Annotated in this window: 49 protein-coding genes; 45 read left to right on the top strand and 4 right to left on the bottom strand. The window is 47.6% G+C overall.

The genetic code is table 11. From position 1 onward, the window contains the following. The first annotated feature begins 147 nt into the window (after window positions 1-147). The 13 genes from AC0YNZ_RS22410 (at window position 148) to AC0YNZ_RS22350 (ending at window position 21,802) form a co-directional block, all read left to right on the top strand. Window positions 148-2,265 carry a right-handed parallel beta-helix repeat-containing protein gene (locus tag AC0YNZ_RS22410; RefSeq protein WP_475828718.1) on the top strand — a complete coding sequence of 706 codons (2,118 nt, stop codon included), beginning with the start codon at window positions 148-150 and terminating at the stop codon, window positions 2,263-2,265. A gap of 176 nt (window positions 2,266-2,441) precedes the next feature. Beyond that, window positions 2,442-4,223 carry a glycerophosphoryl diester phosphodiesterase membrane domain-containing protein gene (locus AC0YNZ_RS22405; RefSeq protein WP_475828717.1) on the top strand — a complete coding sequence of 594 codons (1,782 nt, stop codon included), beginning with the start codon at window positions 2,442-2,444 and terminating at the stop codon, window positions 4,221-4,223. A 27-nt stretch (window positions 4,224-4,250) separates the two neighbouring features. Continuing rightward, on the top strand, window positions 4,251-5,000 hold the full coding sequence (locus AC0YNZ_RS22400; protein WP_475828716.1) for a uracil-DNA glycosylase family protein: 750 nt from the start codon (window positions 4,251-4,253) through the stop codon (window positions 4,998-5,000). A gap of 6 nt (window positions 5,001-5,006) precedes the next feature. After that, window positions 5,007-5,792, top strand: a complete 786-nt coding sequence (locus tag AC0YNZ_RS22395) for an SGNH/GDSL hydrolase family protein (protein WP_475828715.1) — start codon at window positions 5,007-5,009, stop codon at window positions 5,790-5,792. Continuing rightward, window positions 5,789-6,703, top strand: a complete 915-nt coding sequence (locus AC0YNZ_RS22390; protein WP_475828714.1) for an ABC transporter ATP-binding protein — start codon at window positions 5,789-5,791, stop codon at window positions 6,701-6,703. Before AC0YNZ_RS22395 ends, AC0YNZ_RS22390 begins: the two co-directional genes overlap by 4 nt. Beyond that, window positions 6,696-7,667, top strand: a complete 972-nt coding sequence (locus AC0YNZ_RS22385) for an ABC transporter permease (RefSeq protein WP_475828713.1) — start codon at window positions 6,696-6,698, stop codon at window positions 7,665-7,667. The genes AC0YNZ_RS22390 and AC0YNZ_RS22385 overlap by 8 nt, the downstream gene beginning before the upstream one ends. 79 nt (window positions 7,668-7,746) lie before the next feature. Continuing rightward, window positions 7,747-8,094: a hypothetical protein gene (locus AC0YNZ_RS22380; RefSeq protein WP_475828712.1), complete on the top strand. Its 348-nt coding sequence runs from the start codon at window positions 7,747-7,749 to the stop codon at window positions 8,092-8,094. 197 nt (window positions 8,095-8,291) lie between these two features. Then, window positions 8,292-9,785 carry a GMC oxidoreductase gene (locus AC0YNZ_RS22375; RefSeq protein ID WP_475828711.1) on the top strand — a complete coding sequence of 498 codons (1,494 nt, stop codon included), beginning with the start codon at window positions 8,292-8,294 and terminating at the stop codon, window positions 9,783-9,785. A 210-nt stretch (window positions 9,786-9,995) separates the two neighbouring features. Beyond that, window positions 9,996-18,359 (top strand): glycoside hydrolase family 94 protein, encoded by an 8,364-nt coding sequence (locus AC0YNZ_RS22370; protein ID WP_475828710.1) that lies wholly within the window; start codon window positions 9,996-9,998, stop codon window positions 18,357-18,359. A gap of 66 nt (window positions 18,360-18,425) precedes the next feature. Next, the gene (locus tag AC0YNZ_RS22365; protein ID WP_475828709.1) at window positions 18,426-18,914 is read left to right on the top strand and encodes a cupin domain-containing protein; all 489 of its coding nucleotides are present in this window, start codon (window positions 18,426-18,428) and stop codon (window positions 18,912-18,914) included. Window positions 18,915-19,026: 112 nt separating this feature from the next. After that, window positions 19,027-19,995 (top strand): heme-dependent oxidative N-demethylase family protein, encoded by a 969-nt coding sequence (locus AC0YNZ_RS22360; protein ID WP_475828708.1) that lies wholly within the window; start codon window positions 19,027-19,029, stop codon window positions 19,993-19,995. 32 nt (window positions 19,996-20,027) lie between these two features. After that, the gene (locus AC0YNZ_RS22355; RefSeq protein ID WP_475828707.1) at window positions 20,028-20,831 is read left to right on the top strand and encodes a dimethylamine monooxygenase subunit DmmA family protein; all 804 of its coding nucleotides are present in this window, start codon (window positions 20,028-20,030) and stop codon (window positions 20,829-20,831) included. A gap of 17 nt (window positions 20,832-20,848) precedes the next feature. Further along, window positions 20,849-21,802 carry a PDR/VanB family oxidoreductase gene (locus tag AC0YNZ_RS22350; protein ID WP_475828706.1) on the top strand — a complete coding sequence of 318 codons (954 nt, stop codon included), beginning with the start codon at window positions 20,849-20,851 and terminating at the stop codon, window positions 21,800-21,802. Between the two features lie 90 nt (window positions 21,803-21,892). Here the strand turns inward: AC0YNZ_RS22350 and AC0YNZ_RS22345 are convergent, their stop codons facing one another. After that, window positions 21,893-22,237 carry a P-II family nitrogen regulator gene (locus AC0YNZ_RS22345; RefSeq protein ID WP_475828705.1) on the bottom strand — a complete coding sequence of 115 codons (345 nt, stop codon included), beginning with the start codon at window positions 22,235-22,237 and terminating at the stop codon, window positions 21,893-21,895. Window positions 22,238-23,007: 770 nt separating this feature from the next. Here AC0YNZ_RS22345 and AC0YNZ_RS22340 point away from each other — a divergent pair. The 5 genes from AC0YNZ_RS22340 (at window position 23,008) to AC0YNZ_RS22320 (ending at window position 28,689) form a co-directional block, all read left to right on the top strand. After that, a complete protein-coding gene (locus AC0YNZ_RS22340) occupies window positions 23,008-24,951 on the top strand; it encodes a primary-amine oxidase (protein WP_475828704.1) in 1,944 nt (647 codons plus the stop codon). 21 nt (window positions 24,952-24,972) lie between these two features. Further along, entirely contained in the window at window positions 24,973-25,329 is a 357-nt protein-coding gene (locus AC0YNZ_RS22335; RefSeq protein ID WP_475828703.1) for a hypothetical protein, read from the top strand. 231 nt (window positions 25,330-25,560) lie between these two features. Further along, on the top strand, window positions 25,561-26,328 hold the full coding sequence (locus AC0YNZ_RS22330; protein WP_475828702.1) for an IclR family transcriptional regulator: 768 nt from the start codon (window positions 25,561-25,563) through the stop codon (window positions 26,326-26,328). 22 nt (window positions 26,329-26,350) lie between these two features. Beyond that, the gene (locus AC0YNZ_RS22325) at window positions 26,351-27,133 is read left to right on the top strand and encodes a hypothetical protein (protein ID WP_475828701.1); all 783 of its coding nucleotides are present in this window, start codon (window positions 26,351-26,353) and stop codon (window positions 27,131-27,133) included. Window positions 27,134-27,375: 242 nt separating this feature from the next. Beyond that, window positions 27,376-28,689 carry an ammonium transporter gene (locus AC0YNZ_RS22320; protein WP_475828742.1) on the top strand — a complete coding sequence of 438 codons (1,314 nt, stop codon included), beginning with the start codon at window positions 27,376-27,378 and terminating at the stop codon, window positions 28,687-28,689. A gap of 95 nt (window positions 28,690-28,784) precedes the next feature. On the opposite strand, the gene AC0YNZ_RS22315 is transcribed toward AC0YNZ_RS22320, so the two are convergent. Then, a complete protein-coding gene (locus AC0YNZ_RS22315) occupies window positions 28,785-29,510 on the bottom strand; it encodes a helix-turn-helix transcriptional regulator (protein WP_475828700.1) in 726 nt (241 codons plus the stop codon). A 183-nt stretch (window positions 29,511-29,693) separates the two neighbouring features. On the opposite strand from AC0YNZ_RS22315, the gene AC0YNZ_RS22310 reads away from it, so the two are divergent. The 3 genes from AC0YNZ_RS22310 (at window position 29,694) to sigK (ending at window position 32,680) form a co-directional block, all read left to right on the top strand. Next, window positions 29,694-30,914 carry an acyl-CoA dehydrogenase family protein gene (locus AC0YNZ_RS22310; protein ID WP_475828699.1) on the top strand — a complete coding sequence of 407 codons (1,221 nt, stop codon included), beginning with the start codon at window positions 29,694-29,696 and terminating at the stop codon, window positions 30,912-30,914. Window positions 30,915-30,941: 27 nt separating this feature from the next. After that, window positions 30,942-31,820: a bifunctional riboflavin kinase/FAD synthetase gene (locus AC0YNZ_RS22305; RefSeq protein ID WP_475828698.1), complete on the top strand. Its 879-nt coding sequence runs from the start codon at window positions 30,942-30,944 to the stop codon at window positions 31,818-31,820. 161 nt (window positions 31,821-31,981) lie between these two features. After that, on the top strand, window positions 31,982-32,680 hold the full coding sequence (sigK, locus tag AC0YNZ_RS22300; RefSeq protein WP_475828741.1) for an RNA polymerase sporulation sigma factor SigK: 699 nt from the start codon (window positions 31,982-31,984) through the stop codon (window positions 32,678-32,680). A gap of 426 nt (window positions 32,681-33,106) precedes the next feature. Here the strand turns inward: sigK and AC0YNZ_RS22295 are convergent, their stop codons facing one another. Next, window positions 33,107-34,039, bottom strand: a complete 933-nt coding sequence (locus AC0YNZ_RS22295; RefSeq protein WP_475828697.1) for an AraC family transcriptional regulator — start codon at window positions 34,037-34,039, stop codon at window positions 33,107-33,109. A 294-nt stretch (window positions 34,040-34,333) separates the two neighbouring features. Here AC0YNZ_RS22295 and AC0YNZ_RS22290 point away from each other — a divergent pair, with 294 nt between their 5' ends. From AC0YNZ_RS22290 to AC0YNZ_RS22190, 21 genes are all read left to right on the top strand, one after another. Further along, a complete protein-coding gene (locus AC0YNZ_RS22290) occupies window positions 34,334-35,836 on the top strand; it encodes a HAMP domain-containing sensor histidine kinase (protein ID WP_475828696.1) in 1,503 nt (500 codons plus the stop codon). Continuing rightward, window positions 35,833-36,528 (top strand): response regulator, encoded by a 696-nt coding sequence (locus AC0YNZ_RS22285; RefSeq protein ID WP_475828695.1) that lies wholly within the window; start codon window positions 35,833-35,835, stop codon window positions 36,526-36,528. The genes AC0YNZ_RS22290 and AC0YNZ_RS22285 overlap by 4 nt, the downstream gene beginning before the upstream one ends. A 369-nt stretch (window positions 36,529-36,897) precedes the next feature. Further along, on the top strand, window positions 36,898-38,007 hold the full coding sequence (locus AC0YNZ_RS22280) for an alpha/beta hydrolase (RefSeq protein WP_475828694.1): 1,110 nt from the start codon (window positions 36,898-36,900) through the stop codon (window positions 38,005-38,007). A gap of 68 nt (window positions 38,008-38,075) precedes the next feature. Next, on the top strand, window positions 38,076-38,540 hold the full coding sequence (locus AC0YNZ_RS22275; protein WP_475828693.1) for a cupredoxin domain-containing protein: 465 nt from the start codon (window positions 38,076-38,078) through the stop codon (window positions 38,538-38,540). A 116-nt stretch (window positions 38,541-38,656) separates the two neighbouring features. Beyond that, complete coding sequence (locus AC0YNZ_RS22270; protein ID WP_475828692.1) at window positions 38,657-39,349, top strand: DUF4405 domain-containing protein; 693 nt, start codon at window positions 38,657-38,659, stop codon at window positions 39,347-39,349. A 57-nt stretch (window positions 39,350-39,406) separates the two neighbouring features. Beyond that, window positions 39,407-39,973, top strand: coding sequence for a cytochrome P460 family protein (locus tag AC0YNZ_RS22265; RefSeq protein ID WP_475828691.1), 567 nt, complete (start codon window positions 39,407-39,409; stop codon window positions 39,971-39,973). 25 nt (window positions 39,974-39,998) lie between these two features. Beyond that, the gene (locus AC0YNZ_RS22260; RefSeq protein WP_475828690.1) at window positions 39,999-40,454 is read left to right on the top strand and encodes a cytochrome c maturation protein CcmE; all 456 of its coding nucleotides are present in this window, start codon (window positions 39,999-40,001) and stop codon (window positions 40,452-40,454) included. Window positions 40,455-40,479: 25 nt separating this feature from the next. After that, a complete protein-coding gene (locus AC0YNZ_RS22255) occupies window positions 40,480-42,459 on the top strand; it encodes a heme lyase CcmF/NrfE family subunit (protein ID WP_475828689.1) in 1,980 nt (659 codons plus the stop codon). Between the two features lies 1 nt (window position 42,460). Further along, complete coding sequence (locus AC0YNZ_RS22250) at window positions 42,461-42,994, top strand: cytochrome c-type biogenesis protein CcmH (RefSeq protein WP_475828688.1); 534 nt, start codon at window positions 42,461-42,463, stop codon at window positions 42,992-42,994. A gap of 22 nt (window positions 42,995-43,016) precedes the next feature. Further along, window positions 43,017-43,310: a hypothetical protein gene (locus tag AC0YNZ_RS22245; RefSeq protein WP_475828687.1), complete on the top strand. Its 294-nt coding sequence runs from the start codon at window positions 43,017-43,019 to the stop codon at window positions 43,308-43,310. 5 nt (window positions 43,311-43,315) lie between these two features. Then, window positions 43,316-44,008 (top strand): heme ABC exporter ATP-binding protein CcmA, encoded by a 693-nt coding sequence (ccmA, locus tag AC0YNZ_RS22240; RefSeq protein ID WP_475828686.1) that lies wholly within the window; start codon window positions 43,316-43,318, stop codon window positions 44,006-44,008. Next, window positions 44,005-44,688, top strand: a complete 684-nt coding sequence (locus AC0YNZ_RS22235) for a heme exporter protein CcmB (RefSeq protein ID WP_475828685.1) — start codon at window positions 44,005-44,007, stop codon at window positions 44,686-44,688. Before ccmA ends, AC0YNZ_RS22235 begins: the two co-directional genes overlap by 4 nt. A 2-nt stretch (window positions 44,689-44,690) precedes the next feature. Beyond that, a complete protein-coding gene (locus tag AC0YNZ_RS22230; RefSeq protein WP_475828684.1) occupies window positions 44,691-45,380 on the top strand; it encodes a cytochrome c biogenesis protein in 690 nt (229 codons plus the stop codon). Window positions 45,381-45,391: 11 nt separating this feature from the next. Next, window positions 45,392-45,523: a CcmD family protein gene (locus AC0YNZ_RS22225; RefSeq protein WP_475828683.1), complete on the top strand. Its 132-nt coding sequence runs from the start codon at window positions 45,392-45,394 to the stop codon at window positions 45,521-45,523. Window positions 45,524-45,528: 5 nt separating this feature from the next. Further along, window positions 45,529-46,038: a TlpA family protein disulfide reductase gene (locus AC0YNZ_RS22220; protein ID WP_475828682.1), complete on the top strand. Its 510-nt coding sequence runs from the start codon at window positions 45,529-45,531 to the stop codon at window positions 46,036-46,038. A 52-nt stretch (window positions 46,039-46,090) separates the two neighbouring features. After that, window positions 46,091-46,870 carry a stalk domain-containing protein gene (locus AC0YNZ_RS22215; protein ID WP_475828681.1) on the top strand — a complete coding sequence of 260 codons (780 nt, stop codon included), beginning with the start codon at window positions 46,091-46,093 and terminating at the stop codon, window positions 46,868-46,870. Continuing rightward, on the top strand, window positions 46,867-47,793 hold the full coding sequence (locus AC0YNZ_RS22210; RefSeq protein WP_475828680.1) for an FAD:protein FMN transferase: 927 nt from the start codon (window positions 46,867-46,869) through the stop codon (window positions 47,791-47,793). Before AC0YNZ_RS22215 ends, AC0YNZ_RS22210 begins: the two co-directional genes overlap by 4 nt. 68 nt (window positions 47,794-47,861) lie before the next feature. Continuing rightward, entirely contained in the window at window positions 47,862-49,028 is a 1,167-nt protein-coding gene (locus AC0YNZ_RS22205; protein WP_475828679.1) for an MFS transporter, read from the top strand. A gap of 1,146 nt (window positions 49,029-50,174) precedes the next feature. Next, window positions 50,175-50,345 (top strand): hypothetical protein, encoded by a 171-nt coding sequence (locus AC0YNZ_RS22200; RefSeq protein ID WP_475828678.1) that lies wholly within the window; start codon window positions 50,175-50,177, stop codon window positions 50,343-50,345. A gap of 28 nt (window positions 50,346-50,373) precedes the next feature. Next, entirely contained in the window at window positions 50,374-51,084 is a 711-nt protein-coding gene (locus AC0YNZ_RS22195) for a LytR/AlgR family response regulator transcription factor (RefSeq protein WP_475828677.1), read from the top strand. After that, window positions 51,081-52,388, top strand: coding sequence for an ATP-binding protein (locus AC0YNZ_RS22190; protein ID WP_475828676.1), 1,308 nt, complete (start codon window positions 51,081-51,083; stop codon window positions 52,386-52,388). Before AC0YNZ_RS22195 ends, AC0YNZ_RS22190 begins: the two co-directional genes overlap by 4 nt. 154 nt (window positions 52,389-52,542) lie before the next feature. Here the strand turns inward: AC0YNZ_RS22190 and AC0YNZ_RS22185 are convergent, their stop codons facing one another. Continuing rightward, on the bottom strand, window positions 52,543-52,689 hold the full coding sequence (locus AC0YNZ_RS22185) for a TetR-like C-terminal domain-containing protein (RefSeq protein WP_475828740.1): 147 nt from the start codon (window positions 52,687-52,689) through the stop codon (window positions 52,543-52,545). A gap of 291 nt (window positions 52,690-52,980) precedes the next feature. Between AC0YNZ_RS22185 and AC0YNZ_RS22180 the strand changes: the two genes are divergently transcribed. From AC0YNZ_RS22180 to AC0YNZ_RS22170, 3 genes are all read left to right on the top strand, one after another. Next, complete coding sequence (locus AC0YNZ_RS22180) at window positions 52,981-54,054, top strand: response regulator transcription factor (RefSeq protein WP_475828675.1); 1,074 nt, start codon at window positions 52,981-52,983, stop codon at window positions 54,052-54,054. 116 nt (window positions 54,055-54,170) lie between these two features. Then, complete coding sequence (locus tag AC0YNZ_RS22175; protein WP_475828674.1) at window positions 54,171-57,272, top strand: glycoside hydrolase family 3 C-terminal domain-containing protein; 3,102 nt, start codon at window positions 54,171-54,173, stop codon at window positions 57,270-57,272. 60 nt (window positions 57,273-57,332) lie between these two features. Then, on the top strand, window positions 57,333-57,539 hold the full coding sequence (locus AC0YNZ_RS22170; protein WP_475828673.1) for a GHKL domain-containing protein: 207 nt from the start codon (window positions 57,333-57,335) through the stop codon (window positions 57,537-57,539). Window positions 57,540-57,671: the final 132 nt, after the last annotated feature.

Below are 57,671 nucleotides of genomic sequence, written 5' to 3'. Positions count from 1 at the left end.
GGGAACCATTTTTTAGCAAATCACCATTTTTTCGGATTATCGTTCTTTATAAAGAATTTCAACAATGCTATATTTAAGAGGTTGTTTGGAGGAATGGCCATTTCCTTAAGATCTAATTCATTTCGATACAAAAACAGGAGGTTTAAAGTGAATATTTTAAAGCTAGTGCTTGCGCTGTTGCTGAGTATGCAGCTCTCGTTGTTCCCTAACCATTCTGCTGCTTATGGAGCAGAAAAACATTATTTGATCGAGCTTTCCCGTTTCGGCATTCACAATGACGGTACGCATCCCGTTGAGACGACCAAAGGCATCAATAATGCGCTCCGGTGGGCCTCGCAGAATGGGAAAACGACTACTTCACTGCCATCTGGAAAATATTTAATTGATAAAAATAGCCACATTAATATGGTCAGCAATATGGTATTCGATTTGCCTATGGACGCCGTGCTCCAGAAAGAGACAAACGACAAAGAGAGCTACCAGCTTATGAACTTAGGTTATGGCGTTCGTAACGTAACGCTTAAAGGCGGAACGTATGCCGGCGATAAAGAAACGCATAACTATTCTAAGAAAGACTATAAGCAAAGCCCGGGAACGCATGAAGGCGGATACGGGATTACTACGCAAGGCGCGGTAAATGTCACGATCGATGGCATAAAAGCGATTAATTTCACCGGCGACGGCCTCGCTCTCGGGGCGCACGGAACGCTGGCAAAGGATTTGTACGAAGCACATTTTATATCAGGAGCGATTGATGATAAAGGGAAAAACATCTCTAACGCAAAGAAGATCCGAACGAAGGAGCCTTTGAATTTTTCAAATGCGATTTTCAAAACGGAGCATGAGTTTGAATTATCCAATGCGATAAAGCTGCCGAAAGCATTCGATATCTTTTTCTATAAAGCGAACGGTTCATTTATTAAGAAGCTGACAAAAGTGAAGATACGGGATATTATTCAAATTCCGGAAGGCGCGGCGCAGTTCCATCTTGTGTTCGATCAAGCAACTAAGAAAGGCGCATACGTGGAGTTTTGGAACCGGGCGGTAACTAAAAACGCGGTTATTCAAAATTCCGAGTTCGCCTATAACCGAAGACAGGGCATTACGGTCGGCGGAGCCGATCAAGTGCTGATAACGAACAATTCACTCCATCATATGAAGGGGACGATGCCTCAGTCGGGCATAGATCTGGAGGGCGGCTTTGGCGAAAATGGGAATCGCAACAGCAACATTACGATCAAAAGCAATAAATTTTACAATAACGCCTCATATGATGTCATTCTGTATGACGGCCGTGACGCAATCGTGGAGGACAATCATCTGGCGTCTAAAGGCGCGATAGGCCTGGCCGTTTCCGATCCGTTTAAAGGTGCGCTTATTAAAAACAATCATTTTGACGGATCACGAATTGTAGCTTCTCATGATGTGACGTTTATCGATAATAAGATGAATGATTCTTATACGACACTGGACGGGCCTAATATAAAAATTGACGGCATGACGTTTACGGATTCCATGTTTGCGATAAGCGCGAAGGTTGCATTTGGCGTCAGTGTGTCTAATGTCACGATGTATAACAATAAAAAAAGCGACTCAGGCTTGGCGATTTGGGGTAAGCCGGTCCATTTGAAGGACATTACGATTAATGGTGAACCGAAGCTTAGGGCGGTGTCGGGAGGCGTTGCCGAAGGCTCGATATTCGATAATTTGAAGGTTATCGGCTATAACACCACTTACGGAGTCTCGCTTCCGCCGGGCACGTATAACAATTGCGTGTTCGAGGGGGCGGAGGGGAGCGGGAAATTCGGTTCGATCGCCCTTTCAATGGCAGGCAAGTACGTATTTGACAGCTGTTCCTTTCAATCGCCGTCAACGCTCAGCACCTATATGATCGGAGATCATCCGAAGCTCGATCTTACGGTCAAAAACTCGGCGTTCAAGCTGCTTGGAAATACGCAGGCGATCAGCATACAATCTGCCAAAAGTGTGCTTTTGGAAAATAATACGCTAACGGCAAATAACCTAACCTCGGATAAGACGGAGCTCATTCGAATAAATGACAGCTGGAAGCGCAATGAGCCGTATGATGTCCATAAAGCGGCAATACGAGGCAATACGATTACAACGAATATCGCTGCGATCGGCATTGCTACGTTATATGCAGGCACCGGAGCACCTGCGTATACGATTGAAAATAATACATTATATACCGCTAAGCTGCTGCAAAAGAAAAATGATGCGGTAAAAAATAATATTTTAAAATGATTACGCGCTTAAGGAAGCAAGCCCTGACGGTTTATCGTCGGGGCTTTTTTCTATTCACGCTATTAGCGAGAGCGTCGATTCGACTTGGGGGGAGGGTCATACGTTATAATAACGAAGAGGAGATTCAGGGCACTCCCTGCCTCGCTCCTTTATTATGAAGAATAGGATGAATGGTCATGCTTCGACTATTTGAAAGAAGTATTCTCGACTTTCGCGACACGTATAAGAAACATCTTTTATTTGAATATTTGTTTATGCTGCTGACCAGCTCTGTCATCATGCCGATTATTTCGTTTATCTTTAACCGGATTATTCGCGTGGTAGGCTCCGGCTCCGTTTTGAATGGCGATGTGTATAAGGTTGGACTTAGCTATACGGGAGCGGCCGGCTTTATCGCGATTGGTTTAGTCGCCGTGCTTGCGCTGTTTATCGAGTTTGGCGTCGTCATCACGATTGCCCAGCAGCATTATTTTGGCAAGGATGTGCTGATATCAGAAGCGGTGCTGACGACGCTGCGGCAAACGCCTAAGCTATTCGGCTTCGGTATCATTCATCTGCTGTTCTTCCTGCTGTTTTTCGTCCCTTTTATCGATTCGCCGCTGTCGTCATCCTTATTTGGGCTGTTCAATGTACCGATATTTTTCAACAGCCGTGTATTGAACTCTTCCTTTACGATGCTGGCTTTGTATGGCATCTTGTTTTTGGCGGGCGTCTATATCATATTGCGTTGGATCTTCGTTTTGCATTTCATTATGATTGAAGGCAAAACGATTCGTAAGGCGATCAGAAGCAGCCTAGTGTTAACGAAGGGCAAGCGTCTCGCCATCTTCATTAATTTGTTTATTCTTAACGCGGTTGTGTTTACGCTCGGCTTTGTGGCGATTTCCTCTGTCGCTTATTTGCCATCCTGGCTTGACATCAACGTGCTTAAAGCAATGACGAATCATTATTCCTTAACGTTATCCACCATGCTTACGTATATGTTTACGCTGCTGCTCGTGCCGGTCAACATCATTTTTTTGACGAGACTATTCTATCATTTCGGCCGCAGGCAAGGCGTTATGCCGCGCGATCAGCTGCGGGTTTACGAAAGCCGCTATGCGGGCTCTATAGAGAAGCGTCTTCTCGCATTCATAAAAGGAAGAACCCGAAAGCGCGTGTTGTACGTATCCATACTAGCCGCCTATTTGGCGTTGGCGCTTTTCGTCAGCTATGCGGCTAACGATAATTTGGTATATATCAAATGGAGCGTGATGTTATCCGCTCATCGCGGCGATACGCAGAGCGCGGTGGAAAACTCGCTTCAGGCTGTCCGCAGCTCTGTAGAGCAGGGCGTCGATGCCGTCGAGATCGACGTTCAGCTTACGAAGGACGGCGTTGTCGTGCTGCATCATGATTATAATTTGCGGCGGATGGCGGGGGTAGCGAAACGGGTGGGCGAGCTGACCTATGATGAGGTCGCTAGGCTGAACATCGGCAAACGGAGCGGCAAATTAGAGCAAATAGTGCGTATTCCGATGCTGGCCGAGGTGCTGGCCGAGGTGCAGGGGAAGGCGAAGCTTATTATCGATCTTAAGTCTTATGGTCCCGGGGATGAGCTGGCTAAACAAGTCGTATCGTTGATCAATCAATTCGACATGGCTCAGGACTGCTATATTCAATCATTTGACAGGCAGACACTGCAGCAAATCAGGCAGCTGAACCCCGACATTAAGATCGGTCAAATTATTTATTTCGCCGTAGGCGATCTCTCGCTGCTCGACGTTGATTTCTATACGATCGAGCAGGTGATGCTGACAGAGCAGCTTGTTGAGAGCGCGCATAAAAAAGGCCGTGAGGTATGGGTGTGGACGGTCAATAGCGATCGCAATTTGAAAGAGGTGCTTAAATTCGAAATCGATGGCATCATTACGGATTACCCTGCACGCGCGCACAATATGGTGGAGCTCAATTTATAGCAGGGAGGGGCAGGGAAGCCGAGCAATATGACACAAATAGAGAAATATAGATCTTTTATTATGACGCTCCCTCCGGGCAGTTTGTCTAAAGAGCAGCTGCTCGTAAAGGAGCTGCTGATGCAGGAAGACAAGGATATGGCTATTTATTACGTGCCTTATGATTACGTGAATAAGCGGGCGAAGGTGATGATCATCGGCATTACGCCCGGCTTTACCCAAATGGAGCTGGCGATTCGCTGCGCGCGCGAAGATCTTTTGCAGGGAGTGCCTTCTGATCTAATCGATCAGCGGGCAAAGAAGCTCGCCAGCTTCGCGGGCTCGATGAGAAAAAATTTGATTGAAATGCTAAACCAAATCGGTTTGCCTGGCGCCATCGGGATCGAAAGCAGCGGGCTGTTGTTTGAAGAGCGCAGAGATTTGCTGCATACGACCTCTGTCATTCGCTACCCCGTGTTTCAGCAAGGCAAAAACTATACGGGTCATAGTCCCGCCATTCTGAAATCGGACACTCTTTACCGTTACGCGGAAAGTATTCTCCTGCTGGAATTGCTGGAGGTGAAGGATGCGCTTGTAATTCCGCTCGGCAAGTCGGTTTCGGATGTGGTAAAAGTCTTTGTGGACAAAGGATGGTTGGCCGGTGAGCGCTGCTTGTTCGAAATGCCGCATCCGTCCGGAGCCAACGGCCATCGGAAAAAGCAATTTGAGCAAAGCCGCCCCGGCATGCAGCAGCAGGTTTTGAAATGGTTTAGCGTTAAGCGAAACGAAAGAGAGGTGTGATATTCGATGCATAGCAGAAAGGTCCGCTTCATTACCGCCTTCGCCGTTCTCACCTGTCTCCTATGGCTGTTTGGATTAGGCTGGACGGTAAAGGATTATTTATTCGGAACAAAAAGCGTCTCGGCGCTGCCGGCCGTTGCGGAGCAACCCGCTCAGCGGCCCGATGAGCTGAAAATTATTGCGCTCGGAGATTCGTTAACGAGAGGAACCGGCGACATTGAGGGCAAGGGTTATGCAGGCTATGTCAGCGACCAGCTGAAGCAGGCCGGAACGGAGGTTTCCTTGATTAACTTAAGCATTAAGGGACTAACCTCATCTCAGCTCGCAGAGCAAATGAAGCAGAGGGAGATCGGGCGTCAAATCGGACAAGCAAACGTTATTTTGATGACGATTGGGGGCAATGATTTGTTCCTTGGCGGGCAGACGCTTTCGGATCTGTCCGAGGCCGGCATAAAGGCGCTGGAGGAGTCGTATCTGAATAACCTAAAAACGATTATATCGGACATTCGGGCAGTCAATACGGAGGCGACCGTTTACTTATTAGGTCTATACAATCCGTTCAGCGAGCTTCAGAACGGTGAGCTCATGTCCAGCGTCGTAAGGGACTGGAACTACAAGACGGCGGAGACGCTGGCGCAGGATTTCAAGGCGGTATTCGTGCCGACCTATGATTTGTTTCAGCAGAATACGGCTGAGTATTTGTTTACGGATCATTTCCACCCGAATGAAAAAGGGTATCGGCTGATGGCTGAGCGGGCGGCCGCATTGATCGCCGGAACAGGAGGACAATGATGAGCGAAATCACTTTATCCGTTAAGGGGCTGCGGAAGGTTATCGGCAACCGCATGATCATAAAGAATTTAAGCTTCGAGCTGAAGCGCGGTGAAGTGTTTGGCTTCTTGGGGCCTAATGGCGCAGGGAAAACGACGACGATCAGAATGCTGGTTGGATTGATTAAGCCGACCTCCGGAACGATTCAAATATGCGGATTGGACATTTCGAAGCATTTTACGCGGGCAATGAAGCATCTGGGCTGTATCGTTGAAAATCCGGAGCTGTACCCGTTCTTAACCGGCATGGAAAACCTTCGTCACTTTGCCGTCATGATAAACGGGATATCGCAGGAGCGGATCGGTGAGGTCGTTCGTTTGGTCGGCATGCAGGATCGGGTGAACGATAAAGTGAGCACCTATTCGCTCGGGATGCGGCAGCGGCTCGGAATCGCGCAGGCGCTGCTCGGCAAGCCTGACGTCCTGATCCTGGATGAGCCGACGAATGGACTCGATCCGTCCGGTATTCGGGAAATGCGCGCGTTTATTCGCTTTTTGGCGGAGGAGGAAGGACTAACCGTGCTCGTATCCAGTCATTTGCTCCATGAAATTCAATTGATGTGTGATCGGGTAGCGATTATCTCCAAGGGAGAAATTATTCGAGTCGATTCCGTCAATGGTTTATTGTCCAGTGAAGAACGGCTTATCTGGCGCATGACGCCGCATACGCTGGGCAAATCGATACTTAGCGAGCTTACGGCTGTCATAGACGAGGCGGACGATACGATAACGACAGCTTACTCGGAGCATGTTGTTGGCGAGTGGAACCGCAGGCTGGTGGAAGCGGGAGTGAGCGTGCTGGAGATGAACCGGAAGCTTCCGGCGCTTGAAGATTTATTCCTCGAGCTGACAGGGGGTGAATCGATTGATTAATCTCGTTCAAAATGAAATGACAAAGCTGATAGGCAAACGCCGGTTTATCATTATTTCAGTCATTATTATCGTCCTTCTCTCTATGTTTTCGTATGCGCAGGTCAAGCAGTCAGAGTCGACAAAGGAGCGGTTAGGCACCGTCGATTGGCGTACCGAGCTGCAGCAGGAAATCGTCGATATGCAGAATAGGCTAAGCAGCGCAGGGCAATGGCGCGAGCAAATTCAAATTCAAATCAAGCAGTCGCAATACTATTTGGACAATGACATTAATCCTGCCGAGCCAGGCGCTCCGTCCTTTATAAGGGGCTTCGTTCAAAATTCCGCGGAGCTGTTTCTTCCGCTGCTGATTATGATCATCGCTGTTGATCTCGTGTCATCGGAGCGGAGCATGGGAACGATAAAGCTGCTGCTCACCCGTCCGGTAAGCCGCTTCAACATTTTGCTCAGCAAATATATCGCGCTTGTTTTGTCCGTTTCACTGGTCATATTTCTATTCGGCTTATTCTCTTATTTGATTTCCGCCATGATGTTCGGCAACCAGGGCTGGTCGGCACCGGTATTGACCGGCTTCTCCTCCGAGGGAGGCGAGCTCGACATATCGGGCGTTCGGCTGGTATCGCAGTGGCAGTACATCATTCAGCAATTCGGGCTCGCATGGTTTATTGCTTTGGTCGTCGGGACGTTATCCTTCATGCTGTCCATTCTGATGCGAAGCAGCGCTGCCGGCATGGGCACGATGCTTGCCTGTTTAATCTCGGGAGCGATACTGAGCAATATGGTCTCCTCATGGGATTCGGCCAAATATTTGTTCATGGTCAATCTTGGTCTAATGGACTACGTCAGCGGATCGGCTCCGCCAATCGAGGGCATGACGCTCGGCTTCTCGCTTACGGTGCTTGCAGCATGGATGACCGGCTCGCTGCTCGTTTCGTTTGCGGTGTTTATGAGGAAGGACATTTATTGATTGGCGCACAATAAGTCTGACTTGTCCTAAAATTTTTCTCTTGCGCATAAGCATGTAGGAGAAAAGGAGCGTGATGACGATGGACAAGACCGTGCGGAGATATTATCAGCAAAAACAAAAGCAAAAAGAAATAGAGCAGGAACTGACCGAGCTGCGCAATGAAATTATGGCTTATTTTGCAGAGCAGGACGCGAGCGAGCTGGAGATCGGAAGCCATAAAGTGAAAATTGTCGTGCAGGAGCGGAAAGAATACGATGAAAACAAGCTGTTCGAGGCGCTGCCGGATCCGGAGTTGTGGCGGATGCTTTCGAAACCGGATGCTTCCAAAATCGCGAGCCTGCTTAAGCTGAACGTCATTACGGAGGAAAAGCTGAAGGATACCTTTTCTACGAAGACGGTAAAGCTGCTTCAGGTCGATAAGAAGTAGACCAAACGAGAGCAACTTCCATAAAGCATCTGCTTGTACTTCTTACAGAAGTACGCGGATGCTTTTTTCTATGCGGGGCCATATAAAACTAGCTGTGGAGTTTTCTCTTATAGGAGCCTTTCTGTCATATACGAATACGGCTTCAAAGGACACATAAATATAGGATATGAATGGCTTGTAGAAAGGAGCGAAATCATTTGAACATTACCGGAAGACCGTTTAGCCCTTCTCCGTCATCCGTTCCAGCACATCAGACACTGAATATTCCCGTCTGCCCGACTCCTTCGTCGGACATTATTTATCCTTGGACGCCGCTGGAGGCAATGGAGAAAACCGATTATGACGTGATCATCGTTGGCACCGGGGCAGGAGGAGGATCGGTCCTTTGGCGTTTGGCCGAACAATGGGGAAAAAACGGAAAACGCATCGGTGTTATTGAAGCCGGCGATTATCTTCTGCCGGCCAATAAGTTCGATCTGCCTAATTGGCTGCCTCTTTGGGCCAATGTAGAACCGCCTAATCCGCTGAATTGGGAGTCGATTCCGATTTTTCCGTCTGACCGTCTCGCGCCTCCGTCTCCCCTCCTTACATCCTTTGAACAAATACTCGCTTTAGGCGGACGGTCAATCGAGTGGGGAATGGTAAGTCCCCGCATGAGTCCGGTCGATCTCGCTGGTTGGCCCGTCTCCCAGAAAGAGATGAACATGTATTATAACATTGCTGAGGAGCTAATGAATGTCAACCGGTCTTTTTATAGAACAGCCGAATTTCTGCTGGACCGGCTTCGCCAGAACGGCTTTCCCGAAGCGGCGAATAAGCCGGTTGCGATCAATATCCGGCCAACCGCCAATGGAGAGTACAATTCCACTCCCCGATTTAGTACAATTTCGCTGCTCGCAAACGCCGCGAATCGACGGCCGTTCGATATCGCGATCAAGACCCGCGCCGTTGAAATATACACCGAAAGAGGAAAAGTGGAAGGCCTGAAGGTCATGGACCGGGACAAGAAACCATATTTCCTGAAATCCAAGGCTGTAGTCTTGGCCGCGAGCACATTTGAAACGCCGCGTATTTTGCTTAACTCGTCGATTCGCGGGGAAGCTATTGGTCATTACTTAACGGACCATTCCTTTGCTTATACGACAGCTAAAGTTGATCCCGGCGATTATTCGCAAATTCCGGGACTATATGCTGTTTATGTTCCCCGTACAGACGACCGGCCGTATCAGATGCAAATGCGCGGTTTCCCGCCGCTCGGCCAGGAGTTTGATATTCTTGCTTTGGGTGTGCTGGAATCGCGGTTTGAAAATAGAGTCACCCTGAATCCGCTGAAGGTTGATGAGTACGGTGTACCTGAACCGGTGGCTTTATTCTCGTTCAGCGATACAGATCTTGAAGTCATCAGGCAAATGGAACAGGGCATGAAGCAGGCAGCGGAAGCCATGAAAGTTACGGTGGAACCCATTTGCGCGCTGCCCCTTGGGCTCGTCATGCACGATATGGGCACCTGCCGCATCGGTACGGATCCCTCCACTTCGGCAGCCAATCCGTATGGGCAAATTCATGGAGTATCCGGCCTCTATGTCGCCTGCAGCAGCATGATTCCAAGCAGCGGAGCTGCAAATCCGTTCCTTACTATTGCGGCCCTTTCCATTCGGACGGCGGATTATATCATCGAGCAAATGAAGTAGAAAGAAGAGGTAAGGGTTGATCCCGTTTATACACCTGTTCAAGCATTCGAGGATTAAATAGGCGTTACTCACATAATTTTCCGTTAATTTGGTGATATTACTTAAGTAAGCCTTGAGCACCGTGACTGAATCCGCGGTTAAGCTCAAGGTTAGTCAAGGTTTGTTAGCTGCCTTGGCTATAGTAATGACTCACGGATTAAGGGGGAGCCTATGATTCCAACAACCGAGCAACTTGAGCAGAAAGCGCGTGAACTGGCTCTTATTCATCATCCCGGAAAAGCTGTCTTTCGTTCGTCTGCCCCAATGTGGCATGCCTTTCGCCGAAATTTGGATGTGCTGCGGGATTTCGCGACGGAGCTCAAGCAGGATGGCGCGCCATGCTTTCAGCCCGCTGAGCAATGGCTGATTGATCACGCAGATTTGGTCGAATCCGAAGCGTTTACGGTTCAGTCAGAATTGACGAAACGATTTTCGAGTCAATTGCCGCGGCTGAAGAGTGGAGCGGAGCCGCGCGTATTAGCGATGTGCTCCGAATATGTGAAGCTGGTTGACGGTTTGCTTGAGGCCGATGCGTTTGCGCGTTTTTCGAATGCCTATCAGGAGGTCGCCGTGCTCACGATCGCTGAAGTATGGTCGATGCCTTTGATGCTGCGCATTGCCGTCATCGGAAAGCTGGCCGAGGTGATGGAAGCGGTAAGGGAGCGGCGGCGGGCTTGTCTCGAAGTAGACAAATTGCTGGTGCCGTTCACAGAAGGAAATACAAAGCCGGATGCCGGTAAAATAAAAGATGCTTTGGAAAACGCCGGCCTGCAAATGCCGCTGTCGGCTCCGGTCATCGTTCATTTGGTCAGCCATTTGAATGAATGGGCGGAAGAAGCGGGTGAAGTCCGCAGCTGGCTGCTTTGCAAGCTTGACAACGGCGTCGAAAGCTTGAGCCGCATCATTCTTTACGAGCATCAGCTGCAAGCGTCTTATGAATTAACAGCCGGACATCTCATTCAATCGCTTCGCACATTGTCCCGCACAAGATGGGACTCTCTATTCGAGAGGATGAGTGTGGTGGAGCGAACACTGTCCGAGGAGCATGCCGGAACCTATCCGCTTATGGACGGGAAGAGCCGCGCTACGCTGAGAGGGCAAGTCGAGCGGTTATCCCGCTCATCCGGTTTGCCGGAAAATGTGATTGCGCAGCAGGCAATCGATTTGGCAAGCAAATATTCCAATGAAGATACATACCGCACGGATTTTGCCGGACCCGAAGGGACCGCAGCTCATGCAGATGCTTTGCCGCCCCGTCAAGCTTACGCTGCTTATTATTTGCTTGAGCAGAAAGGGAACAGGGAGCTGCTGGATTCGGCTCGTGAATGTACGGAGCCGAAACGTTATGTGAGGCCGATTCAGCTTCGTCCGAGAATAGGAATGTATTTAGGGGCAATGGCTGTTATTTTTGCAGCTTTTCTTTTTGTTTCTCTTTGGAGCGCAGCGGCTGTAAATGATACGGCTATCAGTATCGGCGCTTGGACGGCTGCCGCTCTTGTACTGGTATTTCCGGTCAGCGAATGGGCAGTTACCGTCGTTCACGGGTTGATCGGCAAGCTATCCGTCACGCAGCCGCTGCTTAGATATGATTATGCGAGCGGCATTGACGATGATGCCGCTACGATCACGGTTATACCTGTTATTTGGTCGAAGCCGGAGGAAGCCGAGGAGATGGCGGACAGGCTGGAGCTTCATTATTTGGCGAGCCTGGACCCTAATATGGGCTTTGCATTGCTTGGCGATTTTGCAGATGCTTCAACCGAGCATGCAGAGGCAGATGAGCTTATTACCGAGGCGGCGCGCCGCCGGATTGAGGCGCTCAACCGATTATACGGTAATCCCGATACCGGTACGGGGCCTTTCTATCTTTTTCAACGCAGCCGCAAATGGAATGAATCGGAACAAGTCTGGATGGGATGGGAACGCAAGCGGGGAAAACTCGTCGAGTTTGTCGATCTGCTAAGCGGCCGCAGCGACACAAGCTGCGCTTGCGTTGTCGGCGACTGCTCGGCGATTACACGCTACAACTATGTCATTACACTTGATGCGGATACGGAGCTGCCGGTCGGGGCGGCCGCCCGGATGATCGGCACTATGCATCTGCCTTATAACCGTGCGCGCTTGAATGCCGGCGGAACACGTGTTTCAGAAGGCTACGGGGTGCTTCAGCCGCGCGTCGGTATCAGCTATGAATCGGTATCGTCATCCCGATTGGCAAAATTGTGGTCGGGTAAGCCGGGAATCGATCCTTACTCGTTCGCCATGTCGGACCCTTACCAGGATGCTTTCGGACAAGGTATTTTTACCGGCAAAGGAATATTCGACATCGCCGCATTCAAGCAGGTGCTTAATGACCGGATTCCGGAAAATTCCGTGCTCAGCCACGATTTGCTGGAAGGAGGCTTCTTAAGGGGCGGGCTGCTGTCGGACATTGAGGTTGTGGACGGTCACCCGGTTACCTTTCAAGCTTACCAGCAGCGTCTGCACCGGTGGGTTCGCGGCGATTGGCAGCTGCTTTGCTGGATTGCTTCCCGTAAGCACGACCGCTGCGGCAATTTGCAGCCGATTGATCTATCATTGCTTACCCGCTGGCAGATCATCGACAATATGCGGCGCAGTCTCGTTCACCCTGCCGTACTCATCCTGCTCGCAGTCAGCATGGTTATTTCCGGTGCTGCGGGAGCCGTGTTGATGACTGCAGCGCTCTTGACGCTCGGACTGCCGCTGATTCGGGGCCTGTTAGCGCTAAGGCGCCTTAATCGTAAACCGGATCTGCTTTTGACGGCGTTCTTGCAATCGCTCGTTCAGCTTGTTGCGCTTCCCTATCAATCCGTTGTGCTGGCTGACGCCATCGTGAGAACGTTATACAGGCTTGCGGTCAGCAAAAAGAATCTGCTTGAATGGACCAGCTCTGCCGAGGTGGAAAGGCGCAGCCGAAGCGCATCGGCATCGGCAATTACAGGCATTTGGTCCGGCCATGCGTTAAGTGTTTTGTTTGGGGCTGCTGCATTGATGTTCGCTGACGGTGCTTTGCGGGCGTACGGATTGACGATCGCGGTGCTCTGGCTGCTCGCTCCCTTTGCGGTGCGCTGGCTTAACGGCTCGCCTTCTAATTCGAATATCGCTCCCTCGGAGACGGAAAGCACAGAACTTCGTCAATTGGCGGAGCAGATGTGGGCTTATTACGAAGATTTTGCGGGGGAGAGCGACAACTGGCTGCCACCGGACAATGTGCAGATGGAACCGCCAAACGGAATTGCGCACCGGACATCGCCGACCAATATCGGGCTGCTGCTCGCCTGCACGCTTGCTGCCCGCGATTTCGGTTTCATTGATACGCGGGGCATGCTTGACCGCGTTGGACGAACGATCGGAACGATTGAGAAGATGGAGAAAAGGTTCGGTCATCTGTACAACTGGTACGATACGCAGACACTGCGGCCATTGCCTCCGCTCTACGTCTCAACCGTCGATTCCGGCAACTTTATCGCCTATTTGATTGCGCTGAAGCAGGGCATTCTTGAATGGGCGAAGAAGGACGAAGCGAATGGTGACGGAAGAGAGCTTATGCACTGGGCCGAAGCGCTCGCCGGACGCATCGAATCGATCGTTGCGGGCACCGACTTTCGTCCCTTGTATGATGATCGCGCCGAGCTGTTTACGCTTGGGTACCATGCTGCGCTTGACCGCAGGGAAGATATTTTGTACGACCTGCTTGCTTCCGAAGCCCGGCAGGCGAGCTTTCTGGCGATTGCGTTCGGGCAAGCGCCGGTATCGCATTGGTTTAGGCTTGGAAGGGCGATGGCAAAGTCGGGTAAGCACCCGACACTGTTATCATGGTCGGGCACCATGTTTGAATATTTAATGCCGTCACTCGTGATGCGCACCTATCGTCACTCGGTTTGGGACGTTACCTATCGCGGCGTCGTCAAGCGTCAGATTGAATATGCGCGGCAGCGGGGAGTGCCATTCGGTATTTCTGAATCAGGTTATTTCGCGTTCGATTATCAAATGAATTACCAGTACCGCGCTTTCGGCGTACCGGGGCTCGGGTTTCAGCGAGGGCTTGAGAACGATCTCGTTCTCGCGCCGTACGCGGCGATTATGGCTCTACCCGTTCAACTGGGGGATTCGCTGGCTTCGCTGAAACGGATGGAAGAGATGGGCGCCAAAGGGAAATATGGCTTCTATGAAGCGATTGATTGCACCGCCCAGCGTATGCCTGAGAATACGGGCTATATCATCGTGCGCAGCTTCATGGCTCACCATATCGGGATGAGCCTTCTTACCTTGGGTAATCTACTGCTGCCGCGCACGATGATCGACCGTTTTCACGCAGATAAGCGCATGCAGGCCGCAGAGCTGCTGCTGCAGGAACGTATTCCTGAACGCCCTGCTATTATAAAAAATGCGGCCAAGCCGCTGCTGGAGCGGACGAAGGAACCTCTTACGGGCACCCGCGTTCCTTTAAGAGAGTTTACCAGGCCGCGCGAAGTTCCCGAAGTATGCGTCTTGTCCAACGGGTCATTTACAAGCGTCATATCCGATACCGGGGGAGGGTTTACCCGGTACGGCGGAATGGCGGTATCCCGCTGGCATGAGGATCCTGTTGCGGAGACACCAGGAAGCTGCATTTATATTCGGGATGTGTCGACAAATGCCGTATGGTCGCCAGCTTTTGAACCTTGCCGCGTGCTTGCGGAGGAGCAGAAAGCCCAGTTTGCGCTCGATAAAGCGTCCTTTACAAGGCGAAACGGATTTATCTCTTCGATGCTGGAAATTTGCGTACCGCCCGATCAAAACGCCGAGCTTCGCCGCTTATCCTTGACCAATACAGGCGGGGATGCCCGGGTCGTTGAGGTAACAACTTATTTGGAAATTGCGCTTGCTCCTCCCGCTGCGGACGAGGCGCATCCCGCGTTCAGCAAGCTGTTTGTCCAGACCGAATATGACGCTGCGGCGGAATGTCTGCTTGCCGTCCGGCGGCCCCGCGATATGAAGGAGAGGCCGAAGTGGGCGGTGCACAATCTGTCAATCGGATGTGATGCGCTTGGATCGCTCGAATATGAAACGGACCGTTCCTGCTTTATCGGAAGAGGTCACACCCTCGCCTACCCGGCGAGCCTGGAATGCCGCCTCTCCGGTACGGTCGGCGCTGTGCTCGATCCCGCTTTTGTTATGCGCCGCCGCATTTCGATCGGACCGGGGGAGACCGTCAAGCTGTTCACGGCTACCGGTGTGGCTGACAGCCGTGAGGAAGCTTTGGACGTGGCAGCAAGCTTGTGCAGCGAGCAGCAGGTGGAGCGTGCATTCCAGCTGGCATGGACGCACAGCCGGATCGATCTGAGACATCAGCGCCTCAGCGCTATGGAAGCTGCTCAGTACCATACGATGGCAGGCCGGCTGCTTTACCAGACGCCACTTCGCGAGGAGCGGGCACTCAGCATTGCCGCCAATCAAACCGGGCAGTCAGGCTTGTGGCCGATGGGCATATCAGGTGATCTGCCGATTGCACTCGTGCGGATACAAGATAAAACGCAAATGCCATTTGCGCTAAAAGCGCTGATTGGCCACTCGTATTTAAGGCAAAAGGGAATAGCTTTCGATCTCGTATTCCTTATTGAAGAGGCCGGAGGTTATTACCAGGAGGTGCAGGATGCGCTGCGCCGTTCCGCAGAGCAAACCGTTAGCGGTTCGTCAACGCCCGGCGGCGTGTATCCGGTTATGGCCGACAGGCTGTCGCAGGAGGAGCTTCATCTTCTGCTCACAGTTGCCCGTATTACGCTTCGGGCTGACGGTCCAAGCTTCAAAGCACAGCTTTCCATTCGCCCTGCAAGCCGTAGGCCAGCCGGATTACCGGGTGAGGCAAATGCGGCACACAGGGCAAGGGAGCTTGAGAAAGCGAATGCGAAAGAGTCAGAGTCGCTCCCAACTATTGAAGGGCTTCCGCCGCAATTTCGGCTTCGTCCAGAGCGGGCGGCTGAAGCTGTCCCGACTCTAAGCGAGCCTGCGGATTACGCTCCTGAATCGCTTGAAGTATTTAACGGGTCAGGCGGGTTTGCAAACGAAGGGCGCGAGTATGTTATAGCGATGAGGAAAGGGAAGTTTTTGCCTGCTCCATGGAGCAATGTGATGGCCAACCCGAATTTCGGCTGTCTCGTTACCGAGCTTGGGACAGGTTATACCTGGTGGCGCAACAGCCGGGAGTTCAAGCTGACGCCTTGGTCGAATGATCCGGTACTCGATCTGCCCGGCGAGGCATGCTATATCCGTGACGAAGCAACCGGAGACCTGTGGTCGGGAGCGCCTTCTCCGGAGCTGGGCAAGGACGCGTTTGACGCAACCCACGGCTTCGGGTACACACGCTTCAAGCGGCAGACGAGAGGGATCAAGCAAAGTATGACGGTCTACGTAAGCAAAGAGGATCCGGTCAAATTTGTTACAGTCGAGCTGGAAAATAGAAGCGATGAGCCGCGCAGCTTGTCTGTCACTTATTATTGCAACTGGGTGCTCGGCGTTCGAAAACAGATGAATGCGCCGTATATTATTTCCGAATGGGATTCGGATACCCATTCCTTGCTTGCCCGCAACGCTTACCAAGAAACGTTCCGTGATGCGGTCGCCTTCCTTCAAATGCACGCAGAGAAGGAAGCGGGTGGGACGGATGACGGCGGTTCGGGCTTCACCTATACGACGAACCGGTCGGAGTTCATCGGCCGCTCCGGCTCGTTAGCTTTCCCTGAAGGAATGCGGCAGGAGAGTCTCTCGAATGCTGACGGTGTTTTCTCCGACAGCTGCGGAGCGATTCAGATGAAGCTGACGATACCTCCCCGTACTGCACGCAAGGTATACATTCTTGTAGGCGCAGATGCGAATAAGGAAGCGGTGCAGAATCTGACTCGCCGCTACGCCACAGCGGAAAGTTGTGAGGCGGCGCTGACGGATGTAACAAATTATTGGAACCGCACGCTTAACCAGATCGAGGTTAAGACGCCGAATCGCGAGCTTGATCTGATGCTGAACGGCTGGCTGCTCTATCAAGCGCTGTCGTGCAGGATGTGGGCACGTACCGCTTTTTATCAAGCAGGCGGTGCATACGGCTTCAGGGATCAGCTGCAGGATTCACTTTCGCTGCTGCATACGCTGCCGGAATTGACGAGGAAGCAAATTTTGCTGCATGCATCGCATCAATTCATTGAAGGCGATGTTCAGCACTGGTGGCATGAGGAGACGGAACGGGGTATTCGCACCCGTTATTCGGACGATTTGCTTTGGCTGCCATATGCCGTATCAAGGTACATCACGCATACCGGCGACATTGACGTGCTTGATGAGACGGCGCCATTTCTGACGAGCGAAATGCTCCTGGACGATGAGCACGAACGTTACGAGGCGACTGTCGTATCGGAAGAAACCGCTTCGGTCTATGAGCATTGCATCAGGTCTATTGAGCGGGCATCGCGCTTCGGAGAGCACGGCATCCCGTTAATGGGGATCGGCGATTGGAATGACGGAATGAACTCGGTCGGTGACGAAGGCAAAGGCGAGAGCGTGTGGCTCGGATGGTTTTTATGCGAGGTATTACGGAAATTCGCCGATGTATGTCAGCAGAAGGGGGATATCGAGCGCGCTGACCTTTACCGTGCCCGGAAGGCTTCCATTGCTGAAGCGTTGAATAAGCATGCATGGGATGGCGAATGGTATCGCCGGGCACGTACGGATGATGGCGTATGGCTTGGTTCGGTGCGCAATGAGGAATGCCGGATCGATGCGATCGCCCAGTCATGGTCGGTCATTTCCGGAGCTGCTCCGCAGGAGCGTGCACGGCAAGCGATGCAATCGTTCGACCGTGAGCTGGTTGACCGCGACATCTCTGTTGCGCGGCTGCTTACGCCGCCATTCGATAATACCGATCCGAGCCCCGGTTATATTCAAGGCTACCCGCCGGGCATACGGGAGAATGGCGCACAGTATACGCACGGGGTAATCTGGAGCATCGTTGCATGGTGCGAGCTCGGCGAGGGTGATAAGGCAGTAGAGCTGTTTCATTTGCTGAATCCGGTCACACATGCTCAAAGTCCGTCGGAAGTGCGTAAATACGCTGGCGAACCCTATGTAATGGCTGCTGATGTGTACACTCGGGACCCGGTGAAAGGCAGAGCCGGATGGACGTGGTACACCGGCGCATCGGGTTGGATGTACCAGGCGGGTATCGAATGGATACTCGGCTTGAGCCGCGAGGGCAGCAAGCTGATTGTGCGTCCGAACATACCGAAGGATTGGCCTTCTTACTCCGTGAAGTACAGATACGGCAGCTCGGTATATCATATAACCGTGCGGGCGAACGGCGCTGCGAAGGATCAGGCCGAAGGCGTTACGGTCGACGGCAAGCCGGTAGATCAAGCGCCAGCCGTGATAAATGAAGCCGGGAAGTCTGCCGGATTCTATATTCAGCTCGTCGATGACGGACAAGAACATCAGGTCGAAGCGGTTTTTCCGCTTAGCGGCTTCAAGACTTCGGTAGGAATGACATAGGTATCAAAGAGGGAGAGCTTAGCGGCTCTCTCTTTTTTATTTTAGAGGTTAGATCACCTGCAGCGCATGCGCATGGCAGAGCATCATAGAAGTATTTTATATATCCCGTTATTCGGGAGGGTGATGTTTCAATATCATGCTGCTTGGGTGATGATGGAATCAGAATCATTCATATCTAATTTCGTAATAAGAGGAGGAAATACTATGGCAATGAAGGTTGTAAACAAAGCGATCAAAATGGATTTAGCTTCGATGGGCGTACCGGATACGAAGGCGTTTCTATCGGATGTGCTCAGTTCGAGCAATCCGGAAAAAACGATTACAAGCGGTTTCTTCCGGTTGGAAAAGTCGAATCCCCTATCGTACACGTACAACTACGATGAGATGAAAATTATTGTTGAGGGAGAAATGTCGATTACGGATGAAACGGGCTATACCGCCAAAGTGGTGCCCGGCGATGTGCTCTACTTTGAAAAAGGCAGTCAAATTACGTTCGACTCCCCGGATTACGGAATCGGATTTTTTTGCGGGCTGCGTAAAGTAGGCGAAGCCTGATTGAGACTTAAGTTAAATCAGGATCGTTGACTGAAATGGCTCCTATTATTCAAGAACGCTCAGGCATTCTTTTATATACGGAGCTTCTTTTCTATTGAAGGGAGAGGTCTGGATGGACAATGCGGCATTACATCGGATGGAAATCAAAGCAGCCCCTTTGCTTGAACGTTTTCCATTTCCTTTTCAAGGTGATTCGTACCGTTATTCAAATAATTCGCGGGCATTGGTTCCTCCGGTTTGCACGGATATAACCCCGGAATATTTCGAAGAAATCAAGGAAAAACGAAAGCTGCTTGAGCGTTATCCTGAACGCACCTTTCAAGCCTTGCCGCATACGATAGAGGCGCAATGGGAAATCATGGCCATGCTGATGAACGAATTGGCGGCCGTGCACAGCGAGTATTTTAAGCTGGACAAACAGGGGGCTCAGTGGACGTTCTACAACCGGCTATTGAATGAAAAATGTACATTTGTTTTCGGCGATCTCTCTACTCTGCCGTATGAACCGCTCGATTTTATCGGACGTCATGTTCAGGAAGATTTGATTTACCTACAGCAAAGAGACGGCGACTTGTATATGGATGCAGGCCAGTTGTGTTTTCCGGCAAATTGGTCGCTTGCATTCGATCTTGGTATGACCTATTTGCAGTTTCATTCCCCGGTCCCCATATACTCGGACGGCGGGCTCGCGGAGAAGGTTCGCGGGTTTCTGCTGCGAATGGAAGCGGGCAAGCCTTGGACACGACTTAACTGGACTCTAAATATCGGGCCGAGGCTGGATACCTCGCCTGAAGCGTTCGGGGAGTGGGGAGCAGGGAGGTTTGGGCTTAACCTGAACAATGTGGGCGAGATCATGCATCTTCGTACTGAAGATCAGCGGCTGTTCCGGATACCAGGGAGCAACGGCGTTTTATTCAGCATTCATACGCATCTGCTGCCGTTTGACCAGTTGATCAACAATAAGGTTTGGGCGGAACGGTTTTGTAAAGTACTCGAGGATCTGCCGGACCCCATCGCTGAATATAAAGGATTTATTTCATTTAAACCATTATTAATTGAATATATGAAACAGCATATTTAATAGAAAAGCCGGCAGAGTCAGGGGGAGTAGGCATGGAGGAAATCAAATGTGGAATCTTGCAGGGCGAACCATTATTTAAATCCTATTATGTATTTAATGTCGAGGTTCTAGAAGGTAGTCTACTATCCCCGGCCGGAGTGATAACGAATGGCATTCGGATAAATGAGAGCTGGCTCTATATGCCGGTTTCCCTTGTCAAGCTTAGTACAGGCTTTAACGAAAAAATAAAGCTGTATATTAACCTGCAATTATGTTCGGATGATGAAAGGCGAATCATCACGAATGCGAAATCCGGCACGATTCGTATGCAGGAGCCTGACCGTGAAGTTTCGCTGGAAGGAAACAAACATCTGCTGTTTATTGATGATTCCGGTATTTTGCATTCGTTTCCGGTGCTGCTGGCGCTGGCAAGATTAGGCGGGCAAGTGGAGGTTTACAGCATGCATCAAACAGGCAAAGCAGCCTTAAGCGCTTTAAGAAGTTACGTCAAAAGAATGGATTTTCCCCTCTATACGATTCGTGCGGGCGGGGAGCGAAGCATCGCCAAAATCTTAGAGTCCCAAACGGTGGGAACCCGGATTATGGCATTTTGCGATTGGTCCGAATACTCGCGTATTAAGCATATTGCAAGGCAAATCGGGTACTCGAATAGGGAGATTCAAGGGTTTGGTTACGGAAAGATGGATGAGCGTGTTTTCTGTGCCCGCTGCTACCGAATGCAGCATAAGCCGCCCCAGAGTGAGCTGATTTGCATGCAATGCGGGATTCCGCTCGTCATCTCCAATCATTATTCACCACGGCTGGAGGCGTACATGGGTTACGTTAAGGTCAATTAGTAAGGAGTGTCGCTTGCATGTATAACTCCAATATCAAGGTAAGGGTTGCGGAAGCGGCGGAGGAGACCCCGCTCGTGAAAAGCTTCAAGCTTGTTCCGGTCGAAGGGGAGCTGCCGCGTTTTTCGGCGGGTGCGCATATTACGACTTATTTGCAAACGAATCATCAATTGTTGGAGCGGCATTATTCCCTCACGGGCAATCCGAAGCATACGGATTCCTATCGGATCGCTGTCAGGCGCAGCGAAACTTCGCGGGGAGGGTCGACATTTTGGCATACTGGGGTGAAGGTCGGAGACGAGATGGAAATCAGTCAGCCAAAAAATCATTTGCCTATAAGTTTTGAAGCTAAGCATCACATCTTCATAGCGGCAGGCATCGGCATAACCCCATTTATGGCCATGATGGCCGATTTGAAAGCGGCAGGTAAATCCTTTGAGCTGCACTATGCGGCTGCTTCAGCCGAATATTGTCCATTTTATTCTTTTATACAGTCCGAGTACGGCAAGCAAGCGCATTTTTACTTCTCAAGTGAGCAGCAGCGGATGTTAACAATTCTTATGTGGAAACAGCCGGTTGGATCGCATGTTTATTTCTGCGGTCCGGAAGGGATGATTACCCAGTTTAAGCATTCAGCGCTAAGCTACGGGTATCCGGATTCAAGCATTCATTACGAGCTGTTTACGCCTCCGGACCTCGGTCCATGTCATCCGTTCGAGGTCGTGTTAACAAAAAGCAAGGTAGCGCTTCAAGTTCCGGAGGATCGAAGCCTGCTTGAAGTGCTTCTGGAAAAAGGGATTGAAGCTCCGTATTCCTGTAAAATCGGCGGATGCGGAAGCTGTGAGGTGGAGGTTGAGGAGGGAGAGGTGGATCATCGGGACTTCTTCCTCTCCGAGCAGGATAAAAAGAAGCGTAATGTCATGATTGCCTGCGTATCAAGAGCAAGATCGGAGCGGGTTTCGATTCATTTGTAAGAAGCAGAAGGAAGAGCCTTGGCGGTTCGGGATAGAAACCACGCCAGGGCTGTTTTTTTGTCTATACCTATAACCGCGTTTTCTATTAGCTTACTGGCCTAGTGCATCCTTGCCATGCTCGCCGGTTCGGATTCTGACGACATCCAATACTTCAGTGACAAAGATTTTACCGTCGCCGACTTGTCCGGTCCGGGCGGCATCCATGACGGCATCCAGCGCAATCCTGCAGAGCTCGTCGCTTACGACCGTCTCGATTTTGTTTTTACTAATAAAATCAGTCTGATACTCTATGCCTCGATAAAGCGTTTTGACCCCTTTCTGAATCCCTTGTCCGCGAACGTCGCTGATTGTCATTCCGTTGATTCCGAGCTCGTGCAGCGCAGCGGTTACGCTGCTTAGTTTTTCCGGACGGATAATGATGGTAAGTAATTTCATAGGCTCAAATTCCTCCTTTTTGAAGATTATCTCTGAACAACGGAATCTGCCAAACCGGGAAATCTCATTATTTGAGAAACCGCTTAAATATTAATGGTGAAGCTTATTACTATCTTCATGAACAGCTCGTTTGAAGCCAGTTTGAGGCGCGGCCGGGCGGGCGCATCATAGATCTAATTTCTAGCTCTATTTATGTCATATTGGTTAGTTTAGATGGAATAGAGCTAATTTCTAGCTCTATGTCTCAATGTGGGCGCGTTTGAAGCCAGTTTGAGGCGGTCGGGCGCTCCATAGATCTAATTTCTAGCTCTATTTATGCCATCTTGGTTAGTTTAAGGGGAATAGAGCTAATTTCTAGCTCTATGTCTCAATGTGGGCATGTTTGAAGCCAGTTTGAGGCGGTCGGGCGCACCATAGATCTAATTTCTAGCTCTATTTATGCCATCTTGGTTAGTTTAAGGGGAATAGAGCTAATTTCTAGCTCTATGTCTCAATGTGGGCGCGTTTGAAGCCAGTTTGAGGCGGTCGGGCGCACCATAGAGCTAGTTTTTAGCTATATTTATGCCATCTTGGTTAGTTTAAGCGGAATAGAGCTAATTTTGGGATGAACAGCATAAGTCATGTGTTGATGGTGCCTCAGCTGACATCGATAGATTAAAAAAAGAAAGGCATTCCCGTTATTCGGGAAATGAGAGTTTGGGGAATGGAATTTCCAAGCTATTATTGTCACATAAGTTAACATCACTTTATAAAAAAGCGAGGGAAATCACATGGCGCAAATATCCATTAAGCTAGGAAACCATCCGCTTGAGCCGCTGAGCAAAGAAGAAATATTGGCAGCTGTACAAATTTTGAAGGAACAAAAACAACTGAGCGATGCTGACCGGTTTGTATCGGTCATGTTGAAAGAGCCGAAGAAAGAAACGGTTTTGAGCTTTGACGGCTCGAAGCCTTTCGATCGCGAAGCGTTTATCGTCATTCTAAATAACAAAGATAATGCCACCTATGAAGCCGTTGTATCTCTGAGCGGACAGAAAGTCGTATCGTGGCAGCACATTCCTGGCGTTCAGCCGACCATCATGCTCGATGAGCAAAGTGAATGCGAAGCCGCTGTGAAGAAGGATCCAGGCTTTCTGGAAGCGCTGGAGCGACTCGGTATCGAGACGCCGGAGCTCGTCATGGTTGACCTGTGGTCAGCAGGCAACTGGGGAACGCAGGAGGATGCGGACTTACGCTTGGCGCGCCCGCTCTGTTTTCTCCGAAGTGACGAGAAGGATAACGGCTACGCACGTCCGCTGCCTATCGTTCCGATCGTCGATCTGAACAAAATGGAAGTTTTGCGCGTGGAAGAATACGAATATACGAAAATCCCGTCGCAAGAATTCAATTACTCACAAGATCGCGTAGGCGCGCTGCGTACCGGCATCAAGCCGGTTGAAATTACACAGCCGGAAGGGCCGAGCTTCTCCGTCAACGGTCATGAGGTGGAATGGCAAAACTGGAAGTTCCGCATCGGCTTCAACACAAGGGAAGGGTTAACGCTTCACACGGTGTCGTATAACGATGAAGGGCATGAGCGTCCGGTCTTGTACCGTGCTGCGCTGTCTGAGATGGTTGTTCCTTATGGCGATCCGGGACCGATACAAAACCGCAAAAACGCGTTTGACAGCGGGGAGTACGGTATCGGCCAGCTTGCCAACAGTCTGGAGCTTGGTTGTGATTGCGTAGGCTACATCAAATATTTCGACGCCGTCATGACAAACAGTAGAGGCGGGTTAATGACCATTAAGAACGCGATCTGTATGCATGAGGAGGATTTCGGTATTCTCTGGAAACATACGGATTGGCGTACCAACGATGTAGAAGTAAGACGTTCGCGGCGATTGGTTGTATCATCCATCTCAACGGTTGCGAATTACGAATATGGCTTCTTCTGGTACCTGTACCAAGACGGTAACATTCAATTTGAAGTTAAGCTGACAGGTATTCTGTCCACAGCCGGCCTGCATCCGGGAGAAACGCCTAAATACGGGAACCTGGTCGGCCCGGATCTGTATGCTCCGAATCACCAGCACTTCTTCAATGTGCGTATGGATATGCAAATCGACGGGAATGAGAACTCCGTCTATGAAATCAACGTGGTGCCGGAGGAGCTTGGAGAAGGTAATCCGCGAGAGAACGCATTTTATGCAAAATCGACTTTGCTTGAGACGGAGGAGCAGGCCAAACGCGACATTAAGCTGGAGACGGCACGTTATTGGAAGATTGTAAATGACAATGTGAAGAACGAATTGGGCCAATCGGTCGGTTATAAAATCGTGACCGGCGAAAATTGCTTTCCGTTCGCCTCGGAAAACTCCAGCCTGCTGAAACGCGCCGGTTTCATTAAGCATCATTTATGGGTTACGCCGTTTAATGAAGATGAGCTGTACGCCTCCGGAAAATATCCGAATCAGCATATCGGCGGAGATGGTTTATCGGCATGGGCGGAGCAGGACCGTCCTGTCAATAATACGGATATTGTCGTCTGGTATACGATGGGTCATACTCATGTTCCGCGTCCTGAAGATTGGCCTGTCATGCCTGCAGCCTACATCGGCTTCATGTTGAAACCGGTAAGCTTCTTCAACCAAAGCCCGGCGATCAACCTTCCGCCGTCACAGAAGAGAAATCATTGCAGCAGTGCGGTCAAAGAGAACGGCTGCAATAGCTAAGTAGAAAGGAGTGTGAGCGTGATGCTGCAAAAATTCCGGTACATGGGACCGCAATCGAAATATTCGGCCTTGTCTTTTCTTTCACTCTTGGCAGTCTTCTTCCTGCATCTTGTTCATTGGTTGTCAGCCCCTTTGGTGATTGGAGCCGCCGCAGAGATGCATTCGCATCATCAGAATACTGCAGGGAACGGTTCGGTTAGTATGGGCCTGCTCATGCTGGCACTCTTTGTCATTAACTTGGTCAGTATGTATTTTGCGATACGGCAGCTTGCGCTGGCATGGGAAAAACGAAAATGCAGCACGCCTCACACGTATTTGTGCAGTGCGGTTTCAATAGGTGTACTAGGAATGGGAATATATACGACGATCTCGCTTTAGTGACCGGAAAAGCTGGCATTTAATAATGCGCCAGCTTTTTGCTTTGTTATGCATATATATTTTAGGTAAAAGATCACCCGTTCGGGTGATTGTCAGTCAAATCTCATTATTCCATAATGAGTTTACGTAGTTGTGTTATTTAATCTAACATTAAATATCTTATTTCTTAAATCCTTATGGTTTTTATTAATTTTACGTAATTAAAACTAACATAATGATGGGGTGGGGCTAATGTCGGTCATTACAAAAGCGATCCATATTTTGGACATGCTTGTGCCGCAGGGAAACGAAAAGGAGGTAAGTGTCACCGAGATCAGCAGAGAGCTCGAAATGCCGGTACAAAGCGTCCACCGGATCTTAAGTTCTTTATCCGAGCACGGTTTTGTGACGCAAAACAACAAGACCCGAAAGTATAAGCTCGGATTGACTGTCATGAAGTACGGTTTCCTAATGTGGGATAGCTCCATGCTGCGGTCAGTCGCTAAGCCTTTCATGGAAGAGTTGTCTCAGAAAACGAAAGAAACCGTTTATCTGGCCACGCGGGAAAATAGGGATGGCGTTTATATTGACAGCATCGACTCTCCCCAAATTCTAAAAATATCCGAACCGATCGGTTTAAGGCTGCCGCTGTTCATCGGCGCTTCAAACCGCGTTATATTGGCTTACCTGCCGCAAAAAACAAGAGAGGGAATTTTGAGGGATGTGGATTGGTCTTCTATCCCATCCTTAAAACCGCTGACTCGCGAGTTCATTGATTGTGAGCTGGAGAACATTCGAGAGCAGGGCTATGCGATGACTTCAGGTGAAGCTACGGAGGGTACGACGGGTATTGGGGCTCCGATTTTCTCTTACGATAATACCGTTATTGGTTCGTTGAACTGTGCAGGACCTTCGATCCGGTTTACGCCCGAAAATATTGAGAAGTATAGCTTTTATGCTAAGAAGTATGCCAATCTCATCTCAAAGGAGCTCGGTTACCGCAATCTTTACCGTTTATAAGAAGCAAAGGAGCTGTCTGGATATGCACACGACCACTATGATCCGCTCAACCGATTTTAATTACACGGTCGACGGCCGACCAGCTTCCTTGGAGAGTATTTTTCCTGGCTTCGACCGGTATGACCGCGTTGGTGTCGTCGTGCGTCAGCCTGGCGGAGGTATTGGCGCAAGCGCGCTGATTATGGCTGCAATGGCAGGGTTTTATGACCTTCATCGTGAGCGGCTCGGCAATAAGCCCGGCCAACTGAGAATTTATCCCGAATTCTATGTGTTTCATGTCGGCAAACGGCAAATGGATCACTATTGGATGGATATCTGGCCGCCCCACAAGGAGGTTGACGTTGTTGACGAACCGGAGCAAATTCTGGAAGCTGTTAACGATCGCGGAATAACCCGTCTTCTAGTTCAAGATATGACGCCTGCAGAAACCGTTTCTCTTTATGCGGGTGTTCCCGAAGAAAAATTGGATCCAAAGGTGGCGACCTTCCTCAGAGAGACGGTCAGCAGCGCGGAAAGCCGTATTATGACCGCTGTGGCTTATTCCCCTACCGGACGTGCCAAACAAGCCGACATCGCCATCAGCAGCTGTCCGGCTGCCGAAAGCTTCGTTCTCGCCGCCATTAACAGTTCGCAAGGTCTAACCAATTCGGTGCGCTCTCAATTGCAGTCCAGTCGTCAGACGCTGCTAACCGAAGGCCGCGTTATTGAAACGTATCGACGAATCTCGCTTTCCAACGCCATCGGTATGCTTACCCCTTCGACCAGGCTCGGCTTGACCACGCGTCAATATATCGCAAACATGTGATTTTAACATCTTCCCGAAATTCGGGAAGTCTCTCTTTTTAGAAGATCAGTCATTATGTCATTATAATGTTAAGTTTTATTACACATTAGTGACGGGAGTGGCTATGGGTGATGAAAAGTTCTAAATTAGGAGGAATCTGCATGAATCGATCGACACTTTCGAGGGGGTTCAAGGTTGGCCTGTTTTTCAGCTTATTGTTCAGTTTTCCCGTTGCGGTATTCGCGGCGGACGAAGCACCGGTCATCGATAGCGGAGATACGGCTTGGCTTCTTGTCTCCACTGCGATCGTAATCTTCATGTTTTTGCCGGGGTTGGCACTGTTCTATGGCGGTATGGTTAGTCAACGAAACGTGTTGTCTGTCATTATGTTAAACGTAAGCAGTATGATCATCATTTCTGTAGTGTGGGTCTTGTGGGGACATTCGCTCACCTTCGGAACTGATCTGGGAGGACTGATTGGCGGGCTTGATTACCTCGGTTTTAAGGGTGTCGATCAATCGCCGTTTGGGACGCTGACGGTTCCTCATATTCTGTTCGCTCTCTTCCAAGCGCTGTTTGCCGCGATTACAGTCGCTCTGATTGCAGGCGCGGTCGCGGAACGCATTCGTTTCTCGGCATGGGTCGTTTTTACGGCGGTTTGGGTTACGGTCGTATATGCCCCGTTTGCCCACTGGGTCTGGGGAGGCGGATGGCTCTCCAAGATCGGAGGCCTTGATTTCGCCGGAGGTACTGTCGTACATATTCTCGCCGGTGTAAGCGCGCTGGTTGCGGCTATAATAATTGGCCCGCGACATCGTTTTCCGAACCGGACGTCTCCTCCTCACAATCTTGTTTTCTTCATGATCGGCGGTATGTGTCTGTGGTTTGGTTGGATGGCCTTCAACGGGGGCAGCGCGCTTGCTGCAGGCGGCTTAGCTTCACATGTACTGGCTACGACGCAATTGGCCGCTTGTGCAGGGGGCATTGTATGGGGGGCTATGGAGTGGGTAATCCATAAGAAACCGACCCTATTCGGGACAGTAACCGGAATCATTGCGGGACTGGTCGCCATTACCCCGGCTGCCGGATACGTATCCGTATTCTCTGCTTTGATTATCGGAGGAAGCGCCAGCATCGTATGCTACTGGGCGGTGAATACGTTAAAAGCCAAATTCAAATATGACGATGTGCTTGATGTATTCGGTATACATGGAATTGGCGGTATATGGGGTGCTCTCGCTACAGGCATCTTCGCAAGCAAAGATGTTAATGCCGCCGGAAATAACGGGCTCCTTCACGGCAATCCGATGCAGCTTATACACCAGATCATCGATATCGGAGCAGCTGTTCTGATCGCTTCCATCGGTACATTAGTAATCTTAAAGCTCATTTCGTTGGTTATACCGTTACGCGCAACGGCATTAGAAGAGAGTGTCGGGCTTGACATCAGTCACCACGGGGAATCCGCTTATAATACGTTTGAAGCAGGCCGAAGCGAAATGATGAATCCGATTCTCTCCCATTTCGAGTTGGAGCAGCCTGTCCTGTCCAAAAAGCCCGCAAGCGAGTTAACCTAATAAAGCAGAAAAGAAACCTGAAAACCGCTGCTAGGTTTTCAGGTTTCTTTTTTTTGAATCGTTATCATCATGCATGCTGGACACCGTGTAAGGACTTAAGAATTGATCTTATAAGATAATTCCGTTCGGTTCGATACGCCAGTCTTGCGGTACAAGTTTAGCAGATGGGTTTTGACCGTGTTGATGCTAATATGCAGATGCGTAGAAATTTCATCGTTGGAATAACCCTTGCGGACATAGTCCAGCACTTCTTTTTCCTTCGGAGTCAGCGGAACTTGAGTAAGCTCTCCGGTCAGAGGAACGGCATGCTTGTAAGATTCCAGCCGCTGCGACAGAAACCGGGCGAGAATCTCTAAATTCATGACTTCTTGATCGCTGAACGGCGGTTCTTTCTTAGGTCTTATAAAGTCTATCAAACCGAGTACCTGTTGACCGCTTACCAGATACACCGTCATTAAATGATGGTGCATGTATTTTGCCATATATTCATGATAGTACGGATTTTTTTCATAAGCATCGGCAGGTACGAGATCAAGCAATCTCAGGACATGCCGTTCTCTGAGCAGCGGATAAGCGACTTTAGGCGCCAACACGTCAAATCTGTGATAATAACGGTCATATTCATCAATGGCACGTTTGTCGATATTATTTGATCCGATACAGGTGATGCTGAGGTTTTTGTCGCATGACCAGAATACGGATTGAGAGTAACCGAATGTGCTTTCAAAAGAAGACAACCACTTCATTACATCAGGTTCACCGTACGAAATTTCATCCATTAAGGATAAGACCTTTCGCAGACTGATAGGAGACAAATCCACTTACAGTCACTCCTCTCGCAGCCTTGTGTTATGCAATCTCACATAATAATAGCACAAATCCCTCGGAATGAGCGAAATTATTTGATTATTCCGATAAATGGTAGATAGATGTTACTCGAAACAAAGAGCTGTGAAAAAATAGAAGTAAGAAACCTAACAAGAAGAGTGAAGGAGAGATTAGTTATGGCCGTAGACAAAGTTATCGATGACAGCTTATTGATGAGAGTACCGGCATGGTGGAACTGTATACCCGGGTTTGAAGAGATGCGCGAGAAAGCGAAGCTTGTCGGAGAGCAGGTTCTAAGGCCGAATGCGGACATTTCCGATAGGGAAGGCATCTATCCGCGAGTAAGCTTGCAGGCGATTGCCGATGCCGGATTTGGCGCTGTTACTGTCCCGAAGGAATATGGGGGGCTTGGTGCGGGTTGTTCCGGATTTGCGGTGCTGGCCGAAACGTTCGCGCAGTATTGTTCATCCACTTCAATGGTATGGGTCATGCATACGGCAGCCGTTCAGACGCTCTTTACTGCAGGGACGGAGGAACAGCGTCAGCGTTTTATTCCGAAGGTTGTGCGCGGTGAAATCGGCGGACTTGCTTTTAGTGAACCGGCGACAGGCAGTCATTTCTGGAATGTCATTAGCAAAGCGCCACGGGTTGGCGAAGGATACATGCTTAATGCGGATAAATCCTTCGTTACCAGCGCCGGCGAGGCGGATTGGTATATTGTCGAAACTAACTCCCCTGACAGTAAGAAAGCCGATCCGTTAATGTTCTTGATTGTGGAAAATGATCAGGACGGCGTTGAAGCGTTCCCGTTCGATGCGTTAGGACTTCGGGGAAACAATAGCGGCCCTATGAAATACAAGAACGTGTTCGTGCCAATCCGAAACAGGTTGGGCGAGGAAGGCGGAGCAGGTTTTTACAATGATACAGTCATAGATCCATTCTTCTTGCTCGGTTCCAGCTCGTGCTGGGTGGGAATTGCGCAAGGCGCGATCAGCGCTGCGGTTGAGCAGGCGAAGAAGAAGGTTCATGCGGATACCGGCAAATCGGTAGCGAGCTACCAAGTGATCCGTCATGAAATGGCCAAAGCACAAATTCTTGTCGATAGCGCAAGAAGCATGCTGTATCGCGTGGCTGAGAAGATGGACGAGTCAGTCTCGAAGGGGGAACCACTGGATTCATGCTTGTATCCATTGTGGGAATTGAAAACCCATGCTGCCGATATTGTTATCGATGTCACCAACAAAGCGCTGCAAATTTCCGGCGGCCGCGGTTACTTGCGCGGGAACATCGAACGGTTCATGCGTGACGGCCGTGCGGGAGCGATAATGGGTCCGACTAACGAAATATTGCGCGATTGGATCGGAAAGACATTGATCGGGCTGCCCTGGCTGGAATAGCAGGCAGCTCCAGAGAGGATTAAATGTATGGAAACCATCTACTTATCCGAGTCCGCTGCCTACTTATCATTTGTCAAAGAGCCTTGCGTGATGGCCTTGGGTTCCTTTGATGGTGTCCATCTTGGGCATCAGCGAGTCATTGGTATGGCCAAGGAAATCGCCCGGCGTCATAATCTCCCGTTAGCGGTGTTAACCTTTTACCCGCATCCCCGGGAAGTACTCGGGAAGGGGCAAGTCAAATATCTGATGCCTCTGGAATTGAAAGAAAGCGTTATGGCTGCGCTCGGAGTAGACCGTTTTTATGTGGTCAAGTTCGATATGGATTTTGCAAACCTGTCTCCGCGTCAATTTGTAGAACGCTATTTGCTACGCCTTAACGTCAAGCATGCAGTGGTCGGATTCGATTTTACTTACGGTGCCATGGGAGCAGGGAATGCGGAGACGCTTGAATCTGACGGGAGCGGTATGTTTCAATCGTATATCGTTCCCCGGATGGAGAGCCATGGGCAGAAGATTAGTTCCACCGTCATTCGGGAATTATTGCAGCTTGGCGAAGTGAAGCGGCTTTCCGATTATTTAGGCTGTTATTATATGACCCGAGGTCAAATTGAATCATCCGACTGTGATCCTAAGTACGGCGTAAGCGTGAGTGTGCGGGTGCATGCCCATTATACGCTGCCTGCGGAAGGTGTATATGAGGTAAATGTATTCATGAACAACCGAGTGAATAACGGTATTGCTTATGTCGCGTTAAAGCCGAATGGATCACTGGAGATTAAGCTTGCCTTGGATGATGCATCCGTTCGGCTAGGAGGACAATCGGTTATCGATTTCAGTTGGGTCGATCGGCTCAATGACCCTGAATTATTAAGGAGGCGGGCATTCGCCAATCTGCAAAGCTTATGATACCGGCATACTGAAAACATAATAATAACTGTTTTCATGCATACTTCACCCCCGTACATGCACTTCTAGGCCGTTGCCCACATACAATGTAGAACTATGCTACTTGTGCGCTGGAGCAATAGCGAATGCATCCAGCAATTCAGCTTGGGGGTGTCCGGTTCATGGGATTGTTTGCAGCTATCGCACTGTTCATTAAGCAACTGTCACTTCTTGTATCGTATGTCAAAAATAATGCATTTCCTCAGCCGCTGCATGAGGACGAGGAAACGAAGCATCTTCAACTAATGGCGGAGGGAAACGCACGCTCTCGGAACCTGCTAATCGAGCATAATCTCCGATTAGTGGCCCACATAGTAAAAAAATTCGACAATACGGGAGAAGATCTCGAGGATCTGATCTCGATCGGCACGATTGGATTGATCAAGGCAATAGAAAGCTTCCAAACCGGAAAAGGGACGAAGCTCGCAACGTTTGCAGCTCGTTGTATCGAAAACGAAATACTAATGCATTTGCGTTCCTTGAAGAAAACCCGGAAAGACGTATCTCTTCACGACCCAATCGGCACGGATAAAGAAGGCAATGAAATTACGCTTATAGATATCCTCGGCACGGAGGCCGATGATATTGTCGATAAGGTGCAACTGAAGATTGAGAAATCGAAGATATATAAAAACTTGGATATACTCGATGACCGCGAGAAAGAAGTTGTGATCGGCCGCTTTGGGCTGGAGCATGGCGGGGATGAGCGGACGCAGCGGGAGATTGCGAAGGAGCTTGGCATTTCGCGGAGTTATGTTTCAAGGATAGAGAAAAGAGCGCTGATGAAGCTTTATCATGAGTTTTATAAGGCGAAGAGATAATAATTATTTTTAAAAATGATCATTTATGTTATGAAGTTAAGCATTATGGCCACGTCTTAGAACGTGGCTTTTTTTTATTGGCTATGTTAACATCCTTAAACTCTTCGAGAAGAAAATCAAGGAATCGATCGCGGAAATTAGAAACAACTCCTTTGCTCGCCAGCATAATTGAAAAAACGAATAATTCTGTTCAAAATATTCCGTTCAGACCAGCGACCGCTTATATAATCTAGGTCATCAGCTGATTCGCAAATTGCACGGAGCTCGTTAATATGGGTAGTGTATCCAGTAGGACATATTTATCCATGTAATGAAGATAAATCGTCCCTCGGCTTACATTCGCCCTGTCGGACAAATCCTTTTTGACGGTCACCAACTTTCATTATGAAATAACGTCGATTATGCCATTAACGAGTTGAAGCTCAATCATCCAGGCCATGCGGTAGTTTCCGGTTTGTGATCATATTTTTCCTTAAGATGTTTAATGTCTGCTTTAGGTGGTGAACCGAACATCCGGGCATATTCACGGCTGAACTGAGAAGCACTTTCATAGCCAACACGGAATGCGACGTCAGCAGCGTCAGCTGACTCGGCTATTAATAGACGCCGAGCTTCTTGTAGTCGAAGCTGTTTTTGAAACTGAATAGGACTCATTGCGGTTATCTCTTTAAAGTGTCGATGAAAAGTGGAAATACCCATGTTGGCAATTTCCGCAAGTTCATCTACCCGCAAGGGCTTATCATAGTTCTTTATGATTTGGTTGATACCATCCCTTATTCGGTAAGTGCTGCTTCCTTCTAATGCAATTTGTGCTAGGGCAACTCCGAACTGCCCGTGCAAAAGTCTGTATATAACTTCTTTTGTGTAAATAGGAGCAAGATAAGGAATATCCTTAGGATTGTCGAGTAAACGAGCTAGTCGGAGTGTCGCATCTAATAAAGATTGCTCAATCCAGCCCACGAATAAAGCCCGCTTTACGTTTTCTTGCGCGGATATAATAAATTCAGAATCGTTTAGTACCTCTAAAATCTGGTTCTCTGTAAATTCAAGTTTCAAACTCAAATATGGAATGTCGGCAGATGCTCTTATGACCTTACCGATCACTGGCAAGTTCATGGAGGATATGAGGTAGTCGGCAGGCCCATACTCAAATCGCTCCTGTGCCAGCCATACTTCTTTCAAACCTTGAGCAATGAAACAGAATGAGGGCTTGTATACTCTATACCCTGGCTCGGTCACATTTGAGAAGCGAATAAAAAATAAGGATGGGACAGCTGTTTCGAAAACTCCGTCTTGACCCGTATGTCGATCAATCAAATAGGCGAGTTCAGCTTTTTGGTTTTGTATTTCTTCAGTCATAAGCCCCTCCTAGAGATTTTTTTGTTTCACCTAAAGATTATTATTGTTCAATTATAGAGCATCTATGTCTTCGGTGTCAGTGGCGCAGAGAGTATTAGGCAATCATTCGAGATAAATGGGATAACGGTCACTGTTTTATTCCAGTCATAATAAGACTAAGAAAGTTAAACTAAAATGATGCTCCAGTCGCCTGCTGCAATGGAAGTAGACACAGGACAGACTAGGTCCGAGTAGCCTGCAATAGAGAGTTGTAAGGAGCAATCCTCGATGTATGCTCCACAGGTCGTTTAGCATTTGTTTAGATTATCTCATCTTGCAGTTTATGATCAACTGCTATTATTAGGTTTAGATTTATTAGAGGGTGCTGTGATGAAACTAGGAAAGAGAATTTTTATTTCTAATACATTGATGGTGTTTCTGTCATTGGTGGTATTGCTTTCAATTGGCGGCGGTATGATTAATGTGTATTTTAAAGCAGCCAACAAGAATAATCAGCTCGACCCTAACATTCTTATGGTTGAGTCTATTTTGAAGCAACATCAAGGAAGCGTTCGGGATTGGTCGAAGCTTAGTGTCCTTTTGGCAGAATATAACTATCGACTTTGTGTCTCACAAGACAATTCACTGGTTTACTGCAATATACGGCACCAAGAAGATGATATAAAAGCCTATCTGCAAACGCTCAATTTGAGCGCCGATCAGCTAAACGTGTTCTTTAGAGATGGCGTGACAAGTATTGGACAACTCATCTCTGTCGGAGATGAAACCTATGATATGGTTGCAGTCAATTACAAGTATCATTATCAGTTGTTTGGCGTAGACCAGAGCGATTTCCAAATATTCTTGCTCACCTTTCTGCTTGTGGGACTTGCCGCCATTGCTGCCCTTTTGCTTTTCAGCCAGCTGCTTACCAAGCGTCTTGTCAAGCACATCATGACGCCCATCCATCAATTGACAGAAAGTGCCAAGCGCATTGAAGAAGGCGATTTATCAACGCCGATCATGTATACAGGAGAGGATGAATTTGAAACCGTATGCTCCTCCTTCAATCAGATGCAGGTTCATCTCAAAGAAGAACAGGATAAAAACGCCGCCTATGAAAAGGCCCGTACCGATATGATCTCCGGCATTTCCCACGATTTGAGAACGCCGCTCACCTCTGTCAAAGGATATATCAAGGGACTGCAGGACGGAATCGCGAACACGCCGGAAAAACAAGTGCAATATCTCTCCATTGCCTACAAAAAAGCATCTGATATGGACGTGCTGCTGCAAAGATTATTCTATTTTTCTAAGCTGGAAACCGGTAATCTGCCGTTCTTTCCGGTAGAGACAGACCTGGGTAAGTTCATACAGAAATTTGCTCTCGATATTCAGGAAGATTTGAAGCAGAAGGATGCTTCGATCCGCGTTGAGATATCGGGCGGTAGTCATCCGGTGAGGATTGATACCGAGCAAATGAGGCAAATACTGGCCAATCTCGTGGAGAATGCACTGAAATATGCAGGAGCAGAGCCGTTAAAGCTCTCTGTAAAGATTAAGCGTGAAAACGAAAATGAAGTGCTTTGCTTTGCGGATAACGGAAAAGGCGTAACGCCGGACCAGCTTCCCCACCTTTTTGGACAGTTTTACCGCTGCGATGAATCAAGAAACAGCATAAACAGCGATGGAAGCGGTCTCGGATTGTATATCGTGAAATATCTGATTGAGGCACAAGGCGGAACGGTTATCGCTGAAAACGATCAGGGGCTGAAATTTACGATGACTATGCCATTAATGAAAGGAGTTAGTGCATGACGAAAATATTGATTGCAGAAGACAATGCCGATATCGCCATGCTGCAAAAGGATTACCTGGAGATCAGTGGCTTTGAAACGGAAATTGTGGCAGATGGCAGCAAAGTAGTGAAAACAGTCTTGGATGGCAGCTATGACCTATTGATTCTAGATCTTATGCTTCCTGGATGCAGTGGTTATGATATTTGTCGTGAAATTCGCGATCAGACTGAAATTCCAATTCTAATGGTGACCGCCAAAACGGAATCCTTTGATAAAATCCGCGGCCTTGGCTTGGGGGCGGATGACTATATTGCAAAGCCTTTCGACCCTGCGGAATTGGTGGCCAGGGTCAAGTCTCATTTGAGCCGTTATTATCGTCTTACCAATGCATACTCTCGAACCGCGGAAGAAAGCGCAATCCACATTGGCAACTTGAAGATAATGACCCGCAGCTGGAAGGTATACCGTGATGGACAAGAAATAAAATTTCCTAACCGGGAGTTTGAACTGTTAAAATTCCTTGCCATGAACCCGAATATCGTTTTCTCCAAAGATCAGCTTTTTGAAAAGATTTGGGGGCATGATTATATCGGTGACAGCGCCACCGTTACGGTTCACATCAATCGCATCCGGGAAAAAATCGAGGAAGATCCCTCTAAACCGAGAATTATTGAAACCGTCTGGGGTGCCGGTTATCGAATAAACCTGTAGCTCAGAAAGTATAGGAAAACACGTACAGAAACAAGAAATACCATGCTCTGTTTACGGGCCGAATGGTTTTTCTTTATTTAGAAATTGTTTAGATTTTTTCATCCACTAGTTTAGGGTTGTTTTTTAAAATAGAACACACGTCCAGAAGTGATTAAACATCGAGCCCTTTATTGATCTAAACAACCGCAGCAAGAAGTGTCCCATCTCCTCGGCGAAGGCCGAGAGGCTATTTTTGACAAAGGAGGAAGGCGAATCGTGTAGTGGCATCGGTTCTCGATGGTTTCACAGAGGACATTTATCTCAAGAGTTAGTCACATCAGTTGGACAAATGATCTTAGAAATTCATTTATTTAGGAGGATTCATTGAATATGAAGTATCTAAAGCTTTTCTCCGCACTCCTGCTCTCAGCCAGCCTTATTGTGTCAGGGAGTGTAATGGCTGCCAAAATGGACAAGACGAAACCGCTGGTCATTCAAGAGCAAGGCAGTTTCGCAGTCGGCGGAACAGTAATCAGCAATCCTGGCACCTTCGATCCCATCAAAATGACTCCTGACGGACAGACGCTTCACGGTGATCATGCTTCTGTATCCTATCAGATCCCGGTGAACGCTCGAAAACTACCTCTCGTATTCTTGCATGGCGCCGGGCAGTCCTCGAGGACCTGGGAAACCACGCCGGACGGACGCGAAGGCTTTAAAAACATTTTCCTGCAGCGCGGCTACGGGACCTACTTGATCGACCAGCCACGCCGCGGCCAAGCAGGACGCAGCACTGTGCCAGGCACAATTCCGGCTACGCCCGACGAACAGCAATTTTTCAATCAGTTTCGCATCGGCAACTGGCCTGAATTCTTCCCAGGCGTACAGTTCTCACGCGACCCGGAAGCATTGAACCAGTACTATCGCCAAATGACGCCCAACACGGGCCCTTTCGATGCCGGTGTAATTTCGGACTCCGTATCCGAGCTATTTAATAAAGTCGGGCCGGGAATTCTCGTCACCCACTCACAAGGTGGAGGCCCAGGATGGATGACGGCAATTAAGAACCAAAATGTCCGCGCCATCGTTTCCTATGAACCAGGCAGCGGTTTCCTTTTCCCGGAAGGTGAAGTGCCTGCTCCAATGCCTAGTGCCGCTGGCACGCTTGAGGCGTCCAGCGTACCTCTGTCAGATTTCATGAAGCTCACAAAGATGCCGATTGTCATCTATTATGGCGACAACATTCCGGAGCAACCTTCGGATAAACCGGGCGAAGACGGTTGGCGTGTACGCCTGGCGATGGCGAAGCTTTGGGCAGACACCGTGAACCGCCATGGCGGTGATGCCACCGTGGTACATTTGCCCGAAATTGGCATTCGCGGCAATACGCACTTTCCATTTTCCGATCTGAACAATCTCGAAATCGCAGATCTCCTTTCCAAATATTTAAAAGATAAGGGATTAGATTCGAGTCAAAATAAATCCCGGAGCGAATCATAATCGAGATAACGTGGTTTATAAAATGGTCTGACAGAACAAACGAAACCGTAGTTTTTGGAGGATATCAAATGAAAAAAGTTTTATTATTTGTTGCAAGTGTCGCTCTTATTGCCAGCCTTACCGTTGCTTGCTCTAACGAAGAAGCACAGCCGACGGAAACAAAATATCAAGAACAAGCACCTGCACCTGCGGGTACAAGCGCAGAGGAAGGTACTGGCGGAAATTCAGGTGGAGCCGCAAATGGCAACACAAGTGGTAATACAGTTGGCGATGCGAGGGCGGAAGTAACGGTGCTTATTGATGAGAATGCCATGTTCAATACACCGGAGCTGCGCGTCAAGAAAGGTACAACGGTGACATGGGTAAATAATGACGACATAGCCCACAACGTATATGAAGTGAATGACTTGTTCAGGAGCGAAGACATGGTTCAAGGTTCATCATTTAGTTATAAATTTGACCAACCCGGCACTTATAGCTATGTTTGCTCCTTCCATCCTTCCATGGAAGCGACAGTCATTGTTGAAGAATAGTGGTGCTGGAGGATTACAATAAGCCCCGGCAGCTGCCGGGGCTTAACTTCATTTGCAAACCGTCAAATTATCCTGATGTGTAAAGTGAGTAAATCAATTAGAAAGAGGAGAACTTATTGAATCGAAATCTGTTAATCAGGCTGGTCGTTGACCTTGTCATGACAGTTCTCATGCTTGTGGCAATGGCTTATCATATTACCGGAAATACAGTCCATGAATGGGTTGGAGTCTTCATGTTTATATTGTTTATTGTCCACAATATTTTAAATCGACGGTGGTATAAGACGATTATTACTGGAAAATACAATATCCGACGTATTTTTAGCATAGGGGTCAATCTGCTTTTTCTTGTATCGATGGTTGTGGTGATGATAAGTTCCGTGCCGATTTCCCGGGACATGTTTGCCTTTATTCCGATAAACGATGACATGATTGTCAGGCAGATACATGTTCAGACTGCATATTGGGGATTTATCTTAATGGCTGTCCATATAGGAATGTCCTGGGGAACGATCATCAATGCAATGCGAAGGATGACGGGAATTACCGGCGCGAGCCGTATTCGCACAATTGCGTTGCGTGTCTTGGCGGTGTTGATTGTTGTCTACGGAGTGAAGACTTCCTTCGAGAGAAATATGGGTTCCAAGCTAATCATATATGATCCGTTTGGTTATTGGGACGAATCGACCTTAAGATTTTTAATTGATTACCTGTCTGTCGTGGGGATCTATATCTGTGGGACGCATTATGCTCTGAAATTTGTTCAGAAGCAGGAAAAAGCTAAGGCTCACAGAGACTCTCGGTTATAGTAAAGAAAAGTCTTAATTGGACGGCAATAAATGATGACGACTTGGAGGAGGAAATCAATGAAAAAACTATTGTTGCCGGGGCTCGCATTGTTGATGAGCCTCACTCTTACCGCTTGCGGGAGCAACTACGATGCTACTCCTGACAGCACCCGGCAGGCTCAACCGCCCGCCGCGTCTGATGGAAGTACATCGGAAGTATCGAATGGGGACGCTATTCCATCACCTTCTGGTCCCGAGCTTGTTCAATTCCCCGAAAACTACAAGGAGGGGGTGCTTTACACGACTGTGGATCGAGGAAATATGCACGGAGAGATCTACACGAGCCGGGAAGCGATTGAAGCTGTACAGAGCGGCCAGCCGGTTCCGAGCGGCACCGTGATCACCTACGAGATCTATGATGATGGAGAGCTTAACAGACTCTTCGTGATGGAAAAGCGCACCGGCTGGGGCGCCCAGTATCCGCCCGAGAAGCGCAATGGGGAATGGGAATACCGGGTATTCAACCCCGACGGATCTGTGAAGGAGGATGAAGACCTCGAACGCTGCTATTCCTGCCACATGAGCCAAGAGGATGATGACTACATGAATAGGCTCGATGAGATGTTGAGCGCGGAATTGAATTAAGAATCTAAGACTTGGAGGGCGGGGAATGAAGAGAAACACGAAGGTGCTTGTGGGAGGGACATTGATTATAGTGGCGATTGTGTCCCTTCTTTTGGGAGCTGCACCAGCCTCCAGCGGAGTAGAAGTAACGATCGGGCAGTTGCAAGCCGATCCTGCGAAATATAGTCAAAATAATTATCTTTTGGTTCAAGGCGACATCATTGGCGATTCAGTTGAATGGAATGCGGATAAGATTGAGCTTCGCTTTAAAATCAAAGATGAGGATGGCAAGATCCTTCAGGTGGTTCATTCCGGTGTAAAACCGGATAATTTCACAGAAGGAATTATTGCGATTGTAGAGGGGACATACGGAGAAGGCGAGATTTTCGAAGCTGACAGAGTCAAAACAAGATGTCCTTCTAAATACGAAGGACGGGATCCGAATAATTATGATCCGGAGTTCCATAATGAATTGCAAAACCGGTCTTCTGTAGGCAAATGATTAATAAAAAGAAGGAGAAAGCCAAATGTACCTTCTAGGAAATACAATCATATACCTTGGATTGGCGTTATCTCTTTATTCGATAGCTGTATTGATTCTGGGAGTCATAAAGCAGAATCAGAGAATGGTCGACAGCGGTAAAAGAGGTTTGCTTGCCGTATTTATTTTGGCCGCTCTCGCCATGATCATCATGTTTTATTTACTTGGAACCAGTCAGTTTCAATATCAATTAGTTAGTAATTATACGAGCAGCGATCTGCCGTTAGTTTATAAGCTTTCTGCACTTTGGGCAGGCAGCGCGGGTTCATTAATGCTTTGGTTGTTTTTTTTGACTTTGTATACCGTGATAGTGATTTATTCGCGGAAAATGCGTAACAATCCGATGGTTCCCTATATCGCTTCCATTATGGCGGCTAATTCCGCGTTCTTCTTTTTCATTCTGGCGTTTGTTTCAAAGCTATTTATACTTCTGGATTATGTTCCAATTGAGGGTAGAGGCTTGAATCCGCAGCTGCAAAACCCTGGAATGATGATCCATCCAGTAATGACTTATCTGGGATATGTTGGGCTTACGGTTCCGTTTGCATTCGCTATGGCGGCTATGATTTTGAAAAATATGGATGACTTTTGGCTTCGGATGACTAGAAGATGGACATTAATCGCTTGGTTGTTTCTAAGCTTGGGAAATCTGTTGGGCGCTCAATGGTCGTATATGGAGCTGGGATGGGGAGGATATTGGGCCTGGGATCCGGTAGAAAATGCATTATTTATGCCTTGGTTGACCGTTACCGCATTACTACATTCCGTCATGATACAGGAACGGAAAAATATGCTTAGGGTCTGGAATGTCGGATTGATTATTGTTTCTTATGCTTTAACGCTGTTCGGCACATTCTTGGTACGCAGCGGAGTGCTGACATCCGTGCATGCTTTTGCCAATTCCAGTTTAGGGAACTGGTTTTTTATGTTTCTGGCCGTTGCTGTCTGCTTCTCCTTATACGTACTCATGAGTCGTTACCATATGCTTCGGGATGCTGGCCAGTTTGAATCATTGATTTCGAAGGAAAGCAGCTTTCTTGTTAATAATTTGCTTTTATCTGTCGCGGCCTTCGCCGTATTCTGGGGAACCATTTTCCCGCTTGTCTCGGAGGCGATACGTGGAACTAAGGTTACAGTCGGTCCGCCGTTCTTTAACACCGTGCAGGCGCCTATATTACTCAGCCTAATTTTCGTAATGGGGGTTTGTCCGCTTCTTGCTTGGCAGAGATCCACTATGAAGAACCTTATGAAAAATTTCTTAGTCCCCGCTTTGCTCAGCGTGGCGGTGTGCGTTATCTTGTTGGCGATCGGAATAAGAAATGCTTATCCTATCATCGCTTACGGCGTTGTTTGCTTTATGATGGTCACTCACTTTATTGAATTTTACCGCGGCGTGAAGGCGAGAAGACAAATGTCCGGGGAAGGCGTGCTGAAAGCTTTATATAATCTGATGACACGAAATCGAAGGAGATATGGGGGATATATCGTGCATTTCGGAGTTGCGATGATTGCTCTGGGGATTATCGGCTCGCAAAATTTCGATCAGCAGACCATGAGAACGGTTGGGCTGGGGGAATCATTTAATATTGGAAACTATACCTTAACATATGAAAACCTTAAAGAAAGAAAAGTAGGGATCAATTCCGTGATTTATGCCGAGCTGTCTATTATGAAGAATGGAAAGCCTCAAGGGATGTTAAGACCGGAGAAGGTCTTTTATGGAAATTGGGATGAACCATCAACGGAAGTAGGTTTGCTCAGCAATTGGCGGGAAGATTTGTATGTGGTGATGGGCAGCTGGGAGAAGGATGGACGAGCTACCTTTGTGGCTAAGGTGAATCCAATGGTGAACTGGATCTGGTTTGGCGGGACGATACTCGTAATTGGGACCATGTTTGCATTATGGAGCGGTAAATACGGAAATATTAAGCCGAGATATTCCGGCTCAGCAAGGAAGGTGGCGTAAATTGAGATGGCGGCTTATTTCTCTTGTAATGAAATGGCGGTTTGTTTTTCTTATTACGATGTTCTTTCTGTGGACCGAATCCGCACAGGCGGAAGAAGAGTTTCTGTTTGACTATAAATCGGAGCAGTTCAAAGAGGTAGCATCCCAGTTTATCTGCAACTGCGGTTGCGGCCAATCCCAATATGATTGCGATATGAGCAATTGCGGAAATTCCACGGTTTTTAAAAGGGAATTAGCCGAACTTATGCGTAAGGGTTGGGATAAGGATCGGATCCGCGAGTATTATGTGAGCATGAACGGAGAATCGATTTTAATGGCCCCTCAGAAAGAAGGCTTCAGCTTAACCGTTTGGATTATACCATTCGCGGTGCTTATTCTCGGAGCAGGAGTTATTTATTTTGCGGTCCGCCGGTGGGTTAATCGTAATCAAGCTGAGGGCCAAAATCCAGATACGGATGTACCCGTCCTATCGGAAGAATCGGAAAATAAAACAATGAAATCGATTATTGATAATGAAAGGAAAAAGTATTTGTAGGTAGGTGAAGAAGATGTCAGCGATGTCGATAGTATCTACTGCCGCGATCGTTTTGTTATGCCTGTACTTGATCATTTCCCCTTATATACGGAGGCATGAGCACGAGAAGATCAATGATGCCGACAATCACCACAATGAAGAGACCGTAGACATGAAGGCTCTTATGGCAACGTTAAATGAAATTGAATTTGATTTCATATCGCGCAAAATTTCCGAAAAGGATTACCATAGACTATCGCGGCAATATGAAACGATGATCTCACGCGCTATGCAAGAGAAGGGGATTGGGGTAAAGAAAGGTGTTGATGAGTTGTGATATACATGCAAGGATTGGTGAAAAAGGCAGGGGATAAAACGATTCTGGGGGGAATCGACCTGCAAATAAGCCATGGAGAAACGGTAGCGATTGTTGGACCCAACGGATCGGGAAAGAGCACCCTTTTAAAACTTTGCTCTTTGTTAAGCAAACCGACATACGGGGAGATAAGAATAGACGGTATGGCAATTCGTGATAATGAAGCCTTGCTTAAAAGGAGGATTGGCTATTTGCCGCATAGCAGCTTGCTGTACGACCACTTGTCCCCAATGGAGAATTTGGTTTACTATGGCTCATTGTATGCTGTGGAAAATGTGATCGAAAGAGCAAAAGTGGTAATCGAAGAGGTAGGACTAAGCTTGTTCCGTCACGAGCCGGTTAAAAACTTTTCCCACGGGATGCAGCAAAGAGTTGCCGTTGCCAGAGCGATCATCCATTCCCCGCGGCTGCTGCTGCTCGACGAACCCCATGCCGGGTTAGATCAGCACGCTGTTATGCTGCTGAATCGGGTAATCGGCAGTATGAAAGAAAAGGGAGTAACTACCTTGATGGTGACTCACGATTTTAAGCAAGCCGCAGAAGTTTCCGATCGGATTATTTTTCTTAATAACGGTTGTGTGGCGGAAGACTTCCATCTAAAAAACGAAAGTCAGTACGTGATCGAAGAGAAGTATTCAAAAATTGTGGCTTTGTCATGATTAATTTCTTTAAATCAACTTTTCATATTGCCAAAAAGGACTTGCGTATGGAATGGAAGACCCGGCAAACCATCGGCACCATGCTGATCTTCTCGGCTTTAGTAATCGTGGTATTCAGCTTTGCCTTTGATCCAACCAATCATTCCATAAAGGTGGTCATTCCGGGAGCCATGTGGGCGGTTATTATTTTTTCAAGTATTTTGGGACTAAACCGTTCATTTCTGTTGGAATATCAGAATGAAAATTTATCCGGGATGATGGCAGCTCCCATTGATCCCTCCTGTATATATTTAGGCAAGCTGCTGGCTAACCTTGTTATGGTGCTGATCGTGGAGCTGGTTTCCATTCCGATATTGTTCCTGCTTTTTGATTTCCGCTGGACGGGAAGCATCTTATACTTTGCAGGTACTGTCCTTCTGGGCACCTTCGGATTGATTGCCATTGGAACCTTTCTGGCCGCTTTATCGGCGAACTCCCGCAGCAGTGAAATGCTGCTGCCGGTGATCTTGTTTCCTGTCGCGACACCCGTACTAATCGGAGCTGTACAGAGCACTCAAATTACCTTGACTGATATTGAAAATCTCTCGAACGCGGGATCCTGGATGCAGTTCATGGCTGCATATGATCTTATTTTCTTTGTCCTGTGTTTTCTATTATTCGAGTATGTGGCGGAGGTGTAACAATGCATAAAGCTCTGGTCATCCTTATCATCCCCATCATGCTCATTGCCTTGTATCTTACGTTTGTCTGGTCGCCTGAAGAGGCGGTAATGGGAGTCGTACAGAAGATATTTTATTTTCATGTCGCATCAGCGTGGACTGCCTTCTGGGCTTTCTTCATCGTTTTTGTCTTTAGCATTGCGTTCTTGATTACCCGTAAACGGGATTTTGATATCGTTGCCGGTGTTTCCGCAGAAATCGGAGTCGTTTTTACCGCCATTGTGTTGATAACCGGACCGATCTGGGCACGTTCCGCTTGGAATACATGGTGGTCGTGGGAGCCCAGGTTAACGACAACTCTGATACTCTTCTTTATCTATCTTGCCTATATGATGATTCGCCAAATGGAAGTGGTCTGGGAGAAGAAAGCACGATTGGCGTCGGTATTCGGGATTATCGGATTTATAGATGTACCTATTGTATACATGTCAATCCGCTGGTGGAGAACCAAGATGCATCCGATCGTATTCGGGGAAGGAGTGGGCCAAAGCGGAGGAGGAATTGAACCGGAAATGATGACAACCCTGCTGTTTACGCTCATTACATTAACACTGTTGTTTGTAGTTTTGCTGCAGAAGGGCATTTACTTGGAGAAAGCAAAGATCGCTTTATCCCAGTGTAAAGAACAGCTCCAAGAAAAAATGGTTCGTTAGGAGGAACTCCTATGTATTATTTGTTTGCGGCATATTCCGTTATTTGGCTTCTTATCGGAGGGTATTTGTTTGTTCTGGGAAATCGGCAAGCTAAACTGAATAAAGAGTTGAAATTTCTGCAGGATATGCAGAAAAAAAGCTAGCGCTTATGAATAAAAACAAACTCATACAAATCACAATACTGCTTCTAATCATTATTTTGTTTGTTTACATTGCCTTGGGGTTGAGGGAAAACAGCGCTGTGGCAGGTGTAGGGGAACCGGGCTATGATTTCGAACTGGAAGATTTGGATGGAAAAATGCATCAGCTATCTGACTATAAGGGCAAAGTCGTCGTTATCAACATATTCGCCACCTGGTGCGAGCCTTGTGTAGACGAATCCCCGGAACTTGAAGCTTTCGACAAGGAATACAAGAATGAAGTAAAACTGCTCATTATTGATAAGGGAGAGCCCAAGAATCGAGTAGCGAAGTTTATTGAAGAGTATAAAACAACTATCACTTACCTGTTTGATTATGATACTCAGGTTTCCAAAAAGTATGGAGTTACAGGGCAACCGGAGACAATCATACTCGATAAGGAAGGGATAATCCGTCGACATATAATCGGAGTTGTTAATAAGAAAATGCTAGAGGAAGCAATTCAGCCTTGGAAATAGGGCAATCGGAGAGAGATGACAAGCTCAAACGTGAGCGAGAGGAGATTTCTGTATGCATAAAATTGTGAAATCGTTTCTTTGTGCAATGATGATCTCGGTTATTCCATTAACCATCGGATGGAATCAGGCGGAATCGGCAAATTCAGATCTGACAGAGATTGTGCTGATGGCGGGCAATCAGCGCGTGAAGGTCAACGGCAAGGAAGTAGAGCTTGAGGTGGCGCCGGAACTGATAGGCAACACGACTTACGTTCCGCTTCGATTTATTGGGACACAACTCGGCACTAACGTTCAGTGGCTACAGGAAGAGAAGTCCGTGATCTGCCGGACAGCGCAAGTCAATATCCTGTTGTGGATGAACCAGAAGCGGGCGATAGTGAACGGCAAGGAAATCGTGTTGAGGACCCCGATGATTAGCAATCAGGGAAGATCGATGGTGCCATTGCGTTTTGTGAGCGAAAATCTGGGAGCGAAGGTCACTTATGATCGATCCACCTCAGAAGTAACGCTTACGAGCGGGGGGATAAGTAATTACACCGTCTACGCAGACGGAGAATACACGGCGACAGGTCAATACGGAAGCCTCCCCTCGTCCATCACTGTGACCGTCACCCTGGATGACGACGTCATCACCACCGTCGAAGTCACTCCTCATGCGACGAACCCGACGTCTCTCGACTTACAGCGCCGCTTTGCCGACGCGGTTCCGGCGGTCGTCGTTGGGAAGAGAATCGACGAGGTGAAAGTGGGCCGCCTAGCAGGATCCAGCGGTACCCCTGACGGGTTCAACGATGCGCTTCGACAGATAAAAGAGCAGGCCCGGAAGCTATGAACACCAATGACTATACGGCTCACTCAGCGGAGGAGTGCGTCAGCAGGTTCGTGTTTAAGGCCATCGGAACCCAATGGGAGATCGAGACCCACGAGCCGTTGGGATGTCGGTTGCAACAACGCATTCTCGAGCGGATTGAACAATTCGAAACCACGTACTCGCGGTTCCGCCCTGAATCCCTTGTGTCTCGGGTCGCGACCGCCCCTGACGGTGGCCACTTCGACTTCCCGGACGACTCGGTTGCCCTCTTTGGTCTCTATGATCGGCTCCACAAGGTTACCGGGGGTGCCGTGGATCCGCTCGTTGGCCGTGATCTCGAACTCCTGGGCTACGATAAGACATACTCGCTCACACCCTCATCCGACTTTGTCCGTGCCAAGGAGCATGCTCGGGGGAGAGCGACCTGGCGGAAGGACATCATCTTGGACGGCACGTCGATCGTCACGCAGCGCCCACTGGTGATAGACGTTGGAGCGGCGGGGAAAGGCTACCTCGTGGACATCGTCTCTGAGATCCTCCACAAGGCCGGATTCACCGAGTTCGTTGTCGATGGTAGTGGAGATCTTCGCCATTCGGGTGACTCCAGCATCCAGGTAGGGCTTGAGCACCCGTTCGATACTAGCCTGGTGATCGGTGTGGTTCACCTGAAAAACCGTGCTCTGTGCGCATCTGCGGTCAACAGACGCGCTTGGGGCGACGGGCTTCACCACGTTCTCGATGCCCGGACAGGCATTCCGGTGCGAGATGTGGTTGCGACGTGGGTGATTGCTGACGAGGCAGCGACTGCAGATGGTTTGGCGACGGCGCTCTTCTTCACAAGGGGAGAACTTTTGGCGGAAGACTTCCGGTTCTCGTATGTGAGGATGTTTGCCGATGGCCGCGCTGAGATCTCGCAGAACTTCGAAGGTGAGCTCTTCTCTTAAGAACGCACCCGCAGCAGAACGAATATTTTTGATTAATAGTATAAAACAGTAAAATTGAGGACACTAAAATGAACAACACTTGGAAAATTTATATGCTGACGCTGATCAGTTTTTTTGTGGGCACTTCACAATTCAGCATCGTGGGCATGCTGGATAAAATTGCTGCTTCCACCTCTGTATCGGTATCGACAGCGGGACAGCTTATCACCGTATTCGCGCTCGGTAACGCGGTTGGCACGCCCATTGTCATGTTGGCGACGGCGAAGATGAATCAGCGCAAGCAATTGCTGCTGGCTCTCGCCGTCATAGTACTCGGCACCGTTTCGACGCTTGCCCTTCCGGGATTCGGCTTCCTGGTGGCCTCTCGCGTTATACTCGGGGTCGGAACAGGTGTTTTCGTCGTAACCGCTTATTCCATCGCTGCGAAGCTGGCTCCTCCCGGACGACAAGGCTCAGCCATGTCCAACGTCGCAATGGGCTTTAGCGCCTCCCTTGTATTCGGCATTCCCATCGGCCGCATGGTCTCAGCGGCATATGATTGGAAAACGATCTTCTGGGTTATCGGACTCTTCAGCTTGCTGGCAATCCTCACCGTTGCACAGACCATTCCGGCCATGGAAGGCGAAACGTCCGTTCCTCTAAGTAAGCGTCTTGCATTCTTGAAGCAGCCGAGGATTGCGGTCACTCTAGGCGTGACGTTCTTCGTGTTTATCGGCTTTTCGGTGGTTGATACGTATATCACCCCCTTTCTGGCCTCCGCCTTGCCGATGATGGAACAAAAAATGAGCGTTATTCTCTTGATCTTGGGCATAGGGAGCTTGATCGGCTCCAGGCTTGGCGGCTTCTTGGCAGATCGGATTGGCATCGTCCGAACGCTCTTCGTCTCCATGGCTGTCCAGACCCTCGCCCTAGTGGTTTTGTCCACTTTCTCTGGATGGGTAATCGTAACCATCTCTTTGCTAATGCTCTGGGAGATTGCAGTCTGGACGTTCGGTCCGATCCAAAACTTCAACCTGGTTTCACTTGCTCCGGAAGCCTCAAGTATCGTGCTTAGTCTGAACAGTACCTTCGTTCAGCTCGGATTTGCCGCGGGAGCCGGCATCGGGGGAATCGCCGTGGGAGGCTTGTCGGTACTGGCGATCACCTGGATCAGTGCCGCATCGGTTGCGCTCGCGTCCGCCGTCGCGGTCGTTTCCTACGGCCTTACCCGTTCTGTCGCAACCGCACGGCGATAAGAAAACATGGAGCAGACATATGGGATTGATGCAGTGGAATAAGGGACAGCCTGGCTGGATGCCCGCTGGGCAAGGGCTTCCTTACCGGAACCATCAATAAGAATGCATCATTTGCTGACTCTGACTTCCGCAGTAGCATTCCTCGCTTCAAACCGGAAAAACGCACAGTCAAATAAACTGGATTTATACTTGAGAGCACCTTGAGAGGTGCTCTTTATTCTTTATTTTTCTTCAAATGCTTTTATTAAGAAAGATAGATCGCATCAAATATCAAGATTGAAATGATGTTTTAGCATTAATCACATGTAAAATTGACTTGACCTGAAGCTAGATCCGGATACGATAATATGAATAACCTAAAATTACAAGATATGAGGTTAATAGCCGATGAAACGAACGAACATACGCTACAGGTTAATGATCATCCATAAGGTGTTTAAGAAGTATTTCGGAATAACACCCTGGGAAATTCGAAGCGGTAAGGGAAAGCAAGCACTATCTATAAAATGCAATAAAAGTTGCTAATCGACTCTAATGATTCTTGAGTAGATCTAACCTATACTTAGGTTGTATCCTTTTCTTGAAGGGGATTCAACAGAATGAAGAAAGCGTTTTATTTAGGGTTTGCATGTTTATCGGAAAAACCCGTAGCGGAGTTTGCTACACGCGTTTTACCGTCACGCCGTTATATTGATTTCTAATGCGGAGTAGGGTAGCACATACAGGCTCTGATCCGTTTAAGTGAATAGTTGCGAACCAACCTGTTTTTCAGATTGCTTGAACCATGATCTTCAGGGGACGGATAACTTTTCGGTCAACATGTTTCAGACGAATTAGGGCTTGCTTGAGTTTTGATACCGATTACAAATTGATGAAATCAAATGGAATTGGTGATGACGCAGAACTTCGATAAGCACAAAGACGAACGAAAACATGTGGCAGATGAGATTAACTGGATTTGGAAAGCGGCAGAGCAGCGGTCGATCCATAGGAATGAAAGATTCAGTTTCAACACTTTACCATGCATCGAAGTATATTTGGCCAGATTTCAACGCACTATATTAATAGTACTCGCCTTCCGCGGTGGATTAAAGACAAAGTGTACAGGATTAATGGGCGCAGTCTGTTAGTCTGGAAGACAGCAGCTTGTCGGAAATCCAAACGGGCTTATATGATGGCATGCTTGTCATTACCGTAGCCAACGACGTTTCGATGCAAGGATGCCTGATGTCGAATCCAACCGTTACAGGCTGGAATTTCTCGATGCGGACGCAAGGAGAAATAGATAAAATGGATTGTCTGGCTATCAGTGAATGAAAACGTTTACCGACAAAGGAGATCAATAATGATACAAATAGCAATAGTCGAAGACGATATTAAATATCAAGAGCAGTTGATTGAATATCTTCGAAGGTTTGAGAAAGATAAAGGGGAAACCATTGAAATAGAGACATTTTCAGATGGTGATGAAATCGTTGAAAATTATAAAGCGCAATTTGATATCATACTAATGGATGTTCAAATGGGCTTGATGGATGGAATGTCTGCAGCGGAAGAAATTAGAAAAGTGGATTCTGAAGTCGTTATAATATTTATTACAAATATGGCACAGTATGCCATCAAAGGATACGCGGTGGATGCATTGGATTATGTACTGAAACCGATCACATATTTCCCTTTTTCACAGCGCTTGAATAGAGCTATCGATAGAATGAAAAAAAGAGAAACCCGTTATATTACGATACGAGCAAAAAGTGGGGTAACACGACTTAAGATTTCTGATATCTACTATGTAGAGAGTCAAGGCCATAAGCTCATTTTCTATACAAATAAAGGAGAGTTTATCACGACAGGAACCATGAAGGAACTAGAAGATCAATTATCTAGCGTACATTTTTTTCGTGGGCATAAAGGCTATTTAATCAATTTGGAACATGTAGAAGGAATGAACGATAGTTGTGCTGTAGTGAAGGGTGAAGAACTCCTTCTGAGTCGTACTAAAAGAAAAGGGTTTATGGAAGCCTTATCCAAATACTGGGGAGAGGTGATTAAATGAACGATTTGCTTCCGGATATACCCAGATTATACACATCATTAGCTGAGTGGATTGCTTGTATTATCTATATCTCGGTATTAACAAAACGTCTTAATGGATGGAAGCTTGTTACATTTTCTGGTGGAGCTCTGATTGTGCAATCTGTTTTTTTGCAATTGACTAAAAATCTACCGATTGTTTTTTGGATTCCGTGTATGGTTGTTGCAATCGGGTTAATGTTTTCTCTAATTTATATGAGTTGCGACATCACGCCTCTTGAGGCGGGTTATTTTAGTGTAAGGGCATTTGTAGCAGCAGAGTTAGTGGCTTCATTGGAATGGCAAGTGAATTTCTTTTTTGTGACTGGGAAGAAAAATGATTGGTTATTGGAATTATTCCTACTGATTTTTTTTTATGGGGCTTCATTTTTATTGATCTGGTTACTAGAAAAACGCCATATACCGGTTGATGGTAAATTAAATATAAGACAGCGCGAATTGTGGTCAACTGTTGTTATAGGGGCAGCGGTTTTTGGCATTAGCAATTTAAGTTTTGTGACTTCTAGAACACCTTTCAGCGGACAATATACTCAAGAAATACTCAATATTCGAACATTGGTGGATTTAGGTGGATTTACAATATTATATGCATACCATATACAACTAAAAGAATTAAGGATAAGACATGAACTAAAAGCTGTGCAATATATACTTCAGAATCAATATGCGCAATATCAGCAATCTAAAGAAAGTATTGAATTAATCAACTATAAGTACCACGATTTAAAGAATCAAATCATCGCTCTTAGAGCAGAAGAAGATACAGACAAGAGAAATGCATATTTGACGATGATGGAAAACGAAATCAAGTCTTACGAAGCACAGAATAAGACGGGCAACCACGTGTTAGATACGTTACTTACAAGCAAAAATATGTATTGTATTAAGAACGGGATTACTCTAACCTGCGTAGCAGACGGAACATTGCTTAACGGTATTGATGTGATAGACATCTGTACCATTTTCGGTAATGCCCTAGATAATGCGATAGAATATGAACAACTAATCGAAGATGAAGAAAAAAGACTAATACATGTTTTAGTATTTGCACAAAAAGGTTTTCTGATGATCCGAATTGAAAATTATTATGAAGGGGAGCTTAAGCTTGAAGGGGACTTACCGGCAACGACAAAGGAAAATACGCATTATCATGGTTATGGATTAAAAAGTATTCGATATTCGGTACAGAAGTATGGTGGTGTGGTCAACGTTGATCAAAAGGACAATTGGTTTGAATTACAAATCCTGATACCTCTGCGAGTTTAGTTTTGAAATCGTGGTTAAAATTTCTTGGAACTGGCTTGTATGTGTGGGTTTCGATCTCACATGTACGAGCCAGTTTTTTTGCAAGCGTGGAATGCAGTTTATGTAGGAATTAATACCGTTTGTGCAAGTAAGCTTATTATTCGCATTAATTGTGTTAAGATGACTTCTGCGACAAGATGGAGCAACAGAACATTGCCCCAAGTTGTTCTGCCATGACATGCTTCGGAATTGGCCTTCCATTTGTTAACCACCATTCCACTACTCCTACATGAGCCGAAGTAACAAACCTAAACGATAACATCTTCATCTACGAATGCTTTCCAACCTAGGAGGATACCTTACGGGAGCCATTGTTGTAAGCGTTCTCACGATGCCGATGGTCAGTGCCTTCGGAGGCGGGAAATCGGGGTGGACCTATCCAGCGGCGAGGAACTGATCACTTTGGAAGAAGAAATTGAGCATGCTTAAAAAACGTTGATTTTCGTTTTCGTCTGCGGTTCGGAAACAGGTATCGCATAAGAATTTTCAGCCAAGAGGGAAAAGGCATATTGATAGCGATTGCCCTGGAGGGAATGGAAAGGAGAAAACCGTTATGTACCGAGCTCTTATTATTGACGTCGAGCCTTGGTCACGAGAAGTCATTAAATCGTTGGTGAGTTGGGAAAGCATGGGTATCGAAATCGCGGGAGAAGCGGAAGACGGGAATATGAGTTTAACCATGATGGAATCCTTGCGTCCCGATCTCGTGATTACCGACATGAGGTTGCCCGGCTTGGACGGTGTTGCATTATTAAAAGCCATTAACGAGAGATTTCCGTTTATTAAAATAGTGGTCATCAGCGGATATCACGATTATGCATATCTTAGGCAAGCCGTAACCTCCAGAGCGGCGGATTATATTTTGAAACCCGTTGATCCGAATGAGTTGAACGCAGCATTGGCCAAGTGCGTCGATGAGCTTGATAAGAAAAGCATGAACGAAAATCGGGCGAACTATGCGTTTTCCATTTTTTCGGAGTCGGAGGAACGCGATACATATTTTACGTATCGAAAACAGCTGCGCAAAAGATTGTTCCAGTTGGATAAGCAAGGGGTTGAAGAAACAATGCAAAAAATCGATGAACGGATGATTGAGAAAATTGGGCTTGACCTGATGCTTATTGTGGAAGAATTTGCGGGCGAAATTGGAATCGAATTAAAAAAAGTATGGAAACAGAGCGGATGCTCATTTGATGGAACTGCCGAATCCTTGGCTCATATATTTAAGGAGGTTTTAAAGGAGGCTGTCGCATTCCGCCATAACCGTAACCGCCTGGACATATCGGACGTGGTGAAGTTTATCGACCGGCACTTAGAGGGCCAAATTTCCCTGGATACGGTTGCCAACTATTTTTGTGTGACCAAGGAGCATTTGAGTAGGTCTTTCAAGGCTCATAAGGGGCGGAACATGACGGATTACATTACACATGCAAAAATGGAAAAGGCGCGAGATATGATCCAAAGTGGATTGTCGATCAAACATGCCGTCGAGTCGATGGGTTATACCGATCTTGCATATTTTTACAAATTATTCAAAAAGCATTTCGGCATAACGCCAGGCAACTTGACGAAGAAAAGCGAAACGTATCAAAAAAATACAAGAAAAGATAACAATATCCTCAAATGATGAGAGCGGTTTTTTTTTCTATAATAATGATGCATCCGTAACAAAAAAAGGGGGAAAGGAAAGAGTTTATCTTAATGTCGTCCCTTGTCTACTAAAATTATAGGAGGAATCAACTAATGAAGGTATCGTCATTTTCTTTTGTACGTCTTCTTTTACTTACCATCATTGCTACTTTAACCGTTTCGCCCTTCAGCTCCACCGCTATGGCTGCCAGCGAACAGGACCGTCCTTGGATGAATACATCCCTTTCCGCAGGGGAACGTGCCCAGCTGCTGGTTAACGTAATGACTTTGGAGGATAAAGTTGATTTACTTACTGGCAATAATGACTATTCTTGGGCATATTATAATCAAGGTTTGGAGAAATATGGTATTCCTGCATTGAAAATGGCAGATGCATCGCTTGGCATTCGTCTTAAGAATCCGAATCTCCAAAACAAAACAGCGACTGCAATGCCGGCCGCGGTTGGATTAGCGGCAACCTGGAATACGGAAACTGCCAAAAAATACGGAGAGCTAGTCGCTAAAGAAGCTGTCGATACAACTCACAATGTATTGCTTGGGCCTGGCCTGGATATTGCCAGAAATCCTTTCGGCGCGAGAAACTTTGAATCCTTTGGTGAAGACCCGATGCTGGCCGGCCAAATGGGCGTTAATTATGTGAACGCGGTACAGAGCCAAAATGTAATGGCAACAGCCAAGCATTTTCTCGTAAACAATCAGGAATTGAACCGCTTCAACTATGATGCCCAAATCAGCAAGCGGGCAATTAATGAAATTTATGCAAGACCTTATGGAGAAGTCATCAATAAAGCGAATCTTGCAAGTGTCATGTGTGCCTATAACCAAGTTAACACTGTATTTGCTTGTGAAAGCGCCGAATTGATGAAAAACACATTGAGAGGCAATCTGGGCTTTAACGGCTTTGTCATGAGCGATTACTTCGCCGTTAAAACGACTGTTGATTCCCTCAAGAATGGTTTGGAAATGAATTTACCCGGAGATCCTGGATCGACATGGGGCAGCCGTCTGGTAGAAGCCGTTAAAAATGGCCAAGTCAGTGAAACCTACGTAACCCAAGGCGCATATCGCATTTTATATCAAATGTTTGAAAAAGGACTATTTGACAACCAACCGCAGGAGAAGATCATTGACGCAAAAGCGAACGGAGCCGTAGCAAGACAAATTGCTGCTGAGTCCATGGTTCTTCTTCAGAACAAAAATAACATTTTGCCGTTGAAAACTAATAATATCAAATCCATTGCCGTAATCGGACCTGAAGCGGATAACACAACCGCTCGGGGAGGCGGTAGTTCCATGGTCCCTCCCACTTATACGGTAAGCCCGCTTGAAGGGATTAAAAACCGTGCAGGAAATGATATAAACGTAGAGTATATTGCAGGAACAGATCCGATCAACCCGGCAGATCTTATGCCTGGACCAGAGCCCGTTCCATCCGCTTTCTTAGCGCCAACTGCAGGTTCCACTGAGCAAGGCCTGAAAGCAGTATATTGGAGCAACGATAGACAGGAAGGGCAACCGGTCTTTGAACATGTCGCCAAGCAAGTCAATGTGCAGTTCGGGTTCTATAACTACGACTTTAACTCATTCTCTCCAAAACTCGACAGGCTTCCAGGATCTGTCACTTTTGATAGTTCAGTAAGATATACCGGGGTAATGAACGTGCCGAAGTCTGGAGATTTCACGCTTTCCACTACAAGCTTAGGTTCCAGCAAAGTATATCTGGACGGAAATCTGGTTATCGACAATGCGGGAATAACGTATAGCACTGTAGAAAAAACGGTAAGTTTAGAAGGCGGTAAAAACTATTCCGTTCAGATTGATTACAAATCAGATTATCCTGATGATGCTGGACGGGATAGAGGCGGCAAGATGCGTTTCGGCTGGAAAGCAGAAGACGATGTGGTAGATAGCAATATTCTCAAAGCGGTTGAGTTGGCGAAAAAATCCGACGTGGCCGTAATCGTATCAAGAGATTACCAAAGCGAAGGCAATATCGACAATACCACAATGAGACTGCCGAACAACCAAAATCAATTGATCCGTGAAGTTTCCAAAGTGAACAAAAATGTTATTGTTGTCAATGAAAGCGGCAATCCGGTTGAAATGAAATGGAAAGATAACGTTGCTGCGATCGTTCAAGCTTGGTTCCCGGGGCAAGAACAAGGTAATGCGATTGCCGATGTCTTGTTCGGGGATGTGAACCCATCCGCGAAATTGCCTGTAACATTCCCGGTTGATGTGAATACAACACCGGTATCCGCGCCTGAACAATACGGCAGAGCAGTGTCCAAATATACGGAAGGTGTCTTTGTCGGATACCGCGGCTATGAGAAAAATGGTATCAAACCGGCATTCTCCTTTGGACATGGTCTTTCTTATACAAGCTTTGACTATAAGAACTTAAAAACAAATGTTTCTTCTAATAAATCAGAAGAACCTACTTTTGAAGTAACATTGCAACTTAGAAATACAGGAAATGTTACCGGTTCTGAGGTTGTGCAAGTGTATGCTGGTAAGCTGCCGACACAAGTAGAGACCGCTCCGAAACAATTGGCCGGTTTCCAAAAGGTTAAATTAGAGCCGGGCAAACAAACAAATGTAACGATTAAACTTGATCCAAAATCTTTCTCTTATTTTGATGCAGCCAAAGATGAATGGGTAATGCCTTCCGGTAATGTGCCTGTCTATGTAGGCAGCTCCTCCACGGATATCCGTTTTGAAGGTTCGATTACGATTTCCCGCGAGCATAGCGAATACTACAAAGATTTTCTTGCCAATGCGGGGTTTGAGAGTGGTAAGACGACCGAATGGTCGCAATGGAGTAACGGAAAGCTTGCGCAGTCAGTGGATCAGGATAATACGTACACTGGAAACTACAAACTGACACATTGGTCTTCGGCAGCCTATAGGCAGTTAACGAGCCAAGCGATAACAGTTCCGAACGGAACGTACAAGCTTTCCGCTTGGGTACGTTCTGGCGGTGGTCAAAATGAATTGAAACTATTCGCCAAAAATTATAGCAGAGGCAGTGACGAAGTGAATGCTGTCATTGGTTCCAGTCCGGTAGGTGTCTGGACGAAATACACCATTAACGATATTCGTGTCACAAACGGAAAAATCGAAGTCGGCGTATGGTCTGACGCCAAAGCGGGCCAATGGGCGGCATTCGACAACTTCGAGCTGACAAGACAGTAGTAAACTCAAAAAAATCGATGTATAATCCTCACTGACCTTTTCCCCACAATATAAATTATTGTGGGGAATTTTGTTTTAGTATTTGCACAAAAAGGTTTTCTTATAATCATAATTGAAAATTTTTATGAAGGTGAGCTTAAGCTCGAAGGGGACCTTCCCGCAACTACAAAGGAAAATACGCATTATCATGGATATGGATTAAAACGTATATTCGGTACAGAAGTTTGGTGGTGTGATCAATGTTGGTCAAAAGGACATTTGGTTTGAATTACAAATCCTGATACCTCTGCGAGTTTGTTATGATAACGTGGCTAAAATTTCCTGGAGCTGGCTTGGATGTCTAGATTTCGATCTCACATGTCCGAGCCAGTTTTTTTTCAGGAATGGAATGCAGTTTAT

The sequence above is a fragment of the Paenibacillus sp. J2L1-98 genome, assembly GCF_056269405.1.
This window is presented reverse-complemented; position numbering and strand designations above follow the sequence as displayed.

Excerpts from the sequence above, each read along its gene's own strand:
- AC0YNZ_RS22230 (WP_475828684.1), top strand. The coding sequence starts at position 44,691 with ATGCATAAAGCTCTGGTCATCCTTATCATCCCCATCATGCTCATTGCC.
- AC0YNZ_RS22190 (WP_475828676.1), top strand. The coding sequence starts at position 51,081 with ATGAACGATTTGCTTCCGGATATACCCAGATTATACACATCATTAGCT.
- AC0YNZ_RS22395 (WP_475828715.1), top strand. The coding sequence starts at position 5,007 with ATGCATAGCAGAAAGGTCCGCTTCATTACCGCCTTCGCCGTTCTCACC.
- AC0YNZ_RS22195 (WP_475828677.1), top strand. The coding sequence starts at position 50,374 with ATGATACAAATAGCAATAGTCGAAGACGATATTAAATATCAAGAGCAG.
- AC0YNZ_RS22360 (WP_475828708.1), top strand. The coding sequence starts at position 19,027 with ATGGACAATGCGGCATTACATCGGATGGAAATCAAAGCAGCCCCTTTG.
- AC0YNZ_RS22260 (WP_475828690.1), top strand. The coding sequence starts at position 39,999 with ATGAAGAGAAACACGAAGGTGCTTGTGGGAGGGACATTGATTATAGTG.
- AC0YNZ_RS22405 (WP_475828717.1), top strand. The coding sequence starts at position 2,442 with ATGCTTCGACTATTTGAAAGAAGTATTCTCGACTTTCGCGACACGTAT.
- sigK (WP_475828741.1), top strand. The coding sequence starts at position 31,982 with ATGGGATTGTTTGCAGCTATCGCACTGTTCATTAAGCAACTGTCACTT.
- AC0YNZ_RS22280 (WP_475828694.1), top strand. The coding sequence starts at position 36,898 with ATGAAGTATCTAAAGCTTTTCTCCGCACTCCTGCTCTCAGCCAGCCTT.
- AC0YNZ_RS22275 (WP_475828693.1), top strand. The coding sequence starts at position 38,076 with ATGAAAAAAGTTTTATTATTTGTTGCAAGTGTCGCTCTTATTGCCAGC.
- AC0YNZ_RS22210 (WP_475828680.1), top strand. The coding sequence starts at position 46,867 with ATGAACACCAATGACTATACGGCTCACTCAGCGGAGGAGTGCGTCAGC.
- AC0YNZ_RS22225 (WP_475828683.1), top strand. The coding sequence starts at position 45,392 with ATGTATTATTTGTTTGCGGCATATTCCGTTATTTGGCTTCTTATCGGA.
- AC0YNZ_RS22255 (WP_475828689.1), top strand. The coding sequence starts at position 40,480 with ATGTACCTTCTAGGAAATACAATCATATACCTTGGATTGGCGTTATCT.
- AC0YNZ_RS22295 (WP_475828697.1), bottom strand. The coding sequence starts at position 34,039 with ATGACTGAAGAAATACAAAACCAAAAAGCTGAACTCGCCTATTTGATT.
- AC0YNZ_RS22265 (WP_475828691.1), top strand. The coding sequence starts at position 39,407 with ATGAAAAAACTATTGTTGCCGGGGCTCGCATTGTTGATGAGCCTCACT.
- AC0YNZ_RS22305 (WP_475828698.1), top strand. The coding sequence starts at position 30,942 with ATGGAAACCATCTACTTATCCGAGTCCGCTGCCTACTTATCATTTGTC.
- AC0YNZ_RS22370 (WP_475828710.1), top strand. The coding sequence starts at position 9,996 with ATGATTCCAACAACCGAGCAACTTGAGCAGAAAGCGCGTGAACTGGCT.
- AC0YNZ_RS22215 (WP_475828681.1), top strand. The coding sequence starts at position 46,091 with ATGCATAAAATTGTGAAATCGTTTCTTTGTGCAATGATGATCTCGGTT.
- AC0YNZ_RS22355 (WP_475828707.1), top strand. The coding sequence starts at position 20,028 with ATGGAGGAAATCAAATGTGGAATCTTGCAGGGCGAACCATTATTTAAA.
- AC0YNZ_RS22220 (WP_475828682.1), top strand. The coding sequence starts at position 45,529 with ATGAATAAAAACAAACTCATACAAATCACAATACTGCTTCTAATCATT.
- AC0YNZ_RS22365 (WP_475828709.1), top strand. The coding sequence starts at position 18,426 with ATGCGCATGGCAGAGCATCATAGAAGTATTTTATATATCCCGTTATTC.
- AC0YNZ_RS22180 (WP_475828675.1), top strand. The coding sequence starts at position 52,981 with ATGTACCGAGCTCTTATTATTGACGTCGAGCCTTGGTCACGAGAAGTC.
- AC0YNZ_RS22400 (WP_475828716.1), top strand. The coding sequence starts at position 4,251 with ATGACACAAATAGAGAAATATAGATCTTTTATTATGACGCTCCCTCCG.
- AC0YNZ_RS22350 (WP_475828706.1), top strand. The coding sequence starts at position 20,849 with ATGTATAACTCCAATATCAAGGTAAGGGTTGCGGAAGCGGCGGAGGAG.
- AC0YNZ_RS22380 (WP_475828712.1), top strand. The coding sequence starts at position 7,747 with ATGGACAAGACCGTGCGGAGATATTATCAGCAAAAACAAAAGCAAAAA.
- AC0YNZ_RS22345 (WP_475828705.1), bottom strand. The coding sequence starts at position 22,237 with ATGAAATTACTTACCATCATTATCCGTCCGGAAAAACTAAGCAGCGTA.
- AC0YNZ_RS22390 (WP_475828714.1), top strand. The coding sequence starts at position 5,789 with ATGATGAGCGAAATCACTTTATCCGTTAAGGGGCTGCGGAAGGTTATC.
- AC0YNZ_RS22310 (WP_475828699.1), top strand. The coding sequence starts at position 29,694 with ATGGCCGTAGACAAAGTTATCGATGACAGCTTATTGATGAGAGTACCG.
- AC0YNZ_RS22335 (WP_475828703.1), top strand. The coding sequence starts at position 24,973 with ATGCTGCAAAAATTCCGGTACATGGGACCGCAATCGAAATATTCGGCC.
- AC0YNZ_RS22185 (WP_475828740.1), bottom strand. The coding sequence starts at position 52,689 with ATGTTATCGTTTAGGTTTGTTACTTCGGCTCATGTAGGAGTAGTGGAA.
- AC0YNZ_RS22245 (WP_475828687.1), top strand. The coding sequence starts at position 43,017 with ATGTCGATAGTATCTACTGCCGCGATCGTTTTGTTATGCCTGTACTTG.
- AC0YNZ_RS22340 (WP_475828704.1), top strand. The coding sequence starts at position 23,008 with ATGGCGCAAATATCCATTAAGCTAGGAAACCATCCGCTTGAGCCGCTG.
- AC0YNZ_RS22205 (WP_475828679.1), top strand. The coding sequence starts at position 47,862 with ATGAACAACACTTGGAAAATTTATATGCTGACGCTGATCAGTTTTTTT.
- AC0YNZ_RS22235 (WP_475828685.1), top strand. The coding sequence starts at position 44,005 with ATGATTAATTTCTTTAAATCAACTTTTCATATTGCCAAAAAGGACTTG.
- AC0YNZ_RS22175 (WP_475828674.1), top strand. The coding sequence starts at position 54,171 with ATGAAGGTATCGTCATTTTCTTTTGTACGTCTTCTTTTACTTACCATC.
- AC0YNZ_RS22325 (WP_475828701.1), top strand. The coding sequence starts at position 26,351 with ATGCACACGACCACTATGATCCGCTCAACCGATTTTAATTACACGGTC.
- AC0YNZ_RS22285 (WP_475828695.1), top strand. The coding sequence starts at position 35,833 with ATGACGAAAATATTGATTGCAGAAGACAATGCCGATATCGCCATGCTG.
- AC0YNZ_RS22330 (WP_475828702.1), top strand. The coding sequence starts at position 25,561 with ATGTCGGTCATTACAAAAGCGATCCATATTTTGGACATGCTTGTGCCG.
- ccmA (WP_475828686.1), top strand. The coding sequence starts at position 43,316 with ATGCAAGGATTGGTGAAAAAGGCAGGGGATAAAACGATTCTGGGGGGA.